Genomic DNA, 55,910 nt, shown 5'->3' with positions numbered 1-55,910 from the left:
CCGTGCTCGGCAGGCTGAGCGGGGACCCGATCGCGACGACCGGCTCACCCACCTGGAGCTTCGCGGAGTAGCCGAGCTTGGCGGGGACGAGGTCCTCGAAGTCCTTGACGTACAGGATCGCCAGGTCGTAGACCGGGCTGCGGCCCACCACGGTGGCGTCGTAGCGGTTGCGCTCGTTGTCGACGACGACGATGGGACCCTTGTCCTTGGCCGCGTCGGCGACGACGTGGTTGTTGGTGACGATGTGGCCGTTGCCGTCCATCACCCAGCCCGAGCCGGTCGCGCCGGCCTCCTGGCCGTCGTACTCGGCGATGATCTGGACGGTGCTCGGGAGCACGGCCTTCGCCACGGCAGCGACCGAGTCCGGTGCGGCCAGGGGCGCGGAGTCCTCGAGGTCGACGTCGGCGAGCCCCCCGTCGACGAAGCCGGGGCCGTCGGTGTCGTCAGCGATCTTGTCGTAGCCCAGCGCGCCGAGGAAGCCGCCGCCGAGACCGACGACGAGGGCGAGCAGCGCCACGAGCGGCCAGCGCCAGACGGTGCCGGACCCGGCGGCGCCGGGGGCGGGACGGTGCACGCTGAGATCGGCCGGCGGCGGTCCCGGAGGGACCGGCGGCATGAGGGAGGGCGCGAGCGCGTCGGTCGGCAGGATCGCCGTTGCCTCCGGACCGGAGGGCGGCGTCGGCTGACCGACCGGGACAGCAGGCGTGCCCGGCGCAACCGGCGTGGCCGGGAGGCGGTGCACCCCGGCGGCGGGCGGTGCCCACTGCGCCGTGGGGTCCGGCTCGACGAACGGATCGGGCTCGATCGGCTCCGGCTCGACCGGCGGCACCGGCTCGGCCGGAGTCCCCTGGTCGATCGGTTGCGTCGGTTCGCGGTCCGCGTCCTGCTCGTCGTTCACCTGCACATCATTGCCGATCACCCCAGCGGGAGTGGTTCAGGCCTCAGGGAAGCATGCGGCTGATCGGGACGGGAGCGCCCGGGACGTGGCTCGTGCCGGGAACCGATCCCCCCGTCGAGGGGCTCGCCGGGGCAGAGGGCACGGAGGTGCTGATCTGCGTGACCGGCGGTCGGCGGTCAGGGGCAGGCGTGCTGCCCGCGAAGCCGAGTGCGACGACCCCGAGGAGCGCAGCGCCGACAGCACCGCCCCCGAGCATGACGGCGCCCGTCGTACGACGCTGGGCGTGCCCGCCACCGGCGAGGAGCGCCTCCCCGGGCGGCATGCTCATCAGCGAGCCCTTGAGCCCCGACGGCGCCTCGCGCTCGCCCGTGCACAGGCCGGCCAGGCGGGTCTTGACCCAGCCCTCGCGCTCGACGAGGTCCCGGCAGGCATGGCACGCGTAGACGTGCTCCCAGGCCTCCTCGGTGTCGCGGGCGCTGAGCTGACCGTCGAGGAGGGCGCTGACGCGCGTGCCGAGGTGTCCGATCACGTTGCGCCCCCGGCCACCGTCACCGGCGCAGGACCGGCGTACTGGGTCCGGCCCTCGGTCGGCGCCCGGTGGGCCAGGGCGGTCCGCAGCAGCGCGCGGCCGCGGTGGATGCGGGAACGGACGGTGCCGAGCTTGGCGCCGAGGATCTCGGCGATCTCCTCGTAGGTCAGTCCCTCGATGTCGCAGAGGACCACCGCCGCCCGGAAGTCCGGGGGCAGGGCGGAGAGGGCGGCCTCGACGTCGTCGTCGAAGGTGCGCTCGGAGTAGGCCGTCTCGGGAGCCGGCGAGGCGCTCGCGATGCGGGCGGCGCGCTCGTCGGAGAGGGCGTCGAAGCGGATCCGCTGCTTGCGACGCGCCTGGTCCAGGAAGAGGTTCGTGGTGATCCGGTGCAGCCAGCCCTCGAAGGTCCCCGGCGTGTAGGTGTGCAGCGAACGGAAGACCCGGACGAACACTTCCTGGGTCAGGTCCTCGGCGTCATGACGGTTGCCCGTCAGGCGCAGCGCAAGGCGGTAGACGCGGTCGGAGTGATCCTCGACGATGTTCTCCCAGGACAACCCGGCCGCGGCCGGGTCCTGGGGACCCGCGGTGGGCGGGACCTGGGCATCGACGGGCTCCCTCATGGTGGCCTTCTTCCACTGGATCAGTGCCAAGGTCTCCTGGCTCCTCTCACGGTAGGGCTCGGTCCTGAGTGTTCCCTGTGAACAACCTCAATCATTGCCGACAACGAACGGCAGGGACGCACTGTTCCCGCCTCCGACGTCCGCGGCGACGCCGGGCATAGGGTGGCGTCGTGGCTCCGACACCGATCAATGCGACCAGCTGGACCTTCGCCGACACCTATGTCGACGAGGACGACGTCCTGGCTGCGGCCCGGGCTCGCGCCGAGGAGGTCGGCGTCACTCCGATCGGCTCCGGCAGCGGCGCCGCGCTCCGTTTCCTCGCCTCGGTCATCGAGGCGCGAGCAGCGGTCGAGATCGGCACCGGTACCGGTGTCTCGGGCGTCTGGATCCTGCGCGGAATGCGCTCCGACGGCGTCCTGACGACCGTCGACGTCGAGGCGGAGCACCAGCGTCTGGCCCGCGAGTCCTTCAAGGAGGCGGGCATCGCTCCGCAGCGGGCCCGCACGATCGCCGGCGCAGCACTCGACGTGCTCCCCCGGCTGACCGACGGCCACTACGACCTGGTGTTCGCCGACGGCGACAAGCGCGAGTACGGCGCCTACCTCGACGAGGCGCTGCGTCTGCTGCGCCCGGGCGGCGTGGTGGCGTTCGACAACGCCCTGTGGCACGGCCGTGTCGCCGACCCGTCCCAGCGCGACGAGGAGACCGTCGCCGTGCGCGACCTGGTCCAGCGGGTCGCGGAGACCGAGGGCCTGGTGCCCGTGCTCCTGCCGGTCGGCGACGGACTGCTCGTGGCCAAGAAGGAATGGATCCCCGAGGCTGACTGACCGGGTCGGCTCAGTCGCCGATGCCCGCGACGGGCTCGGGGGTGCCCAGCCAGTGCAGCAGGAGGCGCGCGCCGAAGCCTGAGGGACCCACGGTCCACTCGTGCCACTCCTTCTCGACGTCACCCACCGAGGCGATGTCGAGGTGGGCCCACGGCACCGTGCCCACGAAGTGCTGCAGGAACAGCGCTGCCGTGATCGCGCCGGCACCGCCGGGGTCGTTGCTGGCGTCCGCGACCTTCGAGGCCAGCTTGTCCTCGTAGCCGGCGTACAGCGGGAAACGCCACAACGGCTCCCCTGCACGATCGCCGGCCTCGGCCAGCGCGGTCGCGAGGACGTCGTCGTTGGCGAAGAGGCCACCCACCTGCTGGCCCAGCGCGACCTTGACCGCGCCGGTGAGCGTGGCGACGTCGACGACCAGCGTCGGTGAGAGCTCGCTGACGGCGTACGCGAGGGCGTCGGCGAGGACCAGGCGCCCCTCGGCGTCGGTGTTGCCGACCTCGGTGGTGCGCCCTCCCCAGTGCCGGATGACGTCACCGGGACGCAGGGCGGTGCCCGAGATGGCGTTCTCGGCCGCGGCGACCAGACCGATCACCCGGACCGGGCAGTCGACGTCGGCCAGTGCGGCCATCGTGGCCATCACGACGGCGCCACCGGTCATGTCCCGCTTCATCGAGCCCATCGAGGCACTCGGCTTGATCGAGAGACCGCCGGAGTCGAAGGTGATGCCCTTGCCGACGAGCACCACGACCGGGAGCTTCTTCGCCGCACGGGAGGACACGCCTGCCGGGGTGTAGTCCAGGCGGATCAGACGAGGCGGTGTGGCTGACGCGGCGCCGACCGCGAGGAGACCACCGAAGCCTTCCTTCGCCAGGCGCTTCTCGTCCCACACCTCGAGGTCGAGCCCGGCAGCACGGGCGATCTCCTCGGCCTGGCCGGCCAGCCACGCGGGGTTCTTCAGGTTCGAGGGCACGGTCGCCAACAGGCGAGAGCGCCAGCCGGCGCCCCCGATCGCGACGGCCCGCTCGATGACGGCCCGGTCCGAGGTCAGTGTCGGAGCGGCGAGCACGATGCGACGCACCGGCTGGTGCTCCGGTCCGTCCGAGCGCCAGTGGAAGACGAAGCCGCCCAGCATCGCGCCGACCACGAACGCCTCGATCGCCGAGGCCGTGTCGTCCTGGACGGCCGGGATCGAGGTCGCCACGGCGCCCCGGTCGCGGGTCGCCCGTGCGAGCGCGGCGCCGGCCCGGCGCAGGTCCGTGTCGCGGGCACCGCCCACGCCGACCAGCACCACGAGCCGGAGCTCGGGGTTGTCCTCGGTCCCACCGGGGACGGGAACGGTGGCGACCTCGGCGGTCGCACCACTCAACCCGTGGATCTCGGCGACACCGACCAGGTCGAGACCCAGCTGGTCGGCGAGCTCGGCAGCACCCGGTCCGAGCAGGACCGGGCCGCCGTCATCGCCGGGCAGGACAGGAAGAGCGACGACGTCGACGCCCTTGATGGAGCCCGGCAGGAGATCGCTGACCGCGAACTCCGGGGGCGAGACCTGGCCCGGCAGAACCGGGACCGGTGGGGCACTGGTGCCGGGCGACGTCACCCGACCACGGTCTTGAGCGCGTCGCCGAGCGCGGATGCCTCCTCGGCCTTGAGCTCGACCACGAGCCTGCCACCGCCCTCGAGCGGGACGCGCATGACGTACGCGCGACCCTCCTTGGTGACCTCGAGCGGACCGTCACCGGTCCGAGGCTTCATCGCCGCCATGCGGCACCCCTCTTCCACTAGCTCTGCGAGCTGCCGGGCGCCCTGTGCACCCGGCTGTGCGCTCGACCATTATCGCCTATGCCTCGCAACGAGCGCAGCCCAGACCTCACCTAGGGCGCGCCGGGCGCGTCGTCGGGCCCCGGCAGGGGCGTCATCGCGACGCCCGAGGCGCCCCGGCGGGCGCGGACAGCGAAGGTCCCGAGAAGGAGGCGCACGGCGGGAAACTACCGCGAGCCCGCGTCCGCGTCCGCGGCCGCCAGCGCCGCCTGGAGGAAGAACGCGATGCTGTCGCTCTCGTCGCCCTCGTAGCGGCTCATCGCCTTGCCGATGGGGTTCTCGAAGCGCCCCGAGGGCATCGCCACCACCGGGAGATCGCCGAAGACCGAGTGCCTGCCCCAGTCCGCACCGGGCACCGCACGCACCAGGATCTCGCCGACGTAGGCGCCGGCCGCCCAGACCTCGTCGTTCTCCTCGGCGCTGCGTCCCTCGCGCTTGAGGGACCACTGGTCCAGGAGCGACTCGACCTGGTCGACGCTGTCGGTGGAGAAGTCGAGGATGTCGCTGCCGATCGGATGCCCGGCCGCCCACTGCTCGGCGATCCGGCGCACCTCGGCGGCCGGCCCCGGAACGGCCTCGGCCTCACGCGCGAGCGGCGCCGCATCCTCCAGCTGGCCGGCCAGTCGCGCGAGCAGCGCGTCCACCTCGGCCATCCGGTAGCCACGGAAGGTCAGCGAGAAGCGCACCTTGCGCAGGTCGGCAGGGCTGACCGGTCGGTGCGCGGGCACGAGGGCGTCGGGCCGGTCGTCGTACGCCGGCGCCATGGGCTCGCCGTGGCCCGCCGCGAGCATGGCCACACCACCCATCGCCAGCACGATCAGGACGGCGAAGACCCACATCATCGGATGCGACATGACGTCCTCAGGCGTGCCGTTCGCGGGCAGCCACCATGAGCGCGACCGCCTCGTCGACGTCGTCGGTCAGGGTGAGCATGTCGAGATCGGTCTGCTTGATCCGTGCGTCCTCGAGCATCGATCCCTGCATCCAGTCGATCAGGCCCTGCCAGTGCTCGACGCCCATCAGCACGATGGGGAACTGGGTGATCTTCAGGGTCTGCGCGAGGGTCATCGCCTCGAACAGCTCGTCGAGCGTGCCGAGGCCGCCCGGGAGGACGATGTAGCCCTGGGAGTACTTCACGAACATCATCTTGCGCACGAAGAAGTAGCGGAAGTTGAGACCGAACCCGACGTAGTCGTTGAGCTTGGCCTCCCACGGCAGCTCGATGCCGAGGCCGATGCTCTCGCCACCGGCTTCGACGGCGCCCCTGTTCGCAGCCTCCATCGCGCCGGGTCCGCCGCCGGTGATCACTGCGAAGCCGGCTTCGGCGAGCGCCCTGCCGACGCGGACACCGATGTCGTACGCCGGGTGCGTGTCCGGGATCCGGGCCGAACCGAACACCGAGATCGCCGGGCCCACCTCGGCGAGGTCGTTGAAGCCCTCGACGAACTCGGCCTGGATCTTGAGCACCCGCCAGGTGTCGGAGTGGACCCAGTTGCTGTCACCGCGGTTGTCCAGCAGCCGCTGGTCGGTGGTCGAGCCCTCGGGCCTGCCCTTGCTGGGTCGGGGGCCGGGTCCGTTGCGCCTCGTCATGAGTCGTCCTCCTGCTGGGGGTGCTGGGGGTGCTGGGGGGTGGTGGTCCGGCCATGCAGCCAGGCGGTGAGCTGCTGCTCGCACCGCTCGACCTGGGCGACCTCGACGTGTTCGTCCTGCTTGTGGGCCAGCATCGGGTCGCCGGGGCCGTAGTTGACCGCAGGCACGCCGAGGACCGTGAACCTGGCGACATCCGTCCATCCGAACTTCGGGTGCACGTCACCTCCGACGGCCTCGATGAACGCTGCCGCGGCCGGCCGGTCCAGACCCGGGAGCGCCCCGGGAGCCGAGTCGGTCAGCGTCGTCTCGAAGCCCGCGAAGAAGTCCTCCACGAAGGCCAGCGCCTCGGCCTCGCTGCGGTCCGGGGCGAAGCGGAAGTTGACGGTGACGACGCACTCGTCCGGGATCACGTTGCCCGCGACCCCGCCGCTGATCCCGACCGCGTTGAGTCCCTCGTGGTACTCCAGTCCGTCGATCACCGGTCGCCGCGCCTCGTAGGCGTTGAGCCGCGCCAGGATCTCCCCGGCACCGTGGATCGCGTTGACCCCGCGCCAGCTGCGTGCGGAGTGGGCCCGCTCGCCACGGGTGCGGACCTCGACCCGCAAGGTGCCCTGGCAGCCCGCCTCGACGCCTGCGTTGGACGGCTCCATCAGGATCGCGAAGTCGGCCTCGAGCAGCGCGGGATCGGACTCCCCCAGCAGCCGCAGACCGTTGAACTCCGAAGCGATCTCCTCGGCCTCGTAGAGGACGTAGGTGACGTCATGGACCGGCTCGGTGAGGGTGGCAGCCAGCTTGAGGATGACCGCGTCGCCACCCTTCATGTCGCAGGTGCCCAGTCCGTGCAGGATCCCGGCCGCCTCGTCGAGGCGGCTGGGCATGTTGGCGTTGACCGGCACCGTGTCGAGGTGCCCGGCGATCACGACCCGCGACGGGCGGCCGAGGTCGGTCCGTGCCACGACCGTGTGGCCGCGTCGTACGACGGACAGGTGCGGCAGCGCGCGCAGCGCCAGCTCCACGGCGTCGGCGATCACCTGCTCGTCACGGCTGACCGACTCGATGTCGACCAGCTGGCGGGTCAGGGTCACGACGTCGGCGCTCAGATCAAGGGCGGGCGGCACGGGACCAGTCAATCAGGCGCACCACCACGAGGCCCGTGAGGCACCGCCGTGGCGATGCCTCACGGGTGCTCAGGCGCGCTCGAGGACCAGCCGGACGAGCTGGTCGTCGCCGACCTCGACCGTGGTCGTCTCCCCGGCGAGCTCCTCGACCACGTCGTACGACGTCGCCAGAGTCTCCCCCGCGATCAGGGCCTCGTGGGCCCGGACCGCCTCCAGGGCGCCGGCGCTGCCGCTGAGGGTCAGCTCGATCCGGTCGGTCACCTCGAGGCCCGAGTCACGGCGCAGCTGCTGGACGGCCCGGACCACGTCGCGGGCCAGGCCCTCCTGCGCGAGGTCCGGCGTGACGACGGTGTCGAGCACGACGAAGCCGCCCGCGGGGAGCATGCCGGTGGCCGCGCCCTCGGCGGCATCGCCCGCGACGGTCTCGAGCGTGTACTCGCCCTCGACGAGCGCCAGTCCCCCCGCGGTGACAGTGCCGTCCTCGGCGACGGACCAGTCGCCGGACTTCGAGCCCTTGATCGCGACCTGGACCTCCTTGCCCAGGCGCGGACCGGCGGCCCGGGCGTTGACGCTGAGCTTCTGCTCGACGCCGTACCCGGCCGCCTCGTCGGACGTGGTGGCGACCAGCCGCACCGACTTCACGTTCAGCTCGTCGGCGATGATGGAGGCGAAGGGCTCGAGCTGTGCCGGGTCACCCACGACGACGGTGAGATCGGCCAGCGGGAGCCGGTTGCGCAGGCGCGCTGCCTTGCGCAGCGCCGAGGAGGCCGAGCAGACCTCGCGGACCTGGTCCATCGCGGCGACGAGCAGGTCGTCGGCCGGCAGCTCCGACGCGTCGGGCCAGTCAGCCAGGTGCACCGAACGGCCACCGGTCAGTCCGCGCCAGATCTCCTCGGTGGTGAGCGGGAGCAGCGGGGCCACGGCCCGGCACACCACGTCGAGGACGGCTGCGAGGGTCTCGAAGGCCTCCGGCTTGCCCTCCCAGAACCGCTCGCGGGAACGGCGGACGTACCAGTTGGTGAGCACGTCGAGGAACGAACGCGTCGTCTCGCACGCATCCGCGATGGCGTAGTCGTCGAGCTCGACGGTCAGCTTCTCCACGAACTGGCGGGTCTTGGCCAGGAGGTACCGGTCGAGAGGGTCCGTGGAGCCCAGCGACTCGGAGCGGCCGACGCTGGCCTCGTAGTCCTCGGCGTTGGCGTAGAGCGCGAAGAAGTACCACGTGTTCCAGAGCGGGATCATCACCTGGCGTACGGCGTCACGGATGCCCTGCTCGGTGACGACCAGGTTGCCGCCGCGCAGGATCGGGCTGGCCATCAGGAACCAGCGCATCGCGTCGGCACCGTCGCGGTTGAAGACCTCGGAGACGTCGGGGTAGTTGCGCAGCGACTTCGACATCTTGTTGCCGTCGGAGCCGAGCACGATGCCGTGGCTGATGCACGACGAGAAGGCCGGCTTGTCGAAGAGCGCGGTGGCCAGGATGTGGAGCGTGTAGAACCAGCCGCGGGTCTGGCCGATGTACTCGACGATGAAGTCGGCCGGGAAGTGCTGCTCGAACCACTCGGCGTTCTCGAACGGGTAGTGCACCTGGGCGAAGCTCATCGAGCCCGAGTCGAACCACACGTCGAGCACGTCGCTGACGCGGCGCATCGTGGAGGCGCCCGTCGGGTCGTCGGGGTTGGGGCGCGTCAGGTCGTCGACCCACGGACGGTGGAGGTCTGGCTCACCCTGGGCGTTGCGGGGCAGCCTGCCGAAGTCGCGCTCGATCTCGGCGAAGGAGCCGTAGACGTCGATCCGCGGGTACTCCTCGCTGTCCGACTTCCACACCGGCACCGGGCTTCCCCAGAAGCGGTTGCGGGTGATCGACCAGTCGCGGGCATTGTCGACCCACTTGCCGAACTGGCCGTCCTTGATGTGCTCGGGCACCCAGCGGATGCCCTGGTTGAGCTCGGCCATCCGGGCCTTGATGGCCGTCACCTCGACGAACCAGCTGCTCACGCCCTTGTAGATCAGGGGCTCGCGGCAACGCCAGCAGTGCGGGTAGGAGTGGTCGTAGGTCTCGCGTCGCAGCAGGACCGTGCCGGGGGTGACCGCACCGCCCTCACCACCCTGGGTGACGGCCTTGAGGTCGTCGATGATGTGCGGGTTGGCGTCGAAGACCAGCATGCCGGCGTACTCGGCGACGGGGTGGGTGAACCGGCCGTCCTTGCCGACGGGCATCACGGGCTCGATGCCCTCGCGGTCGGTGACCTCCTTGTCGACCTCACCGAAGGCACCGGCACTGTGGACCATGCCGGTTCCGTCGGTGGTCGTGACGGCGTCGTCGGCGGCGACGACCCGGAAGGCGTTCTCGTGGCCGGCGAAGTAGGAGAACGGCGGCGCATAGGTGAGGCCGAGCAGGTCGGCTCCCTTGCCCTGCCAGGTCACGGTGGGCTCGTCCCCGAGCTCGCGGGCGTACGACGCGACGCGGGCCTCGGCGAGGACGTAGCGGGTGCCCTCGTGCTCGACGACGACGTAGTCGATGTCGGATCCCACCATCACGGCGAGGTTGCTCGGCAGGGTCCACGGCGTGGTGGTCCAGATGAGCAGCTTGGCGCCCCGGAACGGACCCTCGGTGGTGATGTCGAAACCGACGGTGACGGCCGGGTCCTGGCGGATCTTGTAGACGTCGTCGTCCATCCGCAGCTCGTGGTTGGAGAGCGGCGTCTCGTCGTTCCAGCAGTAGGGCAGGACGCGGAAGCCCTCGTAGACCAGGCCCTTGTCGAAGAGTCCCTTGAACGCCCAGAGCACCGACTCCATGAACTCGGGGTTCATCGTGCGGTAGTCGTTGTCGAAGTCGACCCAGCGCGCCTGGCGGGTGACGTAGTCGCGCCACTCGCCGGTGTACTTCAGCACCGAGGCGCGGCAGGCGTCGTTGAACTTGTCGATGCCCATCTCGACGATCTCGTCGGTGGTCTTGATGCCGTTGAGGCGCATCGCCTCGAGCTCGGCGGGCAGGCCGTGGGTGTCCCAGCCGAAGCGGCGCTCGACCCGCTTGCCGCGCATCGTCTGGTAGCGCGGCACGATGTCCTTGACGTAGCCGGTCAGCAGGTGCCCGTAGTGCGGCAGACCGTTCGCGAACGGCGGGCCGTCGTAGAAGACGAACTCGTTCTCGCCCCCCGCACCCGGGTCTCGCTGGGCCACCGACGCGCGGAAGGTGTCGTCCTCGGCCCAGTAGGCCAGGACGCGCTCCTCGATCTCGGGGAACCTCGGGGAACCCGGGACGGTGCCCTTGTCGCTGGCGGGGTCGGTGCTGACCTTCGGATAGGTCATCGGCCTGTGGTCTCCTGCGTCGTCGTTGCTCCGGGACGAGGACGACGTGTGCCGCGGTACCACCTCGATTGCCGTTCCCGCCGTGTGGCGCGGGAACGACCGCTCATTGGGGCTGTGACGGGCCTACCCGCCGGGGTCTACTGGGCTTGCGCTGTTCTTCCCGGGGCTCACCGCTGATGACGGCTCGAGCGCCTGTGGGACACAGCGTACGGCGCCGCGGACAGCGCCCGCCAATCGGACCCGTCCGGCGCAGTGGGCGCCCGTCAGGCGCGCTGGTCGTCGATCGCGGTGATGCAGAACCCCGAGGTCTCGCAGTCGTCGAGGACCCCCCACTTCTCGGGAGCGGCGAAGGTGCCCGCCTCGTTGCGCATCACCCAGATCGACTCCTCGCCCGCACTCGTCGCGGTGAACGCGAAGGCAAGGTCGATGTAGCCGTCACCGTCGAAGTCGGCCCGGGTGACGCGTGGCGCCGCCACCCCGGGCTCCGACTCGTGGTCGCTCACGTCACCGCCCTCCCAGTCGAACGCCTGGGGGGTGCCGCGAGCGGCGAAGCGCTGGCCGTCGTACTCGAAGAGGCGCACCTGCACCCTGCCGTCCCGGATCACGACGGTGACGCCGGAGACGCCGTCGGTGGCGAGGAAGTCGTCGATGACACTGACGCCGAGGTCGATGAGGGGCTCCACCACCCGGTCGCCCTCCACGTCGAAGGAGGTGCCGGTCGAGAGGAGCACCTGGAAGCCGGTCGGACCGTCGTAGCGGGCCGCGTCCTCGCCCGGCGCGACTGCCTCGGTCGGCGCGCCGAGGAGCAGGTCGTCGAGGCCGTCGCGGTCCGCGTCCGCCGCCCACATCGCACTGGCGTCGGGCGGTGCGTCCGCAGGCGTGCCCCAGTCCGCGGGTGCCTCGAGGCGGCCGTTCTCCCCCGCCCGGAGGACGCTGAGGCGGGTGGTCCCGTCGGCGTCGAGGTGGAGCATCGCCACGTCGTCGCGGTCGTCGCCGTCGAAGTCGCCGGTGACCAGGTCAGGGGTGCTCGCCGTGTCCAGCTCGATGTCGGAGCGCAGGCTGCTCAGCTCGCGGCCGGTGTCGTCGGTCACCAGGACGACGATCTCCTGCGAGCTGCCGCGGTAGACGAGCGACACCTGCTCGAGGCCCTTGGTCCCCGGCGCGACGTCACCCCACACCGATGCCGCCCGCCGGTCCGGGTCCGTGCGCTTCTCGGGCGTCAGGGACGAGCCGTCCGAGTAGTAGTTGATGCCGAAGCCCGGCGGGCTGTCCCCGTCGAACACGACGAGGTCACCGAAGCCGTTGCCGTCCAGGTCGAAGGCGACCGGCCCGTCGTACGGCGCGGCAGTGGGTCCCGACGACGGATCGGTCGGCACGGTCGACGGGTCGGTGTCCGGCGCAGCGCTCGGGTCGACGTCGTCGTCCGCCCAGGGACGGAGCACCAGGACCAGCGTCAGGGCGACGAGGACGGCGAGGACCGACACGGCCACGGCCGAGGCTCGCAGCCTCCGGCGGCTCGGTGCAGGTCCAGGACCGGCCGCGACCTGCACGGGGCCGGCGACGGTGGGGGCGGCCGGAGCGGGGCGCGTGCCCGGCGCCGTCAGTGCCCGGGCGAAGTCGCCGGCGCTGGCGAAACGGTGGCGCGGGTCCTTGGCCATGGCCGAACGGAGGGCGGCGTTGATCGTGGTCGCCGCGGGGTCCTCGGACGGGAGCTGCGGCACCGGCGCGCTCGCGTGGGCCTGCACCAGGGCAGCAGGGCTTCCCTCGTAGGGCGCCCAGCCGGTCAGGACGTACCAGAGCAGGCAGCCGAGGGCGTAGACGTCGCTGGCCGCAGTGGCGGGTTGCGCATCGGCGCGCTCGGGGGCCAGGTAGGCGAAGGTGCCCACCAACCCGCCGGGTTCCGTGTGCCGGGTGCCGCTGTCGGGCTGGGCGATGCCGAAGTCGCAGAGATAGGCGAAGAGGGGCCGGTCGTCCGGATCGCGCAGCAGCACGTTGCTCGGCTTGATGTCGCGGTGCAGGATCCCGGCACGGTGGGCGTCGTCCAGCGCCGTGGCGACCTGCGCGACGCAGCCGACGGCGAGATCGGTCGGAAGCGGACCCCGTTGCTCGACCAGCGCCTCCAGGTCACCCCCACGAACCAGCTGGGTGACGAGGTACGGCGTCCCGTCCGCGACCCCGTGGTCGAAGATCGCGATGATGTGGGGCGAGTCCAGCCGCGCCAGGACCTCGGCCTCGCGCCGGAACCGCGCGACGAGCTCGGCATCGTCGGCGTGGGCGGCGCTGATCACCTTCACCGCGACCGACCGTCCGAGGTCGGTGTCCGTGGCGGCGTACACGCTGCCCATCCCACCGCGGCCGAGGAGCCGGTCGACGCGGTAGCGGCCGAGCATGGTGCCCGGAGCAAGATGTCCGATCATGCGCTCCCCCGTCCCGATCCGTGGCTGCACCGCCGAGGCTACTTGCTCGAACCCCTCCGCCTCGCGTTGGCTGTCGCAATGACCGGAGAGCTGGCGAACTACCGCGACTACCTCACCCACCACCGCGCGACGCTCGAGCGCAAGTGCGACGGCCTCTCCCCGGCCCAGATGGCGACGAGATCCGTGCCGCCGAGCTCGATGAGCCTGCTCGGGATGGTCCGGCACCTGGCGCGCGTGGAGCACTTCTGGTTCCAACGCGCGCTGGTGGAGGTCGGTGGCGAGCGCTTGTACGACGACGGGGACGCCGGGTTCGCGGACGTCGATCCCACACAGGAGGCCGTGGACCGGGCCTGGGCGCAGTGGCGGTCCCAGGTCGCGTCGGCTGACGCCTGGCTGGACGCCTGTTCCGACGACGACCTCGGCACCGTCGTCACCTTCCGCAAGGGGACCGAGACCAGCAGTGTGCGCGACATCCTCGTCCACATGATCGAGGAGTACGCACGTCACTGCGGACACGCCGACCTGCTCCGGGAGTGCATCGACGGCACGACGGGAGAGTGACCACGGCCACGTCGAACGACCCGCCCCGCTCCGGCAGGATGGGCAGGTGAGCTACCTCCTCGACGACGCGGTCGCAGCCGAGCCCCTGGGCGGCGGGCTGTCCCGCGTCCGGATCACTGCCGACTGGAACACCGCCAACCAGACGCCCAACGGCGGCTACGTCCTCGCGCTCCTGCAGCACGCCGTCCTGCAGGAGTCCGCCCACCCGGACGCACTGAGCATCTCGATCACCTACTTCCGCCCCGCCCTGCCCGGTCCGGGCGAGATCCGGGTCCGCGAGGTCCGCAGGGGACGCCGGGTGTCGACGTACGACGCCGTGCTGGTGCAGGCGGACAAGGAGATCGCACACGCCGTCGTGAGCACCCACGACTGGGAGGCCGCCGGCACCGTCGAGCACACGCCCCACGCGGCGCCCGTCATCCCGCGCCCCGAGGACTGCGAGGACTTCGGTGCCCTGGTGCCCACGGGGATGGTCCCGGTCCTGGACCGGTACGCCTACCGCTCCCCCGAGGTCCCGGGCTGGCTGTCCGGCAAGCCGAGCGGCGTCACCGAGTCCCTCGGCTGGATCCGCGCCGCCGACGGCCGTCCCGTCGACGCACTGCTCGCCGGCGCCATGACCGATGCGTTCGCGCCGGTGACTGCGGAGATCGGCCACCTGGCGTCCGCGACCATCCAGCTGACCGTCCACTACCGACGCCGCCCCGAGACCCTGTGGGCCCTCGGCCACGTCACCAGCCGCCACGTCATCGCCGGCTACCACGACGAGGACGTCGAGCTGTGGGACGAGCAGGGTCGGCTGATCGCACAGTCGCGCCAGCTCGCCATCCTCACCAACGGGTGACCACTGCTGGTTGAGGAGTCCACCGCTTGCCCGTCGGCAGGTTCCGGCACCGGGTCACCGGGTCTCGAGACGGTCGCTGCGCGACCTCCTCGACCAACGGGGACGCCGCCGACAACAACGAATGGGTACGCCGGACAGACACCGTTGGTCGAGGAGGCCGCCCGCGGCCGTCTCGAGACCCCCGGCCACGATGCACCCGCCTGCCCATGGACAGGTTCCGGCATCGACTCACCAGGTCTCGAGACGGTCGCTGCGCGACCTCCTCGACCACCGGGTTTCCGCCTGCCGGTGGTTGTGTCGGTGGTTTCGTTATCCAATATGGGTACGGATCTCGGGACCGCATCCACCGCACTGATCGGCCGCAACGCCTCCGTGATCGCGGGGCGGGTGATGCCGTACAAGGCCCACCGCATCGCCGACCAGACCAAGTCACTGACACCAGACGCGGCCGCGTTCGTGGACCGCCAGCTCGACCGACTCATCGCCGAAGCCATCATCCGGTTCGACCCCGACCGGGCCGAGGCCGAGCTCCAGAAGGCGCGGGAGCATCGGTTCTGTGAGGTGTCCGAGGTCGATGAGCACGGCAACGCCCTCATCACCGCCGTCAAGTGCGACATCGACCACGAGATCCCCCACCACACGGGCGGACCTACCTGCCCCTGCAACCTCGACCCCCTCTGCCGCAGGCACCACCGCGCCAAGACCTTCAGCCAATGGCGCTAGCCCTTTGAACCCGCCCCCTCGCACCCGGCCACTTCCTCTGGACCAGCCCCCACGGCAGGCTCTTCCTCGTCGGCCCCGGCGGCACCAGAGCACTCGACCCACCCCGAGCAATCGAGCCCTGACAACCGCTCACCCCACGATCTCGACGATCCGCACCGACGTCCCCGCGTCCAGCGTCGGGGTGCTGAACTCGACCGATCCGCCGCGCCGGAGCTCGAAGGTCGTGCTCAGGTCGTTGTGGTCCGCGCCGCCCAGCCCGCCCACGGGCGCGAGGTCGTCGCTGGTGCCGAGCTCGATCCGGTCGGCGTGCAGGGCCAGGACGGTGACCGTGACCTCGTCGCCGATCGTGTCGACCGTGAAGGTCTCGCCCTGACCGACCGTGACCGAACGGGTCTCGGGCTCGGGCTGCTCTCGCTGCCAACCCGACCAGTCCTGCACGGTGACCTCCAGCTCGACCGGCGCGCCGCCGAGCCGCAGGCCGTCACCGTCCCCCTCGCCCGCACCGCCACCGCACGCGACGAGCAGCGGCAGGAGGAGCGCCGCGAGGGCGATTGCGGGCAACTTCACACCGAGAGTCATGTCCGTACCGACGGGACGGGCGGGCATCTGGTTCCACGCCACCTAGACTCTGGTCACGTGACTGCCGCATGGGGCTTCGGCCTGACGACGTACGCCGCCGACGGTGAGACCGTCCTCGACACCTGGTTCCCCGCGCCTTCGCTGGGCGCCACGCCCGCCGACGCGTCGGCGCCGGCCGATCTCGTCGCACTGGAGGGCGCGGACGACGCTCGCGGGGTGAGCCGCAAGGTCAACCTCGTCGAGATCGCCGACCTCGCCACCGCGCCCGCGTCGACCGTCGAGGTGTGGCTGCGCCTGCACCTGCTGTCCCACCGCCTGGTCGCTCCGCACGGCCAGAACCTCGACGGCGTGTTCGGTCTGCTCACCAACGTCGTGTGGACCTCCGCAGGTCCGTGCTCCATCGAGGGCTTCGAGATCACCCGCGCGCGCCTGCAGGCTGCCGGCCAGCACGTCACCGTGTACGGCGTCGACAAGTTCCCGCGGCTGGTCGACTACGTCATCCCGGCTGGCGTGCGGATCGCCGACGCCGACCGGGTGCGCCTCGGTGCGCACCTCGCCGAGGGCACGACGGTCATGCACGAGGGCTTCGTGAACTTCAACGCCGGCACGCTCGGCACCTCGATGGTCGAGGGCCGGATCTCGGCCGGCGTCGTCGTGGGCGACGGGTCCGACATCGGCGGCGGTGCCTCGATCATGGGCACCCTCTCCGGCGGCGGCAAGGAGACCGTGTCGGTGGGAGAGCGCTGCCTGCTGGGCGCGAACGCCGGCATCGGCATCTCCCTCGGCGACGACTGCGTCGTGGAGGCCGGTTGCTACGTCACCGCCGGCACGAAGGTCACCGTCCTCGAGCCCGGCAAGGACCCGCAGGTCCTCAAGGCGCGCGAGCTGTCCGGCGCCAGCAACGTGCTGTTCCGCCGCAACTCCGTCACGGGCGCCATCGAGGCCGTTCCGTGGCAGGGCGAGGGCATCGCTCTCAACGCCGCCCTGCACGCCAACTGATTCCGGGTTTTTGCCACCCCGGACACTGGGTTCCGTGAGGAACAGGGCAGCGGCAGTCGTCGTGGGAGTCGCCGTCCTGGCGACCGTCGCGGGCGTCGGCATCGCCGTGCTCAAGGTGACCGACGACATCATCAACGGTCCCGACGGTGACTGCGAGGTCACCGTCTCGGGCCACGAGGTGACGGTCAGCGGCGAGCAGGCGGAGAACGCCTCCCTGATCTCGGCGATCGCCGTACGACGCCGCCTGCCCGCACGGGCGGTCTCCATCGCGCTGGCGACGGCCTACCAGGAGTCGAAGCTCGAGAACATCGACTACGGCGACCGTGACTCGCTCGGCCTGTTCCAGCAGCGCCCCTCCCAGGGCTGGGGCACGCCCGAACAGATCCTCGACCCCGTCTACTCGACCAACGCGTTCTACGACGCCCTCGAGAAGGTCGACGGCTACGAAGGCATGGAGATCACCGTCGCTGCGCAACGCGTCCAGCGCTCGGCCTTCCCCGACGCGTACGCCGACCACGAGGCCGACGGTCGCGCGCTCGCCTCCGCCTTCACGGGCTTCTCCCCCGCCACGTTCAGCTGCGACCTGTCCGGCGGAGCACCGTCGGCCGACACCGAGCTCGTCGCCAGCGGCCTCACCCCGCGTGCCGAGGCGATCCGCAAGGAGCTGCTCACCAGGTTCGGCCGGCTCTCCCTCGGCGGCTACGCACCGGGCGGCGTCGGCACCGGCCACATGGAGGGCTCCGCGCACTACGACGGCCGCGCCATCGACGTCTTCGTGCGGCCGATCAGCAAGCCCAACAAGACCAAGGGCTGGGCGATGGCCCACTGGGCCGTGGCCAACGCGTCCCGCCTCGACATCCGCACCGTCATCTTCGACGACCGGATCTGGACCTCAGGCCGGCAGGGCTGGCGCGACTACGACCCGCCGTCGTCCTCCGGCGACATCAAGATCCTCGAGCACCGCGACCACATCCACATCGACGTGTTCTCGTAGATTCCGAGCGCCCCACCTCAGCGGGTGATCCGCCACTCGATCGGCGCGGTGGGGTCGGGCAGGTAGGAGCAGTACGTGCCCGTGCGTACCGCCCGGTCGAGGTGGGCGCCGAGGTCGGGGAGCTGCTCGCGCACGCGCGCGAGGCCGTAGCGGACCGAGCGGGTCACGCTGGTGCGAGCCCGCTCGGACGCACCACCGCTGCGGCGTTCGCGACCCCCGAGCCCGAGGCCGCCGCCGAGCTCGGCCAGGAGGTAGTCACGGTCGCGCTCGGCGAGGAAGCGTCGGGCGTCGTCGTGGTCTCGCTCGGCCTCCGCGAGGTCCTCCTCGACCTCCGCCAGCCGCCGCCGGTACGACGCCACGGCCTCCGCGTCGAGGACGGGCAGCCCGGTCTCGGCGACCATTGCCCCGGCCAGGTCGGTCGCGGCGAACTCACGCCCCGGTTCGGCCAGGAGCCGGATCAGCAGCTGGATGCCCTTGAGGTCCGCCACGGCAGCCGACCTGCCGGCGTGACCGATCCGCCACCGGTCGCCGTCCCGGGTCACCGTCACGACGACTGCTCCGGCCGGAGCCAGCACCTCCACGGGAAGCGGTCCGTCGAGCAGGGCCTGCACGGCGGCGGAACGGGCCGGCGCGCCGAACGCGGCGAAGCCGGCCGCTGCAGCCTTCCACTCGGTCCGGGCGAGGTCCTCGCTGCCCGCCACCCGGTGGGCTTCGGCGAGGACCAGCCGGGCCGAGGCGACGTCGTACGGCGCACCGATCTCGACCCACTCCCCGACGGCGCACGCGGCGGCCGTGATCGCGTCCCCGCTGGATCCTGGGGTTCCGGACAGCAGCGCCGCCCGGGCGCCGGCCAGCGCGGCCTCGGCGCGCACCATGGCCGTGGGGTAGCGCTCGGCCACGGCTGCGAGCTGGTCCGCGGCCGTACGTGCCGTCGCCTCGTCACCGGCGGCCTGGGCGATCTCGGCCTGCGCGGCCAGCAGGGGCACCAGTCGGAGGTCGCCGAACGGCGGGCGCTCCTTCCACGGCACGGCCATCGGATGGTCGATCTCGTCGCGCACCATCACCGCGGCGGCGTCGAGGTCACCGTGCTCCAGACGCAGCAGCGCCCAGCCCGGCTGCGCCGACCACGCACGCTCGTGCGCCTGCTCGAAAGCCTCCTCGGCTCCGGCGAGGTCACCCCGGCGCAGCCGGATGTTGCCGAGCTCGACGAGCGGCCAGCCGAACTCCCGGCGCAGCCACGGTCGGAGCTCCGCACAGGCGGCGAGTGCCTCGCGCTCGGCCGCCTCCGCCGGTCCCGAGATCCGGAGCAGCTCGGCGCGGTGCACGCGGCACCGGCCGTGGGTGGCGCCGAATGCCGGTCCGTGCCGCCAGTTCTCCATCACCTCGGTCCACTCCCGCGCCCGGTCGTGCTGTCCGAGCCAGAGGGCAGCGCAGATCAGCTCGCAGTAGACGTTGCCGGTCGTGAGGGGGTCGAACTGCCCGGCACCCAGGTCCAGCGCCAGCTCGTCGAGCAGCGCGACGCCCTCCTCGACCCGGCCCGCGTGGACGGCCAGCCTGGCGAGTGCGACGCGTCCCAGCCCGCGGGCGGGGTCCACCCCGAACGCGTCGCCGAGCGCCACCGCCTCGCGGGCGGGGGCCAGGGCGGCGGCAGGATCGCCGGAGAGGAACCGCTCGTAGGTCGTGATGACCGCGAGCAGCGCGTGCACGGGACCCGGCTCCCCGTCGGCGACCAGCCGACGGGATCGGGCGAGCCAGCCGCGGACGGGCGCCAGCAGCCCGGTCTCGCAGAGCAGGTTGAGCGCCACCAGGGCCGCCGCCCGCGCGGCGAGCACCGGGCGACCAGCGGCGAGCTCGACGTCGTACAAGCGCTCCCAGGCGGCGATCGACGCGTCGATCTCCCCCGCGGCGTAGGCCGCGGCGGCCTGCTGTTCGAGCTGCTCGGCGTCGGTGGCCGTCACTGTCGCATTGTGACACCGCTTGTCACGCCTTCGGGGTGAACTGACCCACGAAAGGACACCGCCATGCACGTCTCCACCTCCGACCTACCGATCAAGATGAACGCCCTCGGCGCCGTCGCCCGCCACCAGGGGGACTTCGGTACGGCGTTCGGGACCCTGGCCGCCGAGCACCTCGTCCTCGCGACCGGCGTCGACGTCGCACCGCTGCTCGCGGGGCTCGACGACGGGCTGTGCTTCGCGCCCCACTGGGGCTATCTCATCCGGGGCCGGGTCGTGGTGACCTACGGCGACGGCTCCACCGAGGTGTGCGACGCGGGCCAGTGCGTGCACTGGCCGGCCGGTCACACCGTGCGGGTGGAGGACGAGGCCGAGATCGTGATGTTCAGTCCGGCCGCCGAGCACCACGCGGTCATGAACCACATGCTCGGCGTGCTGGCGACGATCCCCGCCTGATCAGCTGCGAGGAGCGAGGCGGGCGACGGCGGCATCGATCCGCTCGTCGCTCGCCGTGAGCGCGACCCGCACGTGGTGCGAGCCCGCGGCGCCGTAGAACGCACCCGGGGCGACCAGGATCCCCTGCTCGGCGAGGTCGGCGACGATCTGCCAGCAGTCGGGACCGTCCGGTCCCTTCGTGGTCCAGAGGTAGAGCGACGCCTCGGAGTGGTCGATCGTGTAGCCGGCGCCCTCGAGTGCGGCACGCAACCGGGTGCGACGGGCGCGGTAGCGCTCGTGCTGCTCGGCGACGTGCGCCTCGTCCCCGAGGACGGCTGCCATCGCCAGCTGCTGCGGGCCGGGCATCATCAGTCCGAGGTTCTTGCGGACCGCGAGGAGCTCGGCGATGACGGACCGGTCGCCGGCCACGAAGGCGCAGCGGTAGCCAGCGAGGTTGGAGCGCTTCGAGAGCGAGTGCACGACCAGGATGCCCTCGGAGGAGCCGCCACAGACGTCCGGGTGCAGGACGGAGACCGCCTCGCCCTCCCAGACACAGTCGAGGTAGCACTCGTCGGAGACCAGCAGGACGCCGCGCTCGCGGCACCAGTCGACGACCTTCTTGAGGTGCGCCGTGGGGAGCACGCGGCCACTCGGGTTCGAGGGCGAGTTCAGCCAGAGCAGCTTCGGCGTCTCGGGCCCGAAGGACGTCAGCGAGTCCGTGGCGACGGCCGTCGCGCCGACCAGCGCCGCCCCGACCTCGTAGGTCGGGTAGGCGAGTGCCGGGAAGCCGATCACGTCGCCCGGACCGAGGCCGAGGTACGACGGCAGCGTCGCGATGAACTCCTTGGAGCCGATCAGCGGGAGGACCTGGTCGAGGTCCAGCTCGATCGTCCCGTGGGTCCCCGTGAGCCAGTCGACGACGGCCTGGCGAGCCTCGGGGACGCCGACCGTGACCGGGTAGCCCGGCCAGTCCGCGGCAGCGGTCAACGCGGCACGGGCGACCTCGGGCGTCGGGTCGACCGGGGTGCCGATCGAGAGGTCGACGATGCCGTCAGCGTGTGCGCGCGCCGTGGCGGCGTACTGCGTCAGCTTGTCCCAGGGGAAGTCGGGAAGCCGGCCCGAGACCGGAGCGCTCAAGGCTGCTCAGTGGTCCTGGTTCTGCGGCTCGAGACCAGCGACGTACACGGCGTCCTTGTCGATCTCACCCATCTTGGCGGCACCGCCGGGCGAGCCGAGGTCGTCGAAGAACTTGACGTTGGCGTCGTAGTAGTCCTTCCACTCCTCCGGGACGTCGTCCTCGTAGAAGATCGCCTCGACCGGGCAGACCGGCTCGCAGGCACCACAGTCCACGCACTCGTCGGGGTGGATGTAGAGCATCCGCTTGCCTTCGTAGATGCAGTCGACCGGGCACTCATCGACGCACGCACGGTCCTTAACATCGACGCACGGCTGCGAGATGATGTAGGTCATCGGTTCCTCCTGGACCAGCACTTCAACTACGGAGACTTCGGGCTGACACGGCAGGCCCAATATGAATGGGTTTCGTGTCGGTCCTCACCCTAGTATCCCGAGGGTGGCTGATGCGCGCAGACCCCCCATTTCGGGACAGCATGATGCTGGCCACACCCTCGGTCCCCATGTGATCGGGCAGCGCGTCGTCATCCGCCGCCTCGTCCGGGGCGAGAGCGGCCCGACCGGCGGGCCTGCCTTCACCGACCTGCTGGGTGTCTGCACGGCCTGGGCGGAGGGTCGGTGCGTGGTGCAGCCGGAGTCCGGACCGGCCGTCACGATCGCGCTCGCGGACATCGTGTCGGGCAAACCGGTGCCGCCGCGCCCCTCGGTGCGCCACCGGGTCGGGGTGCGCGAGTCCGAGGTCCGCACGTCTTCCCTCTGGCCCGGCATCGAACGCATCGCCCTGGGCGAGTGGGAGCTGCGCAGCGAGGCCGCGCCGACCGGTCGCCTCCGCAAACGCGCCAACTCCTGTCTCGCGATCGGCGACCCCGGCGTCCCCCTCGTCACGGCCCTCACGGCCGTCGAGGCGTTCTACGCCGAGAGGTCGCGCGACCCGTTGCTCCAGGTCGAGGCCGACTCCGAAGTGGAGCGGGAGCTGATCGCGACCGGCTGGCACGCCCTGGAGCACGGCGAGTCCGAGCTCCGTCTCGCCGGCACCTCACAGGTGCGCCGTGCCCTGGGAAGGCAGCACCCGCCGGTCGAGCGCGAGGCCACCGGACCTCGTGCGGTCGCCTCCATCGGCACGGCCTGCGACCCCCTCGCCGAGGCTCACGCCACCCTCGATGACGACTGGCTCGGCATCCACGGCCTGGCCGTGGACCCCGCACACCAGCGCCGCGGGCTCGCGCGCGCCGTCCTGGCCGAGCTCCTGGACTGGGGCTCGGAGCAGGGCGCACTCACGGTCTGGCTGCACGTCGAGACCGCCAACGTCGGCGGCAGGGCCTTCTGGGACGCCGCGGGCATCAGCCCGCACCACACCTGCCGCTACTACGCGCCACCCGCCTGAGCGGGGTCAGCCCTTCGCGAGGAACAGCAGCAGGTCGTGCCGGGTCAGCACCCCGATCGGCTTGCCGTCCTCGTGCACGAGCACTGCGTCGGCCCCCTCGAGCAGGGGCACCGCGGCCGTGGCGTCCTCGGTCGAGCCGATCGTCGGCAGCGCCGGGGACAGGTGCTGCTCGACGGCGTCGCTCAACCGTGCGTTGCCGGTGAACAGGGCGTCGAGGAGTGCCCGCTCCGACACCGAACCGGCCACTTCGGCCGCCACGATCGGCGGCTCCGCCCGCACGACGGGCATCTGCGAGACGGCGTACTCCTGCAGGATGCCGATCGCCTCGGCGATGGTCTCGTTGGGGTGGGTGTGGACCAGGGCCGGCAGGGCGCCGGTCTTGCCCCGCAGGACCTCGCCGATCGTGCGCGTGGGCGCCTGCTGGCCGTTGCTGAAGCCGTACTGCGCCAGCCAGTCGTCGTTGAAGACCTTGCTGAGGTAGCCGCGCCCGGAGTCGGGCAGCAGCACCACGATCACCGCGTCGTTGCGCCCCTCGGCTGCGAGCTCGTGGGCGAGCTGGCGTGCGGCGAAGGCCGCCATGCCGGACGAACCACCCACCAGCATGGCCTCCTCGCGGGCGAGGCGCCGCGTGAAGGAGAAGGAGTCCGCGTCGGAGACCTCGATGATGCGGTCGGCGATGTCGCGGTCGTAGGTCTCGGGCCAGAAGTCCTCACCGACGCCCTCGACGAGGTAGGGGCGCCCGGTGCCTCCCGAGTAGACCGAGCCGGCCGGGTCGGCGCCGACCACCTCCACCTCGGCACTCTGCTCCTTGATGTAGCGGCCGATGCCGGAGATCGTGCCGCCGGTGCCCACGCCGGCGACGAAGTGCGTGATCCGCCCGTCGGTCTGGCGCCAGATCTCGGGTCCGGTCTCCTCGTAGTGCGAGCGCGGGTTGTGCGGGTTGGAGTACTGGTCGGGCTTCCAGGCACCCGGCTGCGAGGCGAGCCGGTCACTGACGTTGTAGTAGGAGTCGGGGTGCTCCGGAGCGACGGCGGTCGGGCAGACGACCACCTCGGCGCCGTACGCCTTGAGGACGTTGCGCTTGTCCTCACTGACCTTGTCGGGGCACACGAAGATGCACTTGTAGCCCTTCTGCTGCGCCACCATCGCCAGCCCGACTCCGGTGTTGCCCGAGGTCGGCTCGACGATCGTGCCTCCCGGGAGGAGCGCACCGGACTCCTCGGCGGCTTCGATCATCCGGGTCGCGATCCGGTCCTTCACGGACCCACCGGGGTTGAGGTATTCGACCTTCGCCAGCACCAACGGTCCGTCGGCGGGCAGGTCGAGGGAACGGTTCAGCCGGACCAGCGGGGTGTTGCCGATCAGCTGCAGCAGGGACTCGACGTACTCCATGTCCTCACCGTATCGGTGTCTCCGTAGAGTTGGCGCGTGAGCAAAGCCTCCGCTGCCCGCAAACTCGCCGCCGCCGCCCTGTACGGCGGCGGTGGGCTGTCTGCCCTGGGCGCGGGTCTGTACGGCGTCCTGACCGCGGAGGCCAAGCTCGCCCGCAAGACGATCGGCCCCGCCCGCGACGAGCCGCCGCCGGACGCCTCGGGCTGGTACGGCCGCGGGCGTCCCGGTCCCGCCATCAAGATCGCCCTGCTGGGCGACTCCAGCGCCGCTGGCTACGGCGCCGACCGGGTCGAGGAGACGCCCGGCGCTCTGATCGCCTCCGCCATCGCCGAGTTCGCGGACCGACGGGTCTACCTCAAGGAGTTCTGCGTCGTCGGCGCGAAGTCGTCCGACCTCGCGGCCCAGGTCGACCGGGCGCTGCCGATCGAACCCGACGCCACCGTGATCCTCATCGGCGGCAACGACGTCACGCACACGATGCGGCCGTCCCAGTCGGTGCGCTACCTCTCCGAGGGAGTACGCCGGCTGATCTCGGCCGACGCCCAGGTCGTCGTGGGCACCTGCCCCGACCTCGGCACCGTCCAGCCGATCGCTCCCCCGCTGCGCCAGGTCGCGCGCGCCTGGTCACGACGGCTCGCTGCCGCGCAGACCATCGCCGTCATCGGCGAGGGCGGCCGGACCGTCTCCCTGGGCGACGTCCTGGGCCCCGAGTTCGCGGCCGCACCTGCGCTGCTCTTCGGCCCGGACCAGTTCCACCCGTCCGTCGAGGGCTACCGCGCGCTGGCCGGTGTCCTGGTTCCGTCGGTCCTCGCCGCCCTGCAGCGGGTCCCGGCCGAGGAGATCGGCCTCGAGGCGTTCCGCGGCGAGGGCGTGCTGCCCGTCACCCGCGCCGCCATCCGCGCGGTCAACGAGCCCGGGACCGAGCTCGACGGCACCGAGATCGGCGGGCGTCGTACCGGCGTTCGCGGTCTGTGGGTCGAGCTGCGGCACCGCCGCAGTCGCAAGGACGTGCCCGGCGAGGCGCCGGAGTCCCAGGAGAACGCAACGGCCCCCGTGCCCACCGAGGGTGGGCCGGAGGCCGTCGGCTGACTGGGTCAGTCGTTCTGCAGGATCGCGAGGATCCGGAGCAGGTTGGTGTAGATCCAGACCAGGCTCACGAGCAGGCCGAACGAGGCCCGCCACGACTCGCGCTCGGGGAGGCCGTTGGCGACGCCCCGCTCGACGAAGTCGAAGTCCATGATCAGCATGAACACACCGAGCACCAGACCGGCGATGGAGAACAGCAGGCCGACCGCGCCGAGCTCGAACAGGCCCAGGCCGGAGGTGAACATGCCGAGGACGACCTCGAGCAGGCTCAGGCCGACCATGCCGAACATCGCGGCGACGACGAAGGTGCGGAACTTGTTGCCGACCTTGATGTCGAAGAACTTGTACGCCGCGAGGGTGCCGCCGAAGGCGGCGAAGGTGCCGAGCACAGCCTGGATGACGATGCCGCCACCGAAGGCCATGTCGAAGGACTTGCTCAGCGCGCCGAGCGCCAGACCCTCGGCCGCCGCGAAGGCGAGCACCAGGGCGGGCGAGATGACCCGCTTGAACGAGTTGACCAGCGACAGGACGAACGCCAGGCCACCACCGATGACGGCGGCGGCGTACAGCGGGCCGAGGCTCTGGTTGGCCGCGACCTCGTCGAGGCCGGGCGTGAGGATCCAGGTCGCAGCAGCGACGACGAGCACCACGCCGAGGGTGATCGCGGTGGTCTGGACGACCGAGTCGATGGTCATCCGGCCCTGGCCGCGCTGGCCCTGGGGTGCCGGCGGCTGACCGCCGGGCTGGCCGTAGCCGGGCAGGCCGCGACCGGGCTCGCCGTAGCCGCGGGGCTGGTCCTGGCCGTAGCCCTGGTAGGGGGCACCGTTGCCCTGGTAGGTCTGGTTGCCGGGCGCGTTCCGGTTGAACTCTTCCGAGCGACGGAACACCGGGTTGTTGCTCTGCATGATCTCCTCCGCAGGACAGCGAGTCGTTCTGGCCACCCAGTCTAGGCGGCCTGATGATGGGGAAACGCCCGGCGTGGGCGAAACGTTCCCGATTCGATGCCGTCCCGCCCTCCTGTCAGCGCCGCACGATCGCGACCGCGACCTCCGTGCCGGGGACGTCCGGACGCACCAGGATCCTGCCGTCGGTGCCCTCGGTCCAGGTCCCGCCGCTCACCTCGACCCGGTGGCCGCCCGGGTAGTGCAGCGGGCTGACGAAGATCTCGGTGGGTGCGTCGATGGCGTTGGAGCGGTAGCGGTAGGCGAAGTCGCCGTTCGCCGCGTCGAAGCTCATCGCGAGCGGGGTCCCTGCCGTCGCCTGGGCATAGGTGCGCACGAGCACCCGGAGCTTGTCGGTCTTCACCGAGTCGAAGTCCGTGTCGTCGTGGAACATCCCCTGGGCGTCGTCGGCGGTCGTCGGGTCCTTCCACTGCTTGTAGGCCCAGTGGCTCCAGCCCATCAGGTTGCGGTCCGCGACGGCGGCATCGATCTCGACGGCACGGATGTTGTCGGTGGCGCCCCACTCGCTCATCATCGCCGCGGCGTTGATCTTCCTGGCCTGGGCGAGCGCGGTGTCGGTGCGTTCCTGGCTGAACTTCCAGCAGTTCTCGACGTTCCCGAGCGGAATGCCCTGGGACTCGAGGAAGACGTCCTGGCAGTAGTTGTGCCACGAGTAGCCCAGCTGGTCCTCCCCGGCCATCGGCTCGAGGAAGGTCGGCACCTGGCGACCGGCGGCGAGCTGCTGCGGCTCCCACCAGACGAGGTTGTCCGGGTCGACCTGGCGGATCGCGCGGGTGACCTTCTCGTAGGCGGGCTGGAGCTCGTTGGTGTAGGACGCCTTGCAGCCGGAGGTGAAGCAGGTGAGCCACTCCAGGCCCATCCACGGCTCGTTGATGAGGTCGTAGCCCATCAGGTGGGGCTGGTCCTTCCACCATCCGGCTGCGACCTGCCAGGCAGCGGCCCAGTGATCGATCCCGCGGTGGCGGTTGGCCCAGAAGTGGTCGAAGACGAGCGAGTTCTCGGGCGTCCAGTAGCCCATCGGGAACGGCAGGTTGAGGGGCGGCAGCAGTCCGAGCACGACCGGACGGTGCTGGGCCCAGTCCGGGACCCCCTCGCCGCCGTACGTCTCGTGCCACTGGTCCTGGTGCATGTCGAGCTGCATCCAGATCCCGCGGTCGGAGAGCAGGTCCATGACCCGCTGCCAGCCGTCGCGATAGGCGGGGTCCCCCACGCCGGGCGCGTCGGGAGTCAGGCCGGCCCACAGCGTGCCGAGCCGCATGCCGTTGAAGCCGTACCTCGCCAGCCACTCGGCGTCGGCCTCGGTGAAGCCCTCCGCGGTGTCGGGCGGGACGTAGGGGTCGAGCTTCCACACCAGGTTGAAGCCGTGCACGATCACGACCCGGCCCTGCTCGTCGACCAGCCAGCGGCCCTCGCGGCGCAGCTGCGGCGCGTCGTCATCGGGTACGGCGGCCACCACCGCCGAGCGCACCTCGGGCTCCGCGGCGCGCGCCGGCCCCAGACCCGCCACCGTGGTGACGGCGAGGCCCGCGAGCGCGAGCAGGACGGTAGAACGTGTTCTACGACTCATGGCCCTTCAACGAGCCTGCCGCCAGAAGGTGACTCAGGTCACGCCCGACGACGCAGGCGCACGATCGTGTCCCGCACCTCGAACGGGCCATCGTCACTCGCCTGCACCCGGGTCGGGGTGTCGGTGACCTCGATCTCCCAGGCCGAGTCGGGCGCCTCGGCACCCAGCACGTCGAGCACGCGGTCGGGCTCGAAGAGGAGGCCGGGGCCGTGGTCGTGGCGGGCACCGGAGGTGACGTCGTGGGGGTGGTGGGCGGTGACGAGGAGCCGGCCACCGGGCGCCACGGCCTCCGCGATGCCCTGGTAGATCGCCGGGAAGTCCTCGACCGGGACGTGCAGGAAGCTGACGGTGACCAGGTCGAAGGTGTGCCGGTGGGCCGGTCGCGGATCGGCCAGCGCGTCGTAGAAGCCGAGCTTCAGGTGGTCGCCGACACCGGCCTCCTCGGCGTGCGCCGCGACGCGCGCCAGCGCGACCTCCGAGACGTCGACGGCGGTGACCTCCCAGCCCTGACCGGCGAGCCAGATCGCGTCGCCGCCCTCCCCACAGGCCACGTCGAGTGCGGTCCCGGGCGTCAGGTCGGCGACCTGCTCGACGAGTCGCTGGTTGGGGTTGCCGCTCCAGACCCGGTCGCTGCCGGCGTAGCGCTCGTCCCAGAACTCGGGGGTGAGCGCCTCACGGAGCGCTTCGAGGGAGTGGTCGTGGTCGCTGTGGTGACGGGACATGCCCCCACTCTCCCGGTTCAGGTGGACCTGAAGTCAAGCGATGCGCGTCCTGGCGCCCACATCGGGCACGTGCCCCCGCTGGGGTTCGAACCCAGACTGGACCGCTTTTAAGGCGGCTTCCTCTACCGGTTGGGATACGGGGGCGTGGGCCTGCGGCCCGGTCGACGGGAAGGTCACAGGTAGGTCTGGCGAGGATAGATCGCGTGGGCGCCGGCGACGCGGTCCAGGAACAACAGGCCGTCGGTGTGGTCGATCTCGTGCTGCAGCGCCCGTGCCTCGAAGGCATCGGTCGCGAACTCGACCTCCTCACCGGTGCCGGGGATCCGGCCCCGCACGGTCAGGCGGGAGGCCCGCTTCACGTCGCCGGTGAAGTCGGGCACGCTCATGCAGCCCTCGCGGGCCTTCTCGTTGCGACTGGACTCGACGACCTCCGCATTGCACAGGACGAAGGTGCCGTGCAGGGTCCGCGCCTTGGGGTGCTCGGTCACGTCCACGCAGAACATCCGCACGCCCACGCCGACCTGGTTGGCGGCCAGGCCCACGCAGCCGGGACTCACCCGCATCGTGGCGACGAGGTCGGCGGCGAGCTGCACCATCTCGGGCGAGGTCGGGTCGATGTCGGCACCACGCGCCGAGAGCACGCCCTCGGGCGCGCGCACGACCTCGCGGACCGCACCCTCGACGCCCAGCTCGGCCTCCGTCCAGGCCGCGACCCGCACGCTCCCCTCCGCTGCGGTCACAGCTCGTCGGCCTCGGCGGGGCGCAGGGTCGCCCTCACGCCGACCCGCTCGGCCGCAGCACGGATCGCACCATCGACCGCCTCGACGTCGGCACCGACCGGCAGGTCGAGCTCGGCGACGAGCAGGTAGAGCTCACCGGCCAGCCGCGTGGTCAGGTCGGTGATGTTGCCGCCGGCCGCGGCGACCTGTCCGACGACCTCGGACACGATCCCGGGACGGTCACCGCCGTGGACGGTCAGCACCCAGGCACTGCCCCCGGCGGCGGGCGTGGGCTCGTCGGTGACGGGGCGTACGGCGACGTCGAGGTCGCCCCCGCCTGCGAGCGACGCCAGCGCGCTCTCCACCTGGGCACCGTCGACGGCACCGCGGCAGAGCAGCATCATCGCGAAGTGCCCGCGGAGCAGGGTCATCGTCGAGTCCTCGATGTTGAGACCCAGACCGGCCAGCCCGTTCGTGGTGGCGGCGATGATGCCGGGGCGGTCGTGTCCGATGACGGTGACGGCGTACAGGTCGTTGCTCACCGGGCCATCATCCCAGCACGGGCGTCAGGAGGTGAGCAGACTCCAGGCGATGCCGTCGAGGATGTCGGTCTCCGCGACCGTCACGGTCGCCACCTCGACGCGGCCCAGGACCCGCGAGACGATCAGGGCACCGGCGTCGATGACGTCCGCGCGACCGGGATGCATCCAGCCGAGCGCGCGTCGCTGCGCCGTCGTCAGTGCCAGCAGGGACCCGACCAGGCGCTGCACGTCGAGGACGGCGAGCTCCTGGCCATGGATGAGGTCGCGGTCGTAGGCGGCCAGACCGAGGGTTCCTGCGGCCATCGTGGTGTTCGTGCCCGCGACGGCGAGCACGGTGGCGGCAGCGGCCGGATCGACCGGAGAGGCGTCCAGCGCGGCATCGATGTCGGCCACGGTCGCCGCGATCTCGAGCTCGCTGATCGGGTCACTGCGCACGTGCCGCTCGTGGAGACGGACCGAGCCGATGTCCATCGAGTGCGCCGCGGTCGGCCCCGTCGCCGGGTCGCCGAGGATCAGCTCGGTGGACCCGCCGCCGATGTCGATGACCAGGACCGGTCCCGCGAGCGGGCGCACCGCGCTCACGCCGCGCACGGCGCCGTCGAACGCGAGGCGCGCCTCCTCCTCACCCGAGAGAACCTCGGGGCGCAGGCCCAGGCGAGCCAGGACCCCGTCGGCGAACTCGGCGGCGTTGGCCGCGTCACGGGTCGCGGAGGTCGCGCAGAAACGGATCCGCTCGGCCCCGGCGTCACGGATGATCGCCGCGAACTCCTCGATCGCCACCCACGCCCGTTCGAGCGCCTCGGGGGCGAGCACACCGGTGGCGTCGACGCCCTGGCCGAGCCGGATCATCCTGCTCTCGCGGCGCACTCCGGCCGGGTCGCCGGCAGGATCGCCGACGAGCAGCTTGATGGTGTTGGTGCCGCAGTCGATCGCGGCGATCGGCCCAGTCATTCGTGGGAGCCAGTCATTCGTGGGAGCCCAGGCATTCGCGGGAGCCCAGGCATTCGCGGGAGCTCAGTCATCCGTGGGGACGGTGACACACGGACCCGTGGCCCACCACTCGCCGAGCATCTCGAGGACCTCGTCGCCGAGCGGGTTCACCCCGGGGCCGGCGGCCAGCGCGTGGCCCGCCAGCACGTGGAGGCACTTGACCCGGTTCGGCATGCCGCCGGCGGAGATGCCCTCGATCTCGGGGACGTCGAAGCCGCCGGCCTCCCCGACCGCCGCACGGTCGGCGAGATAGGCCTCGTGGGCCGCTCGGTAGGACGCGGCCAGCTCGGGATCGGTGCCCAGCCGGTCCTGCATCTCCTTCATCACGTGGGTGCCCTCGAGGGTCCCGATGCGGGAGCTCGCCCGCGGGCAGGTGAGGTAGTACGTCGTCGGGAACGGGGTGCCGTTGGGCAGCCGCGGCTCGGTCGTCACCACGTCGGGGTTGCCGCAGGGGCAGCGGTGCCCGATGGCGTGGATCCCCCGGGGCGGCCTGCCGAGCTGGGCGGCGATGACCGCCTCGTCCTTCTCGCGCTCGGTGCTCACTCCGACAGGTCCTCCTCCGGTGCTTGGATCTCGTCCTTGGGCGCCCGCACCCTGGTGGGAGGGTTGCCGGCGATCTTCATGGAGTCCCACGCGTCCTCGTACCAGGCCCGCACATCGGGGTCGTCGACCGACGCCGGGTCGCCGAGCTCGGCAGAGGCGTCGAGCGGGTCGCCGTTCTCGTCCACGACGACGTACGGCGTCTCGCCCCGCATGACGTAGCCGAAGCGGGCGCGGGCCTGCTGGGCGACGTACGACGGGTCCTCCCAGCGCTCCTTCTCGCGCTTGAGGTCGGCGATGTTGCCCTCGCGCTCGAAGATCTGCGCCTCGAGCTGTTCGATCTGGCCACGCTGCTGCAGGTAGGCCCGCAGCGAGGAGGCGTAGGAGACCGCGAGCACCGCGAGCACGAGCACCAGGATCGCGGCCCGGCCGGTGAGCCGGGACTTGCGCTGGTGCTCGGCGCGCGCACGCAGGAGAGCAGCCTCCCGGTCGCGCGCGGCCTGCTTGCGCTCGGCCTTCAGTCGCTCGGCGTACCGCGGTCCGGACCGCCCCGATGCGGGGCGGCCCGGTTTGCGGGACGTGCGGCGCTCGTCAGCCATGGTGGGTCTCCGGTGGGCCGATCAGCCCTGGTAGCGGGGGAAGGAGGCCGCGCCGGCGTAGCGCGCGGCGTCGCCCAGCTCGTCCTCGATCCGCAGGAGCTGGTTGTACTTCGCGACCCGCTCGGACCGCGCCGGGGCACCGGTCTTGATCTGGCCGCAGTTGGTCGCCACCGCGAGGTCGGCGATCGTGGTGTCCTCGGTCTCGCCCGAACGGTGGCTCATCATGCAGCGGTAGCCGTTGCGGTGGGCGAGCTCGACGGAGTCGAGGGTCTCGGTGAGCGAGCCGATCTGGTTGACCTTCACCAGCAGCGAGTTGGCCTGGCCGCCGGTGATGCCGCGCTGCAAGCGCTCGACGTTGGTGACGAACAGGTCGTCGCCGACCAGCTGGGTCTTGGTGCCGAGCTCGTCGGTGATGGCCTTCCAGCCCTCCCAGTCGTCCTCGTCGAGGGGGTCCTCGATGCTGACGATGGGGTACGACGCCACGAGCTCGGCGTAGTAGGCGGTCATCTCGGCGGCGGTCTTCTGCGCGCCCTCGAAGGTGTAGGAGCCGTTGTCGCAGAACTCCGAGGCGGCGACGTCGAGCGCGAGCACGATGTCCTTGCCCAGCTCGTAGCCGGCGTTGCCGATCGCCTCGGCGATCAGGTCGAGCGCGGCCCGGTTGGACTCCAGGTCGGGGGCGAAACCACCCTCGTCGCCGACGGCCGTGGCGAGGCCGCGACCCTTCAGGACGGCCTTGAGCTCGTGGTAGACCTCGGTGCCCATCCGGAGGGCTTCACGGAACGTCGGGGCGCCGATCGGAGCGATCATGAACTCCTGGATGTCCACATTGGTGTCGGCGTGCGCGCCACCGTTGAGGATGTTCATCATCGGCACCGGCAGCAGGTGCGCGTTGGGGCCGCCGACGTAGCGGTAGAGGGGCAGCTGGGCGGAGTCCGCCGCTGCCCGGGCCACGGCCAGAGAGACACCGAGGATCGCGTTCGCGCCGACGCTCGCCTTGTTGGGCGTGCCGTCGACCTCGAGCAGCGTCTGGTCGATCAGGCGCTGGTCGGCGGCGTCGAGACCCTCGATCGCCGGGCCGAGCTGCTGGATGACGGCCGTGACGGCCTGCTGGACGCCCTTGCCGGCGTACCGGGCACCGCCGTCGCGCAGCTCGACGGCCTCGAAGGCGCCCGTGGAGGCACCACTGGGGACTGCCGCACGGGCGAAGGACCCGTCGTCGAGGAGGACCTCGACCTCGACAGTGGGGTTGCCGCGCGAGTCGAGGATCTCGCGGGCTCCGACGGCTTCGATCGCTGCCACGTGTACTGCTCCTGGGTGCTGGCTGGGTTGAGGCGGTCAAGACGGCTGACGTTCGCCCAGACTAGTCCGCCGGGGGGTCCACTCCCGGCAGCGCCCACCGCGCGTTCGGAAGCTTCTGGGGTCACCCGCTGACGGACATCCCGAAGACGGCACCGAACAGGCGCTCGCACCGTGCGCTCATCTGGTCCGGTGTCACCCCGGGGTGCTCGCACCACCAGGTGACGAGCGAGGTGAACACGTTGCTCCACACCGTCGTCATCGCATCGAGGTCGAGGGCGTCGTCGTCCCCGGCGAGGGCGAGCAGCTCCCCGACCCCCTCGGTCGCCAGCTCCTCCAGCCGGCGGCGGTAGGAGCCGAGCACGTCGCCGGCCGCGTCGCTGACCGGCGCTGTCGGGTCGTTGGCCACGGCCCAGACCCACGCTCGCCCGTCGAGCGCCGCGAACACGCCCTCCAGCGTGACCAGCGCCCGCCGCAGGCCGACCGCTCCGAGCCGGGCAGACCGCTCGATCTCCCCGATCAGCAGCGAGGACGCCTCGAGGAGGCACCGCTCGAAGAGACCTTCCTTCGAGCCGAAGTAGTTGTAGATGAGCGGCTTGGAGATGCCGGCCTCGCGAGCGATGTCGGCCACGGAGGTGGCCGCGAAGCCCTGCTCGGCGAAGACCCCTCCGGCCACGTCGAGGATCTGCTGCTCGCGGTCGGCGCGCGCCACGCCCTTCGTGCCGGTGCGGGTCGCCGAGGTCATGGGAGAAACCCTAGCGGACGAATTGACCCCGTGGTAACTTACTCGCGAGTCATATCGAAGGAGCCCCCGTGCAGGACCTGCTCGACCCGCTGAAGAACCCGGTGACCTACGCGATCCCGTTCTTCGTCCTGACCCTGCTCATCGAGCTCGCCGCCCTGAAGTGGCTCGACCACGAGGACGACCCGCACACCGGACGACCGCCCACCGGCTACCTCGGCAAGGACACCCGCGCCAGCCTCGGCATGGGCGCGATCTCGCTGGTCTTCACCCTGGCCTTCAAGGTCGGGTCCTTCCTCGTCTACTCCCTGGTCTTCGTGCACCTCGCGCCGTTCCACCTGTCGACCGACGCGTGGTGGTACTGGCCGCTCGTGATCGTCGCCGTCGACCTCGGCTTCTACGGCTCGCACCGCTTCGTGCACCGGGTCAACGTCGGCTGGGCCGCCCACCAGGCGCACCACTCGAGCGAGTACATGAACTTCGGGACCGCGCTGCGCCAGAAGTGGAACCCGTGGTTCGAGTTCTTCTTCTGGCTGCCGCTGCCCTTCCTCGGCTTCTCCCCGTGGACGATCTACGTCGCCTTCGGCTTCAACCTGATCTTCCAGTTCTTCGTCCACACCGAGACGATCGGCAAGCTCCCGAGGCCCGTCGAGCTCGTCTTCAACACCCCGTCCCACCACCGGGTGCACCACGGCTCGGACCCGGAGTACCTCGACAAGAACTACGCCGGGATGCTCATCGTGTGGGACCGGATGTTCGGCACCTTCCAGCCCGAGCTGCACCGCCCGACGTACGGCCTGACCAAGAAGGTCGAGACGTACAACCTGCTGAAGCTGCAGTACGGCGACTACGCGCAGATCAGCCGCAACGTGCGCAACGCCGGATCCTGGCGCGACCGCTTGGGCTACCTGTTCGGGCCTCCCGGCTGGGAGCCCGAGGCGCCGGCGGCGTCGCCGGGCGCGCTCAGCCCAGCAGGTGCTGACTGAGGTCGCCGGTCAGGTCCGTGGTCATCGTGCGCGACTCGAACGTCCACGCGCCCTCGCGGCGCCGGAACGTGTCGCGATAGCGGCCCACGATGATCGGCTGGAGCGCGAGGCTCTCGGTCGCCTGGAAGACGGTGTACGTCGACGAGGCGCTCGCCGTCCCGCCCGCCTCGTCCACATCGAGGGTGAGGTTGGTGGTCACGTGGCGCGTGTGGGGCGTGCCGTCGTCGTACAAGCGGACCATCGAGCGGTAGAACGCCTCGACCGCGGTGCTCCCCTCGGCGAGGGTCACCGGGCCATCGGGCGTCCCGGCGCAGACGCGACCGTCACCGAAGAGCGTCCCGACCCCGGCGAGGTCGCCGGCGTCGACCGCATCGGCGTAGGCGTACAGCAGGCGTTCGACGGCCCGGTGGGCGTCGCTCACGAGTCGAGGCCGAGCTCGCTCATCCGCGCCATGTGGCGCTCGGTGAGGCGGGTGAACATCCGGCCCATCGCGGCCAGGTCGAGGCCGGGGCGGTCCACGCCCCCGGCGAGGAGTGCGGTCAGGGCGTCCCGCTCGGCGGCGACGCGCTGCGCCTGGGTGAGGGCCTCCCCCATCAGTCGGCGACCCCACAGGGCCAGCCGCCCGCCGAGGCGCGGGTCCTGGACGATGGCCGCGCGGACGCGGTCGACGACGAAGGCCGCGTGGGTGCCCTCCTCCATCGAGGAGACGACCAGGTCCCGGGTCTCGGGGTCCAGGTAGGCCGCGATCTCGCGGTAGAAGTCGTTGGCCAGGCCGTCGCCGACGTAGGCCTTGACGAGTCCCTCGTACCAGTCCGCCGGAGCCGTGTGGAGGTGGAAGGCGTCCAGCGGCTCGCGGAACGGCGCCATCGCGACGAACGGGTCGGTACCGAAGGACCGGATCCGGTCGTGCAGTGCATGGACCTTGGTGAGCTCGGCGCTGGCCATCGTCGCGAGGTCGACCTTGTCGGCCAGGCTCGGCGCGAGCTTGGCGTCCTCGGCGAGGCGCTCGAAGGCCGAGATCTCCCCGTAGGAGATCGCCGCGAGCAGATCGATCACGGCCTCGCGGTAGGCCGGGTCGGCATCAGCGGTGAGGGAGCTCGCTCCGGCGGATTCAGCCATGCGTGCAGGCTACAAGTAGACTGGGTCACAGCGAGAGCCTGTCCGCCCCTCACGGAGCGCGACGGCCCGCCCGGGCACCCGCCCACGTATGTGCGCGGCTGAGTGTGAATCGGCCGCTTTGATTCTGGCGCCTGCCGACCGGCCGACGACACTCACGAAAGCGACAAGAACCCTGACTTCCATCGACGACACCACTGCTGCGCCCTCCGACGAGACCCCCGCGGTCGATGACGACGGTGCCAACGAGACGCGTGCGGAGAAGGTCATCCCCTCCTTCCGCGAGATGGGCGTGATGCCCCTGATCTGCGACGCCCTCGACCGCGCCGGCATCACCCACCCCTTCGCGATCCAGGAGATGACCCTCTCCGTCGCGCTGCTGGGCACCGACCTGATCGGCCAGGCACGCACGGGCACCGGCAAGACCCTTGCCTTCGGCATCCCGCTGCTCCAGCGCAGCGTCGCCCCGAGCGACCCCGACTACGCCGAGCTGCCGCAGGGCAAGCCGCAGGCGTTGGTCGTCGCGCCCACCCGCGAGCTCGCACTCCAGGTCTCCAGCGACCTCCAGCTGGCCGCCAAGGATCGCGGCCTGCGTGTCCTGACCATCTACGGCGGCGTCGGCTACGACGTCCAGATCGATGCCCTCGAGGCAGGGGTCGACATCGTCGTCGGGACGCCCGGGCGCCTGATCGACCTGGCCAACCGCAGGGTCCTGGACCTCTCCCACGTGCATGCGCTCGTCCTGGACGAGGCCGACGAGATGCTCGACCTCGGCTTCCTCCCCGACGTCGAGAAGCTCCTGAAGCTCACCCCCGAGACGCGCCAGACGATGCTGTTCTCGGCCACGATGCCGGCAGCGATCGTGTCGCTGGCCCGCACCCACATGCGCCACCCGATGAACATCAGGGCGGAGTCGTCCTACGAGAACTCCACCGTGCCCGCCACGGCCCAGTTCATCTACCTGGCCCACGACCTCGACAAGCCGGAGATCATCGGTCGCCTGCTGCAGGCCGAGGACGCCGACAAGATGATCGTCTTCACCCGCACCAAGCGCCAGGCACAGCGGATTGCCGACGACCTCGTCGAGCGTGGCTTCAAGGCCAGCCCGTTGCACGGCGACATGGCGCAGGTCGCGCGCGAGAAGGCGCTGACCAAGTTCCGCGAGGACAAGATCCAGGTCCTCGTCGCGACCGACGTCGCCGCTCGTGGCATCGACGTCGCCGGTGTCAGCCACGTCGTGAACTACACGTGCCCCGAGGATGACAAGACCTACGTCCACCGGATCGGCCGCACCGGCCGCGCCGGCGCCTCCGGCATCGCGATCACGCTGGTCGACGCGACCGACGTGCACCGCTGGAAGATGATCAACAAGGCGCTCGACCTGCCGTTCGAGGAGCCGCTGGAGACCTACTCGACCTCCGAGCACCTCTTCCACGACCAGGGCATCGCCCCCGGCACCAAGGGACGGATCGTTCCCCCGGCCCCGCAGGCGCCCCGCGCCGACCGTGACCGTGGTGGCGACCGCGGTGGCGACCGTGGTGGCCGTGACCGTCGCGAGGGCGGCGGCGAGCGTCGCACCGGTGGCGGCGACCGCAACCGCGACCGCACCCGCACCCGGACCCGATCGGGCCAGCCGGTCGAGGGCGAGGCCGCCACGGCTGCCCCCGACGCGGGCGCAGCCCCGGCGACCGAGGGCGCCGAGCGTCCCGCTGGCGCCAGCCGCAACCGTCGTCGCCGTCGTCGCCCCAGTGGTGGCGGCCAGGGCGAGGGCACCCCGAGCGGCTCGGACAACGCAGGCACTGCGGAGTCGCAGACCGCCTGAGCACGGCTCTCTCCTGAACGGCCCGGATCGACGCTGTCGGTCCGGGCCGTTTCGGCTTCATCACGGGATGTAGGCGAAGCGATGGCGCTTCATCACGGTATGTAGACGACCGTGCGGTTCTGTAGCGGAGTTCCGCCAGGGAGGCGACCGCTCACCTACATACCGTGATGAAGCCGCCGCAGCCCGAGCCCACTCACCTACATACCGTGATGAAGCCGCCGCAGCCCGAGCCCACTCACCTACATACCGTGATGAAAGCCGCCGCAGCCGACCCATCCACCCCGTCGGGGCTCAGGCCGTGACGACGACCGTCGTGCCGACCGGAGCGAAGTCCCAGAGCGCGATCGCGTTCGTGCGCTCCTGGCGGATGCACCCGTGCGAGAGCGGAGTGCCCAGCTGCTTCAGCGTCTGGACCGGCTTGCCGTCGTCGACGGGGATCGTGTGGAAGCCGATCGCCGAGCCGCCGGTGCCGTAGGTGAACCGGACGAAGTACTCCATCGTCCCGGAGTCGTCGATGCCCACCGCGTTGCGGCTGCGGGAGAACACCGCGAACGTCCCGGTCCTGAGGTTGTCGGTGACGCTGCCCGAGACGAGGTAGGTGCGGGTGACGTCCTCGTCGTCGTCGACGAGCCAGACGCGCTGCAGGCTCTCGCTGAACACGATGCGCCGCCCCTCCCCCGAGTCGGCGGGCAGCCCGGTCGACTCCGTCAGTGCGGCGATCCTGCTGCTGCCGTCGGCGTCGGCGAGCCCGGGGGTCGCACCCGTGCGGGCATCGGTGCGGGTCGCGGGGGTGTCGTCGGTGCGCTGGGTGGGTGCGGTGATCGAGCTCGCCGCATCCGAACGGTCAGGCCCCGACGGCAGCAGCCCGAACCCGCCGGCGACGGCGATGGCCGTGACCGAGAGGGAGGCGCCCAGCACCGTGATCCGGCCGTAGCGCGGTCGCACCGCGCTCGCGCGGCGCTTGCCGGCGACCGGATTCCGGTGCCTTCCGCTCGATCGGCGGGGAGCCGCCCGCTTGCCTGCCTGTGCCACGACTCAGCGCGCCGCCCGGGAGATGAGCGCACCGGCGACCTCGCGGTAGGCCTGTGCGCCCTTGCTGGTGCGGCTGGTCGCCAGGATCGAACGGCCGGCGGCCGGGGCCTCGGCGAACTTGATCGTCTTGGGGATCGGCGGCTCGATGACCTCGAGGTCGTAGGTCTCCGAGATGGTGTCCAGCACCGCCCTCGCGTGGTTGGTCCGGCCGTCGTACAAGGTCGGCAGGACGCCCCACACCGCGAGGTCGCGGTTGGTGAAGCGGCGTACGTCGTGCACGGTGTCGAGCAGCTGGCCCACCCCGCGGTGCGACAAGGTCTCGCACTGCAGCGGGATGAGGACGCCCTGGGCGGCCGTGAGAGCCGCGACCGTCAGCACCCCGAGGGACGGCGGGCAGTCGAGGATCACCCAGTCGTAGTGGGTGCCCGCGGCGGCGAGGTCCTCCATCACCGTGCGCAGGACGTGCTCGCGGCCGGTGCGGGTCAGCAGGTCGGCCTCGGCACGGGCGAGCTCGATCGTGGCGGGCAGGAGGTCGACGCCGTCCTCGGTGGCGATGATGACCTCGGAGGGGTCGGTCCCCTTCGTCAGCACGTGGTGCACCGAGAGGTCGAGGTCCTCCGGGTCGATGCCGAGCGAGAAGGTCAGACAGGCCTGTGGGTCGAGGTCGACGAGCAGGACCGACTGACCGCGCTCCGCCAGGGCAGCACCGATCGACGCGACACTGGTCGTCTTCGCGACGCCACCCTTCTGGTTGGCGACAGCGAGGATCGTGACGGGGGAGCCGGGAGCCTTCACGCTGTTCATCGGGGTCCATCATGCCGGACATCCCCGCGTCGTGGGCGCAAGGCGGGCACCTCGTGCCGCCGAATGCTTGACTGGCGCCATGTCGACCGCACGTACCACTGCCCTCGTGACCGGCGCGACCGCCGGTATCGGCCTCGAGTTCGCCCGCCAGCTCGCGGCGCGCGGCGAGGACCTGGTCCTGGTCGCGCGGGACTCGACGCGGCTGGAGGTGGTCGCCGGGGAGCTCCGGGCGGCGTACCCCGTCGAGGTCGAGGTGTTGTCCGCCGACCTCACCGATCTCGACCAGCTCGCGCGCGTCGAGGAGCGGCTGGCCGATCGCACCCGCCCGGTCGACCTCCTCGTCAACAACGCCGGCTTCGGGCTCAAGGAGAGCTTCCTCGTCAATCCGATCGAGGTCGAGCAGGCGCAGCAGGACGTGCTCGTGCGGGCCGTGCTCCGCCTCACCCATGCAGCACTCGGCCCGATGACCGAGCGTGGACGCGGCGGCGTGATCAACGTGTCGAGCGTGGCGGCGTTCCTGCCCCGCGGGACCTACAGCGCGGCCAAGGCCTGGGTGAACTCGTTCAGCGCCTGGGCACACGGCGAGTACGCCGCCCAGGGAGTCACCGTGATGGCGCTGTGTCCCGGCTTCGTGAGGACCGAGTTCCACCAGCGTCTGGGGGTCGACCGCGACTCCTCGGCCCCCCGGCCGCTCTGGCTCGAGGCGGACCGGCTGGTCCGTGACGCGCTCGCCGACTTCGACCGGGGCAAGGGGATGTCGATCCCGTCGAAGCGCTACAAGGCGATCGTGGTGCTGACCCGGCTGGTGCCGCGCAGCGGCCTGCAGCGGCTCCAGTCACTCGGGCGGAAGTAGGCCTCAGCCCTCGCCTGCGATGAACGCCCGGACGGCGTCGGCGACGAGCTGGACGGCGATGGCCGAGAGCAGCAGACCGGCGATCCGGGTGACGAGGAGGACCCCGCCCTCCCGGATGAGCCGGAGGATCGGCAGCGAGTAGCGCATCGCCAGCCACAGGGCGAGGTGCACGGCAACGATGCCCAGCGCGACTGCGGTGCCGCTGGCCCAGCCGTCGATCTCCTGGACGAACAGCATCGTCGCGACGATCGCACCGGGACCCGCGAGCAGCGGTGTCCCGAGCGGGACCAGCGCGATGTTGGCGTCACCGCTGGCGGTCTGCTCCTTCTCGTTGCCCGTCAAGAGCTCCAGGGCGACGAGCAGGAGCAGCAGACCACCGGCGCACTGGAGAGCGGGCAGCGAGATGTGCAGGTAGTGGAAGATCTGGCGTCCGAACAACGCGAACAGCGTGATCACCAGGAAGGAGACGGCGACGGCCTGCCACGCGGCCCGGCGTGCGGTCTCGCGGCTGCGACCGGCGGTGAGGGACAGGAAGATCGGCACCGTGCCGACCGGGTCCATGATGACGAAGAGGGTCACGAAGACCTCGACGAGCAGGACGTACTCGATCACGACGACGGCCCCTTTCGCCACGAACGTGGCCCGACGAGGGTCGTCGGTGAGTCGAGAGCAGAGGCCAGGTCGAGGAGACGATCGAGCTGGTCGGGCGCGGTGGTCTCGCACCCCAGGTCGTGCCCGGTCTTGCCGGTGCCGTGGTGGTCACTGGCCCCGGTGACGACCAGGTCGAGACGGCCTGCGATCTCGCGGAGCCGGTGGCGCGCCTGCGGGTCGTGGTCGAGGTGGTCGACCTCGATGCCCGCCAGCCCGGCGTCCTGGAGCTCGGCGAAGCCGTCCTCGTCGAGCACGTGGGCCGAGCCGCGCCCCCACGGGTGGGCGATCACGGAGACGCCGCGAGCAGCCCGGACCAGCCGGACCATCTCGACCAGGTCGGCGGCGTACCGGTCGATGAAGGCGGGTCCGCCGTCCGAGAGGTAGTCGGTGAAGGCCTGGTCCCGGTCGGCGACGACGCCGAGGTGGACCAGCAGGTCGGCGATGTGGGGCCGCCCGGTGACCTCGTTGCCCCCCGAGACCTCGGCGAGCGCCGCGTCCGTCGCGGGGATCCCCAGGTCGCGGAGGCGAGCGAGCATCGCGGGGACGCGGTCCTCGCGGCCGGCCACGATGCGTCCGAGCTCGGCCTGCAGTGCGGCGTCGTCGGGATCCGGCAGGTAGGCCAGCAGGTGGACACCGGTCCCCCGGAAGCGGGTGCTGACCTCGATCCCCCGGACCAGCCCGACACCTGTCTCCCGGGCCGCCGCTGCCGCCTCGTCCCAGCCACCGGTGGTGTCGTGGTCGGTCAGGGCGAGGACGTCGAGCCCGGCCGCCGCAGCGGCGCGCACCACGTCGCCGGGCGAGGCGGTGCCGTCGCTGACGCGGGAGTGGGTGTGGAGGTCGATCGTCACCAGTAGAGGCTAGTGCCCCGGATTGTCAGACAACGACCTGACGGCGCGGTGAGCGCCGTCACCCCGGCCGGCACCGATCCCGCCTCACCAGGACGGTGCAGCGCCCCCGAAGGGCAACGCGACCAGCTGCGGCCCGGTGGCGGAGACGTCGCGCAGGATCCAGTCGTCGCGGAGCAGCAGGATCGCCGAGGCGGGTCGCAGGACCAGCCAGAGCCAGCGGCCACCGGCCTCGCCGGCGAGCACCGAGCGATCCCACTCCCCCGGCGAGGCACTCACCGAGACCGGCCACAGACCGACGGGGTGCTGCTCGACCCGGACCCGGACCGGCGGCGGTCCCTCGCCGACCTCGTGCCCGGGATCCAGACGGGGAGTGCCGTCGCCGTCCGCCAGACCGGCCACCCGGGCGCCGAAGCCGGTGCCCGGCTCCTCGCTGATCACGATGACGTCGACCGGACCGTCCAGCTGGCTCGAGCCGGAGACACAGGTCATCGTGGCCCGGGTGCCGCCCTCGGCCTGGGTGACCGCTGCGAAGTCACTCACGCTCCAGCCGGGACCGAGGGGCCACGGAAGATACGTCGGGAACGCCTCCACCCGCTGCAGGTGCTCGGCGAAGCTGTCGTACGACGACACCGTCGGCCGCCAGAGGGGTACGACGACGCCGTGCTCCGGGCACGACCAACGGCCGTCACCGACCTCGGCCACCGGCGCCGGGCAGCGCGGGCACTCCACCCGGGACTGCTGGTCGGAGGTCATGAAAAAAACCCTGCTGCGCGCAGGCGGTCCACGTCAAGCGTTCCAGCGCAGCAGCGCGGGCGTCTCCCGCTCGTGGCCGAGCACGGAGACCGTGGACGTGTCGAGCCGGAACAGCCGCCCCTCGTTCGGCTCGAGGCCGAGCCACCGGGCCGTGAGGACGCGCAGGACGTGACCGTGGGCGAACAGCAGCACCGGCGCGGGCGCCTGACGGATCCGTTCGATCACGCGGTCACAACGGGCCGCGACCTCCTCGGCGCGCTCGCCGCCCGGGGCGCCGTGCGTCCAGAGGGTCCAGCCGGGGATGCTCTCGCGGATCTCCGCAGTGGTCCGCCCCTCGTAGTCGCCGTAGCGCCATTCGATGAGGTCGTCGCACAGCTCCGCGGCCGGGTAGCCCACCAGCTCGGCCGTGTGCCGCGCCCGTCGCAGCGGGCTGGTCAGCACCTCGGCGAAGGACTCCCCGGCGAGGCGGGTGGCGACGTCGCGGGCGCCCTGCTCCCCTGCCGGGAGCAACGGGAGGTCGGTCGTCGACGTGTGCTGCCCGGACACGCTCCACTCGGTGGCACCGTGGCGGACGATGGTCGCGGACTCTGCCATGGCGCAATCCTGCCAGTCGCGGCCCCCGGACGCCTTCGCGGTGGCAGGATCCGCGCATGATCCCGCTCGCCCGACGTCGGGCCGCCGTCGCTGCGGCCTTCGCCACGCAGGGCTTCGTGTTCATCGGCCTCACCACGCGGCTGCCCGAGATCAAGGACCGCTGGGACCTCGGCGAGCTCGGCGTCTCGGGGGTGCTCCTGGCGATCGTGCTGCTCGCCGGCCTCGGTTCGGTGCTCGCCGAGAGGCTCGCTCCCCGCACCTCGAGCGCCCAGCTGCTCCGGGCGGGCCTCGTCCTCGTCGCCCTCGGCAGCGCCCTGATGCTGGCCGCACCCGCCTGGGCCGCCTTCCTCGCCGGAGTCGGCGTGTACGGCGTCGGGCTCGGTGTCGTCGACGCCGCGACCAACATGCAGGCCGTCGCGATCGAGCGGCGCTACGAGCGGCCGATCCTGCCGAGCTTCCACGGCGGCTGGACCTTCGGCGGCCTGGTCGGGGCCGCGACCACCCTGGCCACCGCCGACCTCGACCTCCGCTGGGCGGCGTTCGTCGCCCTCGTACCCCTGGCCATGGCGTGCAGCGCCTTCCTTCCGCGGGAGCAGAGCGTGAGCGCCGACCAGGCCGCCACCTCGCCCGGCCCGGCCGTTCCGTGGCGCCCGATCATGATGGTCGGCCTCGGCATGGTCGTCTTCTACATGGTCGACACCGCCGCACAGACCTGGGGCGCGGTCTACGTCGACGAGGTGCTCGACGCGCCGTCGCGGTGGGTCGCGTTGGCGACGCTGCCCTATCTCGTCGCCAGCCTGGCCGTGCGGCTGGCGGGCGACCACCTCGTCGCGAGGTACGGCGCCGAGCTGGTCCTGCGCACCGGTGCAGTCATCAGCTGCGGCGGCCTCGCCGTGGTCACCTTCGCGCCGACCTGGCCGGTCGCGGTGCTGGGCTTCACGATCGTCGGCGCCGGGATCTCGGTCGTGGCGCCGCTGAGCTTCTCTGCGGCGGCGCGGATCGCGGGCGGTTCGACCGAACGGGTGGACGCCGTGATCGCGCGCTTCAACCAGTTCAACTACGTGGGCGGCCTGCTGGGCGCCGTCCTCACCGGCGTCGTGGGACAGGACCAGCTGAGGTACGGCTTCGTGGTACCGATGCTGCTGGTCCTCGCACTGCTGCCGCTGGCGCGGTGGTTCAGCTCCCCAGGTAGGCCGTGAGCGCGTCGACGAGGCCCTGTCGGGCTTCCTCGACATCGACATAGCCACCGAGGTCGCCCTCGGCGTACAAGCCCCGCATCGCCCCCGGCAACAGGTGCCGCAGGCGCATCAGCTTGCCGGCGTCGACGCCGAGACCGGCGAACGAGCGCTCGCACAGCGCCGCCCAACCCTCGTCCCAGCGGGCGATGGCCCGCGCGGTGCTCGGATAGGCCTCCTCGAGCTGCTCGCGCTGGTGCGGCAGGGCGGAGCGCAGCTGGTAGAAGGCCAGCGCCTCGGGCACCTGGACCGCGGCCCACATCAGGTCGATGACCGCCCGCACCCGCTCCGCGAGGTCGGGTTGTGTCGGTGCCCGCAGAGCGCCGAAGTCCGCCTCGGTGCCGATGTGCTCGAGGACGGCGGCCCACAGGCCGTCGGCATCACCGAACTGGTGCTGGATGGTGCCCCAGGTGGCGCCGGCCCGACGTGCGATCGCGTTGGCGCTGACCGCCTCGGGCCCACCCTCGGCCAGGCAGTGGACCGCCTCGCGCAGCAGGAGACCGCGGGTCTCCAGGCCCTTGCGGTTGAGCCGCGTGCCCTTCGCGCTCAGTGTCGTGGCCGGCAGTCGTTCGGTCCCGAGTCTCACGACAGCACGGTGTCAGCCACGGCCGCCGGGACGGCACACCCGACACACTGTGAGATGCGCGTTGTCCTCACCGACGGCGACGAGGTCGTCGCGGTGCGTGATCAGCGAGCAGTCGCGACGGTGCATCGTCGTCCCGCTGCCGGCCACGACCGGGATCGCGCCGAGGTCGGCACCGCGGGCGTCGGTGGTCGCCGCTCCGGCGGTCACCTCCGCGAGCAGCAGCAGCGTGTCGGCGAGGCGCTTGGAGGACTCACGCTCGTCGGCAGCGATCCGGGCGAGCCAGGCACCGAAGTAGAGGAAGCCGCCCATGAAGGTCAGCCCGAGGCCGAGCAGGCCGCCGGAGACGAGGTAGGACAGCTGGTCGTACTGGTACGGGGTGTTGGCGGCGCCGTACCACCCCAGCACGATCACGACCAGGCCCAGCGGGAGCAGGATCGCTCCCGCCCAGAAGAGGATCAGCTGGAGCAGGGCGGCGTGGTCGTTCTTCAGCGGAGCGATGCCGGAGCGCGAGGACTCCCCGGCCCGGGGCAGAGCAGTACTGGTCATCTCGGGATCACGCCTTTCGGAGGTCGGGAAGGCCACTGTCGAGGCCGTGGGCGCAGGGAGCGCCGCCACCGAGGGCAGCGGCTCCGATGCGTCGGAACGCGCTGCCGGCGACGGCCGCCGCGGCGAAGGCGGCGATCAACAGGAAACCGGGGATGGAGAACAGGTTGGGCAGTCCGGCACTGGCCGGCGCAGCGTCGACCAGATCAGTCACGGGGACCCCGCCACCGGCAGGGGCCGCACCGGAAGGAGCCGGGGCTCCGGCCACCGGCGGGACGCCGACGGAACCTGCTGCCGGCGCCTGCGGGGCCGCCGCGGCGGCCGGCGGCTGCTCGGCCACCGGGGCGGGCGCGACGACATCGATCGGCGGCACGGTGTCGACGCTCGCCTGCGCCGCCCCCAGGGTGATGACCACCCTCGGCGCGAGCGTCGACAGTCCGGCGACCACGCCCTTGAGCGGTCCGGCCTGGGCCGGGATGAGCTCGGCGAGCGCGCCGGCCGGGAGTGCCTTCAGGAGTGGGGCGAGGATCTTGGTGTCGATGGTGATCTCCAGTCCCGCCGACACGGACTTCGCGAGATCGCCCTCGACCGTACGGCCCTGCTTCGGGACGGTGATCGTGAGGCCGAGCTGCTTCAGCGCTGCGGCAGGCAGGTCCTTCAGCAACGGGATCGGCGAGGTGGTGCCGGCGGCCTCGATGCCGTCGGGACCGATGGCGAACTGCTGGCCGAGGATCGACATCTTCCCGTAGGTCGCCTTGCCGGTGCTCGTCGCCTTGGCGCCGTCGGAGGTGACCCGGGCACTCGTCTCCACCCCACCGAGCGTGACCAGACCGCCGAGGAGGCGGACCTCGCCCAGCGTGGACCGCGAGGACGCGACGATGGGACCGTCGACGGCCGTCATGCGGCTCACCGACACGTAGCCGTCGACGTCGACCAGGACACCCAGGGGGTTGGCCGGCGCGGCGGTCTTCGCGACACCGGGGAGCCCGCCACCGAGCAGGTTCTTGAGCTGGTCGGTGAGCTGCGAGAGCGGGTTGCTCGCTCCCCCACCGGCGCCCTCACCGTCGGGACCGACCAGCTGGCCGTCGGGTGAGAAGCCGGTCTCCGCGATCGCCGTCCTGTCGCCGGAGGTGGTGCGCGAGATGGAGCCGGGGATCTTCGTGTCGGCGCCGGTGGTCTGGTCGCCGGGGAACTGCGAGTTGGCCTGGACCGGGTAGCCGTTCGCGGTGAGCGGCGTCGAGGGCAGTCCGAGCTGCTCGGCGAAAGTCTTGAGCCCCTCGCCGACCGGGTCGCCCGGCCAGAACAGGCTGGAGCGACCCGTGGACATGCCGGAGTCGGCCTTGACCTTGCTGTAGCCCAGCAGGAACTCCAGCTGGGCGATCCCTGCGTCGACCGGGATCGGCAGGGCCGGCTCGAAGATCTCGATCCGGATCGGGCTCGACCAGGCAGAGGTCGTGAAGCCGCCGTACGACGGGTCCCCCTCGGCGTGGGCGGTCCCGACGCTCCCGGCGGCGATCGGCATCATCGAGGCCAGGACACCTCCGGTCAGCAGGAGTCGGGTACGTCGGTTCCGGTTCATGCGGCACCCCCCAGGATGACGTCGGCCATGGTGTCGAGGATCTCGCCGGGTTCTCCGGTGGCGACGATCCTTCCGCCGCTCATCACGGCGGCGTAGTCGGAGACCCGGAGCGCAGTCCGGGCGAACTGCTCGATGCAGAGGATCGAGACGCCGGACTCGGCGATGCGGGCCACGGTGTCGTAGAGCTCGTCGACGATCAGCGGCGCGAGGCCCATCGACAGCTCGTCGAGCAGGAGGAGCGCCGGGTCCGAGGTGAGCGCCCGCGACATGGCGAGCATCTGCTGCTCACCGCCGGACATCGTCCCCGCGAGCTGGTTGCGCCGCTCGTGCAGGCGCGGGAAGTAGTTGTACGCCGTCTCGAGGATCGCGCCCTTGGGGACACCGGCGTAGGACATCAGCACGAGGTTCTCCTCGACCGTGAGGTTGGGGAAGACCGAGCGCCCCTCGGGCACGGTGCACAGCCCGACCCGGGCCAGGTCCTCCGAGCGGGCGCCGCGCACGTGCACCCCCGCGAGGTGGATGTCACCGGAGGTCGCTTCCTTCTGACCGCTGATCACCTTGACCAGGGTCGACTTCCCGGCGCCGTTGGGGCCGAGCAGGGCCATCACGGCGCCCTTGGGCACGGCGAGGTCGACCCCGCGCAGCACCTCGATCCGCCCGTAGGCGGCGTGCAGGTCGACGACCTCGAGGATGGGGATGCTCATGGCGTGACCACCTCCATCTCGCTCGTGTGGCCGGCAGCGGGGTCGTCCTCGGAGTAGCCGAGGTAGGCGCGCTGGACGTTGCGGTCGGTGCGGATGTCGGCAGGCGTGCCCGACGCGATGATCTCGCCGAAGTCGAGGACGTGGATCTCGTCGCAGACGGTCATCACCAGGTCCATGTCGTGCTCGACCATGAGGATCGCGCAGCCCTCGTCGGCGAGCTCCTTGAGCAGGTCGCCGAAGGCGTCGGTCTCGGTCTCGTCCAGGCCGGAGGACGGCTCGTCGAGCAGCAGCAGCTGCGGCTCGCAGGCCAGCGCCCGCGCGAGCTCGAGCAGTCGGGCCGCTCCGGTCGGGATCGAGTCCGCACGCTCCTCGGCGTAGTCGGCGATGCCGACTCGCTCCAGGAGGATGTCGACGCCGAGCAGGGACCCACCGGGTCGGAGCCAGGCCAGCGGGCCACCGTGGATCTCCTGGGCGACGCGGACGTTGTCCCGGACCGACAGGGAGCCGAACGCCTCGAGTCGCTGGAAGGTGCGGCCGATGCCGTGCTTGGCGCGCCGGTTGACGGCCCAGCGGGTGACGTCACGGTCGCGGTAGCGCACCCGGCCGGAGGTGGGCTTCTGCAGTCCGGTGATGACGTTGAAGCAGGTCGTCTTGCCGGCCCCGTTGGGGCCGATCAGTCCGGTGATCCGACCGCGCTCGGCCGTGAAGGCGGCGTGGTTGACCGCGGTGACGCCGCCGAAGCGGACGATCACGTCGTCGACCTCGAGGAGGGTGGTGGACGCCATGGCTCAGGACACTCCCTTCGGCTCTTCGATCGCTGCTTCCACGGGGACGTCGACGGACCGGGCCGGCTGCGGACGGTTCGCCTTCAACAGGCCGTCGAGCCGCTCGCGGAACTGTTCCTCCCAGCGGGGAAGGACACGGTTCGTGCTCCAGCGGCCGAGCTTGAACAGGTGGTTCGCGGTGCCGTTCGGGTCCCGCGCCAGCAGCACCGCCCCGAATCCCAGGATGGCGAAGAGCACTGCCGTCAGCTCCGGGGAGGAGGACCGCAGCAGCATCAGGGCCGTGCCGCCCAGCAGCGACCCGGTCACCGATGTGACGCCGAAGACGACGGCCGCGAGCAGCACGAGGAGCGACTGGAAGTACAGGAAGTCCGCAGCGCCCACGGTCCCCCGCAGTCCGGAGAACAGCGCGCCCGCGACGCCGGCCATGCCGGCCGAGAGCGAGAACAGTCCGACCCGGAACCAGCGCAGGTCCAGGCCCAGCGTGCCGCAGCCCGACGGACTGTCGCGGGTGGCGATGAGGATCCGGCCGAGAGCCCCGCGTCGGAGCCACAACAGGAAGAGCCCCATCAGCACGAAGGCCAGGACCATGAACCACACGTACGCCGTGTCGCTGGCGATCTGGATGCCGAAGACGGAGAGCCGCTCGGTCGCGAGGGTGCCGTTGAACTTGAAGGCGAAGTCGGCCTGGAAGATCACCTTGTCCATCAGCACCGCGAACGCCAGGGTCGACAGCGCGAGGTAGAGCCCCGTCAGTCGCAGCACGGGCAGCGCCACGAGCGCGCCGACAGCGGCCGCGATCAGCGCCGCGAGCACCAGTCCCAGGAGGTTGGGCTCGTCGAGCTTGGCGTAGGCGAGCGCCCCGACGCCGGCGAAGGTGAACTGGGCCAGCGAGACGTGGCCGCCGTACCCGGTCAGCAGCACGAGCGAGAGCATCACCATCGCGTACGTCGCCGCGACGCCGATCAGCAGCACGTCGGCCCGCGACACGATCCCGATCAGGACGAAGGCGAACGCGAGCAGGACACCACCCGAGGCGAGGCTCTTGCGGACCGTCGGGACGGGCGCGGCGATGATGCCCTTGACCTGGCCGATGCGCAGCTGGGTCTGCGGCATCGCGACCACCACGACGAACAGGAACAGTGCGGGGATGACCGGCCGGATCGTGGACCAGAAGCCGTCCGTGGGCAGGTAGGCGACCGCCAGGGACTCCAGGATGCCCAGGCCCATCGCGCCGGCGAAGGTCAGCGGCAGGCTCTTGAGCCGACCGAGCATCGCCGCCGCGTAGGCGTTGATGACCAGGAGCGTCAGCGCGTAGTAGTCCAGCCCGACCACCGGCGTGAGCAGGATCCCGGCGAGGGCGGCCAGCGACATGCCGATCGCCCACGCGAGGGCGGCGGCGGTGTCCGGCTTGCCTCCGAAGAACTTGAGCAGCTCGGGGTTGTCCACCGAGGCCCGCATCGCCGTGCCGACCCTGGTGCGGTTCAGCAGGAGGTAGAGCCCCACCGCCACCACGATCGAGCAGATGATCGTGATCAGCTGGTGGGCGGTGATGTAGGTGTCCCCCACCTGCCAGCCGGTCTCCGCGTGGAAGGGCAGCAGCACCCGCGGCTCGGGCGGCCAGATGTACTGCGCGAGGCCGATCAGGCCGACCAGCAGTCCGACGGTGACGACCAGTGCGACCGACACCGGGCCCTCGCCGAGGCCGCGGGTGACGAACCGCTGGATGCCCCAGCCGATCGCCGGAGCGACCACCCCGAGCACCAGGAACAGCGACAGCAGGGTCGGCAGCCCCTGGCGCTGGCTGAAGTCCCAGAAGGTGAAGGCCAGCACCATGCCGAACGCGCCGTGGGCGATGTTGAAGACCCGCGTCGTGGCGTAGGTCAGCACCAGACCGCTGGCCATGATCGCGTAGGCGGCCCCGGTGAACAGCCCCAGCAGGGTGAAGGCGAACAGGGAACTCATCGGTGGGTCAGCCGCCGATGCCGGAGTTCACGGTGCGACCGCACAGGTAGGTGCCGGAGGAGACCTGCTGCCACTTGCCGCCCTTGTACTGGGCGATCTTGGCGCAGGGCGGGGTGTTGGCAGTGCCCAGGTTCATCGGGGTGTGCGCACCGTTCCCGGTCCAGCTGGTCGTCGCACGCACGGCCTGGACGAGCGAACCGCGGTCGAGCTTGCCTCCGAGAGCGATGGCCTTCTCCACGAACAGACGGGCTGCCGACCAGGCGTACAGGCCGTAGTAGTTCGGGATGGCGCCGGGCTTCACCTGCTGCAGGTAGGAGAGGTACAGCTGGATCTCGGCGTTCTTCTTGTTCTCGAAGAGGTCGTTGGCCGCCCAGATGTAGGTGCCCTCGGCGACGCTCCCGGCCTGCTGGATGTAGCGCTGGTCGTAGATCGTCGGGTCCTGGAAGTACGCGTCCGGCTTGAAGCCCTGCTGCTGCATGGCCTGCTGGAGCTTGACCGAGTTCTGGTACGGACCGACGTAGGTGACGATCTTGACGCCCTTCGACTTCATCTGCTGGACGTACGGCGCGAAGTTGAACTCCGCGACGTCGATGCCCTGCAGGTAGGTCACCTTCCAGCCGGCGCCCTTCTCGTAGCCCGCCGCCTGGCTCTTGGTGTTGACGGGCGCGGCACCTGCGTTGACGTACAGGAAGGCGGCGTTCTTGACGGCGTTGGGGAACTTCTGGGCGAAGTACTTCGACACCGCGTCAGGGATCAGGTTGGTCCGGATCGAGTACGCCGCGAAGCAGCTCTTGCAGTCCTGGCGCTCGGGGCTGGTGATGACCGAGCGGAGGTCGGGCAGGCCACAGCTGTTGGCGGTGGCCGCACCACCGCTGTCGAAGGCCGACATGGATCCGACGGCGGCGAAGGCCTGGTCGCACGCCTTGACGTAGGCCTGCTGGTCGGAACCGGCGTCGGCGCGGCTGTCGAGGTTGATCAGCTCGAGCTTGCGGCCACAGATCGAGCCCTGCGAGTTGAAGTAGTTGATGTAGGCACGCGTCGCCTGCTGCGCGGACTCGAAGATGCCCGGAACCGGCCCGGAGATGTCAGAGATGTTGGCGATCGTGATCGTCTTGTCGGTGACACCCTTCTGGTTCTTGAACCCGGCGCAGGAGCCCGGCTTCACGCCACCCGTGGCCGATCCACCACCGGAGCCCCCGCCAGAGCCACCCGAACCACCGGAGCCACCCGAACCACCAGAGCCGGTGCCACCCGTCCCGCCGCCGGCGGCAGCGCCGTCGGAGCCGGGGTCGGCCGCACCGGGGTCCACGGCGCCGCCGTCGACCGCACCGCCGTCGACGGCCGAGCCGCCTCCGTCACCGGACGCCGGGTTGCCGCCACCACCATTGGTGTCGTTGACCTTGGCCACCGTGTCCGGATCGAGCTGGGAGCCGCAGGCGGCCAGGAGAATCACCATCACCGCTGCGACGAGCAGCCGGGCACATCGAACGACAGACACACTTCGTCCCTTCAGGGAGCACTCCGGGAATCAGGTCTCGATGAGACCTCTATCACAACGTAACGGTCGACTGTGATCCAAGTCATGGCCTCGTCCCAAAAAGTGGAACAAGTTTCAGTTTTCGTGCTCGGAACCAATCCGCTGCCGCCGACGTCGATGGATCATGAGGCTCGTGCACACCCCGTCGTTCCTGCCCGTCGCTGCCGTCCTGACGACCGCGCTGCTCGTGTCCGGCTGCAGTCGCGAGGACGACGGCGAGGCGCGCGACACCACCCCCTCCGCGAGCCCGCCGACGAGCCAGGCGCCCTCCGACGGGGCCGGGACCGCCGCAAGGTCCTACCCGGTGTTCGCGCCGCAGAACTACACCTACCGGCTCGAGGTGCTCTGCTTCTGCCCGCTCGTCGGGCCGCTCGCGATCACCGTCGCCGACGGCGTCGTCACCACCGCGACGAGCATCGGGGGCGAGACCAGGGGCGAGGAGGCGCCGGAGTACGCCCGTCTCACGATCAACGACGTGATCGCGCGTGCCAACGACGCTCGCGTCGCCGCGGTCGAGGTCGTGTGGCCCGCCGGCCAGGACCACCCCGACCGCGTCGTGATCGACCAGATCGAGATGGCGACCGACGACGAGGTGACCTACACGATCAGGGACGTGCAGGTGAGGTGACGCCGCCGGGTCAGCCGGTCAGCGCGGGACGAGCGCCCAGTAGTCCAGGTCGAGCAGGACGCCCGGGGCGTACTTGCCGTCCTCGCCGCGCAGGGTCATCGACTCGTCGCGCCCCTTGGTCGCAACCAGCCGCAGCCGGAGCGCACCGACGCCGGGGGCGGAGGTCTCCGCACGGTCCAGCACCTCGGACCACGCATAGATCGTGTCGCCGGCGAAGGCCGGCGCCGTGTGGGCGCCGGCATTGATGGCCGCGACCAGCTGGGCGTTGGCGAGCCCGTTGAAGGACAACGCGCGGGCCAGGGAGATCACGTGGCCGCCGTACACGAGCCGGTTGCCGTCGGGGCGGGCCTCGACGTTGAAGTGGACCTTGGCGGTGTTCTGCCACAGCCGGGTCGCCTGCTGGTGCTCGGACTCGGTGAGCGTCACGCCGTCGACGTGGTCGATCCGCTCACCGACCGCGTAGTCCTCGAAGCGGTGGGTCTCCCCCGCCGCGGCGAAGTCGTAGCCGGAGAAGTCCAGGCCGGACGGGAGCACCAGGTCCGCGGGAGCGACGACCGACGCGAGCTCCGGCACGACGGGGTCGGGCGCGGGTGCGTCGACGTCGCGCTTGTGGACCATGACCCAGCGGGCCCACTCCAGCGCCACCTCGCCGCGCTGGTTGGTCGCGGTCGAGCGGACGTAGACCACGCCGCTCCTGCCGTTGGAGTTCTGCTTGAGGCCGATCACCTCGGACGTGGTGGCGAGGGTGTCGCCCGGCACGACCGGCTGGTGGAAGCGGCACTCGGCGTAGCCGAGGTTGGCGATCGCGTTGAGCGAGACGTCCGGGACGGTCTTGCCGAAGGCGATGTGGAAGGCGATCAGGTCCTCGACCGGGTGGGCTGCCAGGCCCACGGACGCAGCGAACGCGGCGGAGGAGGGGATGGCGAACCGGGTCGGGTAGATCGAGCCGTAGACCGCACGGTCACCCTCGGTGACGGTGCGGGGCGTCGCGTGGACGATGCGCTGCCCGATCGAGAAGTCCTCGAAGAAGTTGCCGGCGTTGGTCTTCGTGGCAGGTGTCGTGGTCACGAGCGACCATTCTTCCGCCACCACGACTTCTTGCCGTCACCGGCTCCGAGTCGTGAGAGCGCCTCCTGCGCCGGGCCCACAGGACCGCAGACCCGGAAGGCCTCCTTGGGCTCACCCGCGAGCGCGGCCAGCAGGCCTGCGAGCTGCTCGCGCGCGTCCGCATCGAGCGGCTGAGGAGTGTGCGTGCCGAGCGTCGGGTCCGCCTCCACGAGCAGTCCCAGCTCGCGCAGCGTGTCGAAGTCGTCCTCGGTCGTCTGCTCGAAGATCCGCATGAGGTACTGCTCGCGCAGCTCAGGGGTCAGCGGCTTGCCGATGAGCGCCTGGATGGCCTGCTTGGTGCGCTCGCGGACCGGCCGGAGGCTGATCTCGGGTCCCGCAGCGAGCATCGCGCTCCACTTCCGCACGAAGTCCTCACCGGAGTACGACTCGTAGTGCAGCACCTGGAGACCGGCCGCCGCGAAGTGCGGCACCTCCTCGCGCTTCTCGTCGACCGTGCGGTGGATGGTGAGCCAGCGATCGAGGCCGGGCCGTACGGCCGTCTTGCCCTCGACGTGTCCGTGGAAGAGGTGGCCGTTGGCGGGCTTGTCGATCACGCCCAGGACCTCGAGGAGCTTGAGGTCCGGCTCGTCGAGCAGCCGCTTGAACCAGGTCGGGTCGGCATCCCACTGCTTGCGGCTGACGGCTTCCAGCGGCGCGAGCCGGACGGCGTCGTACTCCGCGGGGACGGCGTCGATGACACTGCGGTCGATCTGGCAGATCTCGTCGGCGTCGACGTGGAAGAGCCAGTCCACGCCCGGTACGACGCTCAGCAGCGCCTTGGCGATGTTGGCGTTGAGCCGCTGCCGGTTGTTCAGGTCGGCCGGCCGCTTGCCCCACCACGTCTCGTCAGCGACGACGTGGGTGACGTGCTCCTGGCTCGCGAGCCAGGCCTCGACCTCGGCGTCCGGCCCGTCGAGGAAGACGACCATGTGGTCGACTCCTCCGGCGAGATTGCCGCGGACGAAGCGCTGGACGTTGGCGAGCGTGTCCTTGACGGTGCTGACGGTCGCGATCACGCGAGCGACCCTAGGCCATCCACCCTCGGCGTCGGTCGATGCCGCCGGCACCGTTGATCGAGGAGGCCGCCCGCGGGCGAGCACCGGCACCGGGTCACCAGGTCTCGAGACGGTCGCTGCGCGACCTCCTCGACCAGCGGAGGTCGAGGAGGCCGCCCGCGGCCGTCTCGAGACCCCTGGCCACGATGCACCCACCTGCCCGCTGGAGGTCCAGCGGGCCCTCAGGTCACTTGAGCTTGTAGTCCTTGAGGAGGGAGCGGCCGATGATCATCTTCTGGATGTCGGAGGTGCCCTCACCGATGAGCATGAACTTGACCTCGCGCATGAGGCGCTCGATCTCGTACTCCTTGGAGTAGCCGTAGCCACCGTGGATGCGGAAGGAGTCCTCCACGACCTCGTTGGCCAGCTCGGCAGCGACCATCTTGGCCATCCCGGCCTCGACGTCCATCCGCTTGCCGGTGTCCTTCAACCGTGCCGCGCGCACCATCATCGTGTGCGCGGTCTCGACCTTGGTCGCCATGTCAGCGATACGGAACAACACCGCCTGGTGCTCGGCGATGATCTTGCCGAACGTCTTGCGCTGCTGGGCATAGGCCACACCCAGCTCGAAACCACGCCACGCCAGACCACACGCACGGGCCGCGACGTTCACCCGGCCGACCTCGACACCGTCCATCATCTGGAAGAAGCCCTTGCCCGGCACCCCACCCAGGATCTGGTCGGCACCGATGAGGTGGYCCTCGAGGATGAGCTCGGTCGTCTCGACGCCCTTGTAGCCCATCTTGTCGATCTTGCCGGGCACCGTGACGCCCTGGGCGGTCTCGCCGAACCCGGGCTCCTTCTCGACCAGGAACGTCGTCATGTTCTTGTACACGCTC

The 55,910-nt window shown here is 71.1% G+C and carries 57 protein-coding genes and 1 tRNA gene (1 of these 58 running past the window's edge); 14 read left to right on the top strand and 44 right to left on the bottom strand.

Annotated features, from left to right (window positions below):
• The 3 genes in view from ASE01_RS17475 to sigE are tightly spaced (at most 43 nt apart) and all read right to left on the bottom strand, a layout consistent with a single transcriptional unit that may run on beyond the window.
• Positions 1–898 carry the 5' portion of a S1C family serine protease gene (locus tag ASE01_RS17475; RefSeq protein ID WP_056755186.1) on the bottom strand. Its footprint begins 569 nt before the window's first position, so 898 of the gene's 1,467 nt are visible here — the first part of the coding sequence; it begins with the start codon at positions 896–898; the stop codon falls past the left edge of the window.
• A 43-nt stretch (positions 899–941) separates the two neighbouring features.
• Positions 942–1,427, bottom strand: a complete 486-nt coding sequence (locus ASE01_RS17470; protein ID WP_056755183.1) for an anti-sigma factor family protein — start codon at positions 1,425–1,427, stop codon at positions 942–944.
• Positions 1,424–2,047, bottom strand: coding sequence for an RNA polymerase sigma factor SigE (gene sigE, locus ASE01_RS17465; protein WP_056755728.1), 624 nt, complete (start codon positions 2,045–2,047; stop codon positions 1,424–1,426). The genes ASE01_RS17470 and sigE overlap by 4 nt, the downstream gene beginning before the upstream one ends.
• A gap of 170 nt (positions 2,048–2,217) precedes the next feature.
• On the opposite strand from sigE, the gene ASE01_RS17460 reads away from it, so the two are divergent.
• Entirely contained in the window at positions 2,218–2,874 is a 657-nt protein-coding gene (locus ASE01_RS17460; RefSeq protein ID WP_056755180.1) for an O-methyltransferase, read from the top strand.
• Positions 2,875–2,884: 10 nt separating this feature from the next.
• Here ASE01_RS17460 and ASE01_RS17455 read toward each other — a convergent pair whose 3' ends face one another.
• The 7 genes from ASE01_RS17455 to ASE01_RS17430 form a co-directional block, all read right to left on the bottom strand.
• Positions 2,885–4,471: a leucyl aminopeptidase family protein gene (locus tag ASE01_RS17455; protein WP_056755177.1), complete on the bottom strand. Its 1,587-nt coding sequence runs from the start codon at positions 4,469–4,471 to the stop codon at positions 2,885–2,887.
• Positions 4,468–4,635, bottom strand: coding sequence for a DUF3117 domain-containing protein (locus tag ASE01_RS24065; RefSeq protein WP_082606179.1), 168 nt, complete (start codon positions 4,633–4,635; stop codon positions 4,468–4,470). The genes ASE01_RS17455 and ASE01_RS24065 overlap by 4 nt, the downstream gene beginning before the upstream one ends.
• Before the next feature lie 224 nt (positions 4,636–4,859).
• Positions 4,860–5,546 (bottom strand): DUF6278 family protein, encoded by a 687-nt coding sequence (locus ASE01_RS17450; protein ID WP_056755174.1) that lies wholly within the window; start codon positions 5,544–5,546, stop codon positions 4,860–4,862.
• Positions 5,547–5,553: 7 nt separating this feature from the next.
• On the bottom strand, positions 5,554–6,282 hold the full coding sequence (locus ASE01_RS17445) for a TIGR00730 family Rossman fold protein (protein ID WP_056755171.1): 729 nt from the start codon (positions 6,280–6,282) through the stop codon (positions 5,554–5,556).
• On the bottom strand, positions 6,279–7,400 hold the full coding sequence (gene dapE / locus ASE01_RS17440) for a succinyl-diaminopimelate desuccinylase (RefSeq protein ID WP_056755168.1): 1,122 nt from the start codon (positions 7,398–7,400) through the stop codon (positions 6,279–6,281). Before dapE ends, ASE01_RS17445 begins: the two co-directional genes overlap by 4 nt.
• A 69-nt stretch (positions 7,401–7,469) precedes the next feature.
• Positions 7,470–10,712 (bottom strand): isoleucine--tRNA ligase, encoded by a 3,243-nt coding sequence (gene ileS / locus ASE01_RS17435; protein WP_056755164.1) that lies wholly within the window; start codon positions 10,710–10,712, stop codon positions 7,470–7,472.
• Positions 10,713–10,975: 263 nt separating this feature from the next.
• Positions 10,976–13,129, bottom strand: a complete 2,154-nt coding sequence (locus ASE01_RS17430) for a serine/threonine-protein kinase (protein WP_082606178.1) — start codon at positions 13,127–13,129, stop codon at positions 10,976–10,978.
• Positions 13,130–13,207: 78 nt separating this feature from the next.
• On the opposite strand from ASE01_RS17430, the gene ASE01_RS17425 reads away from it, so the two are divergent.
• The 3 genes from ASE01_RS17425 to ASE01_RS17415 all read left to right on the top strand — a co-directional run bounded on the left by ASE01_RS17425 (position 13,208) and on the right by ASE01_RS17415 (position 15,254).
• Positions 13,208–13,690: a DinB family protein gene (locus ASE01_RS17425; protein WP_157537469.1), complete on the top strand. Its 483-nt coding sequence runs from the start codon at positions 13,208–13,210 to the stop codon at positions 13,688–13,690.
• A gap of 46 nt (positions 13,691–13,736) precedes the next feature.
• Complete coding sequence (locus tag ASE01_RS17420) at positions 13,737–14,531, top strand: acyl-CoA thioesterase (RefSeq protein ID WP_056755157.1); 795 nt, start codon at positions 13,737–13,739, stop codon at positions 14,529–14,531.
• A 318-nt stretch (positions 14,532–14,849) separates the two neighbouring features.
• Positions 14,850–15,254: an HNH endonuclease signature motif containing protein gene (locus ASE01_RS17415; protein WP_056755153.1), complete on the top strand. Its 405-nt coding sequence runs from the start codon at positions 14,850–14,852 to the stop codon at positions 15,252–15,254.
• Positions 15,255–15,383: 129 nt separating this feature from the next.
• On the opposite strand, the gene ASE01_RS17410 is transcribed toward ASE01_RS17415, so the two are convergent.
• Positions 15,384–15,821 carry a hypothetical protein gene (locus tag ASE01_RS17410; protein WP_056755149.1) on the bottom strand — a complete coding sequence of 146 codons (438 nt, stop codon included), beginning with the start codon at positions 15,819–15,821 and terminating at the stop codon, positions 15,384–15,386.
• 69 nt (positions 15,822–15,890) lie between these two features.
• Between ASE01_RS17410 and dapD the strand changes: the two genes are divergently transcribed.
• Together dapD and ASE01_RS17400 are read left to right on the top strand one after the other, a co-directional pair.
• Positions 15,891–16,832: a 2,3,4,5-tetrahydropyridine-2,6-dicarboxylate N-succinyltransferase gene (gene dapD, locus ASE01_RS17405; protein WP_056755145.1), complete on the top strand. Its 942-nt coding sequence runs from the start codon at positions 15,891–15,893 to the stop codon at positions 16,830–16,832.
• Positions 16,833–16,866: 34 nt separating this feature from the next.
• Positions 16,867–17,826: a hypothetical protein gene (locus tag ASE01_RS17400; RefSeq protein WP_056755140.1), complete on the top strand. Its 960-nt coding sequence runs from the start codon at positions 16,867–16,869 to the stop codon at positions 17,824–17,826.
• 17 nt (positions 17,827–17,843) lie between these two features.
• Here the strand turns inward: ASE01_RS17400 and ASE01_RS17395 are convergent, their stop codons facing one another.
• Positions 17,844–19,784, bottom strand: a complete 1,941-nt coding sequence (locus ASE01_RS17395) for a hypothetical protein (protein ID WP_056755136.1) — start codon at positions 19,782–19,784, stop codon at positions 17,844–17,846.
• A gap of 63 nt (positions 19,785–19,847) precedes the next feature.
• Here ASE01_RS17395 and ASE01_RS17390 point away from each other — a divergent pair, with 63 nt between their 5' ends.
• Positions 19,848–20,237: a hypothetical protein gene (locus ASE01_RS17390; RefSeq protein WP_056755132.1), complete on the top strand. Its 390-nt coding sequence runs from the start codon at positions 19,848–19,850 to the stop codon at positions 20,235–20,237.
• Here ASE01_RS17390 and dapC read toward each other — a convergent pair whose 3' ends face one another.
• On the bottom strand, positions 20,238–21,353 hold the full coding sequence (gene dapC, locus ASE01_RS17385; RefSeq protein ID WP_056755128.1) for a succinyldiaminopimelate transaminase: 1,116 nt from the start codon (positions 21,351–21,353) through the stop codon (positions 20,238–20,240).
• Between the two features lie 6 nt (positions 21,354–21,359).
• Entirely contained in the window at positions 21,360–21,686 is a 327-nt protein-coding gene (fdxA, locus tag ASE01_RS17380) for a ferredoxin (RefSeq protein WP_056755124.1), read from the bottom strand.
• Between the two features lie 169 nt (positions 21,687–21,855).
• On the opposite strand from fdxA, the gene ASE01_RS17375 reads away from it, so the two are divergent.
• Positions 21,856–22,734: a GNAT family N-acetyltransferase gene (locus ASE01_RS17375; RefSeq protein ID WP_056755121.1), complete on the top strand. Its 879-nt coding sequence runs from the start codon at positions 21,856–21,858 to the stop codon at positions 22,732–22,734.
• 6 nt (positions 22,735–22,740) lie between these two features.
• Here the strand turns inward: ASE01_RS17375 and ASE01_RS17370 are convergent, their stop codons facing one another.
• A complete protein-coding gene (locus tag ASE01_RS17370; RefSeq protein WP_056755119.1) occupies positions 22,741–24,126 on the bottom strand; it encodes a cystathionine beta-synthase in 1,386 nt (461 codons plus the stop codon).
• 36 nt (positions 24,127–24,162) lie between these two features.
• Between ASE01_RS17370 and ASE01_RS17365 the strand changes: the two genes are divergently transcribed.
• On the top strand, positions 24,163–25,215 hold the full coding sequence (locus ASE01_RS17365) for an SGNH/GDSL hydrolase family protein (RefSeq protein WP_056755116.1): 1,053 nt from the start codon (positions 24,163–24,165) through the stop codon (positions 25,213–25,215).
• 5 nt (positions 25,216–25,220) lie between these two features.
• Here the strand turns inward: ASE01_RS17365 and ASE01_RS17360 are convergent, their stop codons facing one another.
• From ASE01_RS17360 to ASE01_RS17310, 11 genes are all read right to left on the bottom strand, one after another.
• Positions 25,221–26,117, bottom strand: coding sequence for a Bax inhibitor-1/YccA family membrane protein (locus tag ASE01_RS17360; protein ID WP_056755111.1), 897 nt, complete (start codon positions 26,115–26,117; stop codon positions 25,221–25,223).
• A 115-nt stretch (positions 26,118–26,232) separates the two neighbouring features.
• Positions 26,233–27,741, bottom strand: coding sequence for a cellulase family glycosylhydrolase (locus ASE01_RS17355; protein WP_082606176.1), 1,509 nt, complete (start codon positions 27,739–27,741; stop codon positions 26,233–26,235).
• Between the two features lie 38 nt (positions 27,742–27,779).
• Positions 27,780–28,463, bottom strand: a complete 684-nt coding sequence (locus ASE01_RS17350; protein WP_082606175.1) for an SAM-dependent methyltransferase — start codon at positions 28,461–28,463, stop codon at positions 27,780–27,782.
• Positions 28,464–28,533: 70 nt separating this feature from the next.
• Positions 28,534–28,607: transfer RNA gene (locus ASE01_RS17345), tRNA-Leu, on the bottom strand.
• Between the two features lie 29 nt (positions 28,608–28,636).
• Positions 28,637–29,203 (bottom strand): peptide deformylase, encoded by a 567-nt coding sequence (locus ASE01_RS17340; protein WP_235536080.1) that lies wholly within the window; start codon positions 29,201–29,203, stop codon positions 28,637–28,639.
• Positions 29,200–29,724, bottom strand: a complete 525-nt coding sequence (locus ASE01_RS17335) for a glycine cleavage system protein R (RefSeq protein ID WP_056755104.1) — start codon at positions 29,722–29,724, stop codon at positions 29,200–29,202. Before ASE01_RS17335 ends, ASE01_RS17340 begins: the two co-directional genes overlap by 4 nt.
• A 24-nt stretch (positions 29,725–29,748) precedes the next feature.
• On the bottom strand, positions 29,749–30,675 hold the full coding sequence (locus ASE01_RS17330) for a Ppx/GppA phosphatase family protein (RefSeq protein WP_056755101.1): 927 nt from the start codon (positions 30,673–30,675) through the stop codon (positions 29,749–29,751).
• A 63-nt stretch (positions 30,676–30,738) separates the two neighbouring features.
• Entirely contained in the window at positions 30,739–31,257 is a 519-nt protein-coding gene (locus ASE01_RS17325) for a DUF501 domain-containing protein (protein ID WP_056755098.1), read from the bottom strand.
• Entirely contained in the window at positions 31,254–31,853 is a 600-nt protein-coding gene (locus ASE01_RS17320) for an FtsB family cell division protein (RefSeq protein ID WP_056755094.1), read from the bottom strand. Before ASE01_RS17320 ends, ASE01_RS17325 begins: the two co-directional genes overlap by 4 nt.
• 21 nt (positions 31,854–31,874) lie before the next feature.
• Positions 31,875–33,152, bottom strand: coding sequence for a phosphopyruvate hydratase (gene eno / locus ASE01_RS17315; RefSeq protein WP_056755088.1), 1,278 nt, complete (start codon positions 33,150–33,152; stop codon positions 31,875–31,877).
• Positions 33,153–33,273: 121 nt separating this feature from the next.
• Positions 33,274–33,894 carry a TetR/AcrR family transcriptional regulator gene (locus ASE01_RS17310; RefSeq protein ID WP_056755084.1) on the bottom strand — a complete coding sequence of 207 codons (621 nt, stop codon included), beginning with the start codon at positions 33,892–33,894 and terminating at the stop codon, positions 33,274–33,276.
• Positions 33,895–33,962: 68 nt separating this feature from the next.
• On the opposite strand from ASE01_RS17310, the gene ASE01_RS17305 reads away from it, so the two are divergent.
• Positions 33,963–34,877 (top strand): sterol desaturase family protein, encoded by a 915-nt coding sequence (locus ASE01_RS17305; protein WP_056755079.1) that lies wholly within the window; start codon positions 33,963–33,965, stop codon positions 34,875–34,877.
• Here the strand turns inward: ASE01_RS17305 and ASE01_RS17300 are convergent.
• Both ASE01_RS17300 and ASE01_RS17295 read right to left on the bottom strand, forming a co-directional pair.
• Positions 34,855–35,298 carry a nuclear transport factor 2 family protein gene (locus ASE01_RS17300; protein WP_056755076.1) on the bottom strand — a complete coding sequence of 148 codons (444 nt, stop codon included), beginning with the start codon at positions 35,296–35,298 and terminating at the stop codon, positions 34,855–34,857. The genes ASE01_RS17305 and ASE01_RS17300 overlap by 23 nt on opposite strands.
• On the bottom strand, positions 35,295–35,996 hold the full coding sequence (locus tag ASE01_RS17295) for a ferritin-like fold-containing protein (protein ID WP_056755072.1): 702 nt from the start codon (positions 35,994–35,996) through the stop codon (positions 35,295–35,297). Before ASE01_RS17295 ends, ASE01_RS17300 begins: the two co-directional genes overlap by 4 nt.
• Before the next feature lie 292 nt (positions 35,997–36,288).
• Here ASE01_RS17295 and ASE01_RS17290 point away from each other — a divergent pair, with 292 nt between their 5' ends.
• Positions 36,289–37,815: a DEAD/DEAH box helicase gene (locus ASE01_RS17290; RefSeq protein ID WP_056755718.1), complete on the top strand. Its 1,527-nt coding sequence runs from the start codon at positions 36,289–36,291 to the stop codon at positions 37,813–37,815.
• Positions 37,816–38,106: 291 nt separating this feature from the next.
• On the opposite strand, the gene ASE01_RS17285 is transcribed toward ASE01_RS17290, so the two are convergent.
• Both ASE01_RS17285 and ASE01_RS17280 read right to left on the bottom strand, forming a co-directional pair.
• A complete protein-coding gene (locus ASE01_RS17285) occupies positions 38,107–38,847 on the bottom strand; it encodes a L,D-transpeptidase (protein WP_082606174.1) in 741 nt (246 codons plus the stop codon).
• Between the two features lie 3 nt (positions 38,848–38,850).
• Positions 38,851–39,651, bottom strand: coding sequence for a ParA family protein (locus ASE01_RS17280; RefSeq protein ID WP_056755066.1), 801 nt, complete (start codon positions 39,649–39,651; stop codon positions 38,851–38,853).
• 79 nt (positions 39,652–39,730) lie between these two features.
• On the opposite strand from ASE01_RS17280, the gene ASE01_RS17275 reads away from it, so the two are divergent.
• A complete protein-coding gene (locus ASE01_RS17275) occupies positions 39,731–40,504 on the top strand; it encodes an SDR family NAD(P)-dependent oxidoreductase (RefSeq protein WP_056755063.1) in 774 nt (257 codons plus the stop codon).
• 3 nt (positions 40,505–40,507) lie between these two features.
• On the opposite strand, the gene ASE01_RS17270 is transcribed toward ASE01_RS17275, so the two are convergent.
• The 4 genes from ASE01_RS17270 to ASE01_RS17255 all read right to left on the bottom strand — a co-directional run bounded on the left by ASE01_RS17270 (position 40,508) and on the right by ASE01_RS17255 (position 43,350).
• The gene (locus ASE01_RS17270; RefSeq protein ID WP_082606207.1) at positions 40,508–41,116 is read right to left on the bottom strand and encodes a MarC family protein; all 609 of its coding nucleotides are present in this window, start codon (positions 41,114–41,116) and stop codon (positions 40,508–40,510) included.
• The gene (locus ASE01_RS17265; protein WP_056755059.1) at positions 41,113–42,003 is read right to left on the bottom strand and encodes a PHP domain-containing protein; all 891 of its coding nucleotides are present in this window, start codon (positions 42,001–42,003) and stop codon (positions 41,113–41,115) included. Before ASE01_RS17265 ends, ASE01_RS17270 begins: the two co-directional genes overlap by 4 nt.
• Before the next feature lie 84 nt (positions 42,004–42,087).
• Complete coding sequence (locus ASE01_RS17260) at positions 42,088–42,756, bottom strand: DUF6758 family protein (protein WP_056755055.1); 669 nt, start codon at positions 42,754–42,756, stop codon at positions 42,088–42,090.
• 33 nt (positions 42,757–42,789) lie between these two features.
• Positions 42,790–43,350 carry a histidine phosphatase family protein gene (locus ASE01_RS17255; RefSeq protein ID WP_056755051.1) on the bottom strand — a complete coding sequence of 187 codons (561 nt, stop codon included), beginning with the start codon at positions 43,348–43,350 and terminating at the stop codon, positions 42,790–42,792.
• 56 nt (positions 43,351–43,406) lie between these two features.
• On the opposite strand from ASE01_RS17255, the gene ASE01_RS17250 reads away from it, so the two are divergent.
• Positions 43,407–44,549, top strand: a complete 1,143-nt coding sequence (locus tag ASE01_RS17250) for an MFS transporter (RefSeq protein WP_056755048.1) — start codon at positions 43,407–43,409, stop codon at positions 44,547–44,549.
• On the opposite strand, the gene ASE01_RS17245 is transcribed toward ASE01_RS17250, so the two are convergent.
• Genes ASE01_RS17245 through ASE01_RS17215 form a run of 7 tightly spaced genes read right to left on the bottom strand, consistent with a single transcriptional unit; the run spans position 44,527 to position 52,242 of the window.
• Complete coding sequence (locus ASE01_RS17245) at positions 44,527–45,171, bottom strand: TetR/AcrR family transcriptional regulator (RefSeq protein ID WP_200958892.1); 645 nt, start codon at positions 45,169–45,171, stop codon at positions 44,527–44,529. The genes ASE01_RS17250 and ASE01_RS17245 overlap by 23 nt on opposite strands.
• A gap of 12 nt (positions 45,172–45,183) precedes the next feature.
• Positions 45,184–45,717 (bottom strand): hypothetical protein, encoded by a 534-nt coding sequence (locus ASE01_RS17240; protein ID WP_056755045.1) that lies wholly within the window; start codon positions 45,715–45,717, stop codon positions 45,184–45,186.
• A 7-nt stretch (positions 45,718–45,724) separates the two neighbouring features.
• The gene (locus tag ASE01_RS17235) at positions 45,725–47,293 is read right to left on the bottom strand and encodes a choice-of-anchor P family protein (protein ID WP_056755040.1); all 1,569 of its coding nucleotides are present in this window, start codon (positions 47,291–47,293) and stop codon (positions 45,725–45,727) included.
• On the bottom strand, positions 47,290–47,997 hold the full coding sequence (locus tag ASE01_RS17230; protein ID WP_056755036.1) for an ABC transporter ATP-binding protein: 708 nt from the start codon (positions 47,995–47,997) through the stop codon (positions 47,290–47,292). The genes ASE01_RS17235 and ASE01_RS17230 overlap by 4 nt, the downstream gene beginning before the upstream one ends.
• Positions 47,994–48,782 (bottom strand): ABC transporter ATP-binding protein, encoded by a 789-nt coding sequence (locus tag ASE01_RS17225; protein ID WP_056755032.1) that lies wholly within the window; start codon positions 48,780–48,782, stop codon positions 47,994–47,996. The genes ASE01_RS17230 and ASE01_RS17225 overlap by 4 nt, the downstream gene beginning before the upstream one ends.
• Before the next feature lie 3 nt (positions 48,783–48,785).
• Positions 48,786–50,744, bottom strand: coding sequence for an ABC transporter permease subunit (locus tag ASE01_RS17220; protein ID WP_082606173.1), 1,959 nt, complete (start codon positions 50,742–50,744; stop codon positions 48,786–48,788).
• A 7-nt stretch (positions 50,745–50,751) separates the two neighbouring features.
• Positions 50,752–52,242 (bottom strand): ABC transporter substrate-binding protein, encoded by a 1,491-nt coding sequence (locus tag ASE01_RS17215; protein ID WP_157537467.1) that lies wholly within the window; start codon positions 52,240–52,242, stop codon positions 50,752–50,754.
• A gap of 163 nt (positions 52,243–52,405) precedes the next feature.
• On the opposite strand from ASE01_RS17215, the gene ASE01_RS17210 reads away from it, so the two are divergent.
• Entirely contained in the window at positions 52,406–52,909 is a 504-nt protein-coding gene (locus ASE01_RS17210; protein WP_056755024.1) for a DUF6174 domain-containing protein, read from the top strand.
• Between the two features lie 18 nt (positions 52,910–52,927).
• Here the strand turns inward: ASE01_RS17210 and ASE01_RS17205 are convergent, their stop codons facing one another.
• From ASE01_RS17205 to ASE01_RS17195, 3 genes are all read right to left on the bottom strand, one after another.
• Positions 52,928–53,977, bottom strand: a complete 1,050-nt coding sequence (locus ASE01_RS17205; protein WP_056755021.1) for a MaoC family dehydratase — start codon at positions 53,975–53,977, stop codon at positions 52,928–52,930.
• Positions 53,974–55,032: a glycosyltransferase family 2 protein gene (locus tag ASE01_RS17200; protein WP_056755018.1), complete on the bottom strand. Its 1,059-nt coding sequence runs from the start codon at positions 55,030–55,032 to the stop codon at positions 53,974–53,976. Before ASE01_RS17200 ends, ASE01_RS17205 begins: the two co-directional genes overlap by 4 nt.
• Before the next feature lie 226 nt (positions 55,033–55,258).
• Positions 55,259–55,910, bottom strand: a 652-nt coding sequence (locus ASE01_RS17195; protein ID WP_268789168.1) for an acyl-CoA dehydrogenase family protein, incomplete at its 5' end; no start/stop codon positions are given.

This window comes from Nocardioides sp. Root190 (assembly GCF_001428565.1).
Lineage (GTDB): Bacteria > Actinomycetota > Actinomycetes > Propionibacteriales > Nocardioidaceae > Nocardioides.
Note: the sequence above shows the minus strand (reverse complement) of the source record. Positions and strands in the feature narration are given on the sequence as shown.

Bases quoted from the DNA above. Each gene is read 5' to 3' on its own strand.
- ASE01_RS17355 (WP_082606176.1), bottom strand. From the start codon at position 27,741: ATGAGTCGTAGAACACGTTCTACCGTCCTGCTCGCGCTCGCGGGCCTC.
- ASE01_RS17425 (WP_157537469.1), top strand. From the start codon at position 13,208: ATGACCGGAGAGCTGGCGAACTACCGCGACTACCTCACCCACCACCGC.
- ASE01_RS17275 (WP_056755063.1), top strand. From the start codon at position 39,731: ATGTCGACCGCACGTACCACTGCCCTCGTGACCGGCGCGACCGCCGGT.
- ASE01_RS17210 (WP_056755024.1), top strand. From the start codon at position 52,406: ATGAGGCTCGTGCACACCCCGTCGTTCCTGCCCGTCGCTGCCGTCCTG.
- ASE01_RS17415 (WP_056755153.1), top strand. From the start codon at position 14,850: ATGGGTACGGATCTCGGGACCGCATCCACCGCACTGATCGGCCGCAAC.
- ASE01_RS17295 (WP_056755072.1), bottom strand. From the start codon at position 35,996: ATGGCTGAATCCGCCGGAGCGAGCTCCCTCACCGCTGATGCCGACCCG.
- ASE01_RS17230 (WP_056755036.1), bottom strand. From the start codon at position 47,997: ATGAGCATCCCCATCCTCGAGGTCGTCGACCTGCACGCCGCCTACGGG.
- ASE01_RS17445 (WP_056755171.1), bottom strand. From the start codon at position 6,282: ATGACGAGGCGCAACGGACCCGGCCCCCGACCCAGCAAGGGCAGGCCC.
- ASE01_RS17290 (WP_056755718.1), top strand. From the start codon at position 36,289: ATGCCCCTGATCTGCGACGCCCTCGACCGCGCCGGCATCACCCACCCC.
- fdxA (WP_056755124.1), bottom strand. From the start codon at position 21,686: ATGACCTACATCATCTCGCAGCCGTGCGTCGATGTTAAGGACCGTGCG.
- ASE01_RS17320 (WP_056755094.1), bottom strand. From the start codon at position 31,853: ATGGCTGACGAGCGCCGCACGTCCCGCAAACCGGGCCGCCCCGCATCG.
- ASE01_RS17330 (WP_056755101.1), bottom strand. From the start codon at position 30,675: ATGACTGGGCCGATCGCCGCGATCGACTGCGGCACCAACACCATCAAG.
- ASE01_RS17250 (WP_056755048.1), top strand. From the start codon at position 43,407: ATGATCCCGCTCGCCCGACGTCGGGCCGCCGTCGCTGCGGCCTTCGCC.
- ileS (WP_056755164.1), bottom strand. From the start codon at position 10,712: ATGACCTATCCGAAGGTCAGCACCGACCCCGCCAGCGACAAGGGCACC.
- ASE01_RS24065 (WP_082606179.1), bottom strand. From the start codon at position 4,635: ATGGCGGCGATGAAGCCTCGGACCGGTGACGGTCCGCTCGAGGTCACC.
- ASE01_RS17225 (WP_056755032.1), bottom strand. From the start codon at position 48,782: ATGGCGTCCACCACCCTCCTCGAGGTCGACGACGTGATCGTCCGCTTC.
- ASE01_RS17260 (WP_056755055.1), bottom strand. From the start codon at position 42,756: ATGACCTCCGACCAGCAGTCCCGGGTGGAGTGCCCGCGCTGCCCGGCG.
- sigE (WP_056755728.1), bottom strand. From the start codon at position 2,047: ATGAGGGAGCCCGTCGATGCCCAGGTCCCGCCCACCGCGGGTCCCCAG.
- ASE01_RS17240 (WP_056755045.1), bottom strand. From the start codon at position 45,717: ATGACCAGTACTGCTCTGCCCCGGGCCGGGGAGTCCTCGCGCTCCGGC.
- ASE01_RS17430 (WP_082606178.1), bottom strand. From the start codon at position 13,129: ATGATCGGACATCTTGCTCCGGGCACCATGCTCGGCCGCTACCGCGTC.
- ASE01_RS17370 (WP_056755119.1), bottom strand. From the start codon at position 24,126: ATGGAGTACGTCGAGTCCCTGCTGCAGCTGATCGGCAACACCCCGCTG.
- ASE01_RS17220 (WP_082606173.1), bottom strand. From the start codon at position 50,744: ATGAGTTCCCTGTTCGCCTTCACCCTGCTGGGGCTGTTCACCGGGGCC.
- ASE01_RS17360 (WP_056755111.1), bottom strand. From the start codon at position 26,117: ATGCAGAGCAACAACCCGGTGTTCCGTCGCTCGGAAGAGTTCAACCGG.
- ASE01_RS17450 (WP_056755174.1), bottom strand. From the start codon at position 5,546: ATGTCGCATCCGATGATGTGGGTCTTCGCCGTCCTGATCGTGCTGGCG.
- ASE01_RS17310 (WP_056755084.1), bottom strand. From the start codon at position 33,894: ATGACCTCGGCGACCCGCACCGGCACGAAGGGCGTGGCGCGCGCCGAC.
- ASE01_RS17235 (WP_056755040.1), bottom strand. From the start codon at position 47,293: ATGAACCGGAACCGACGTACCCGACTCCTGCTGACCGGAGGTGTCCTG.
- ASE01_RS17350 (WP_082606175.1), bottom strand. From the start codon at position 28,463: ATGTCCCGTCACCACAGCGACCACGACCACTCCCTCGAAGCGCTCCGT.
- ASE01_RS17390 (WP_056755132.1), top strand. From the start codon at position 19,848: ATGCACGTCTCCACCTCCGACCTACCGATCAAGATGAACGCCCTCGGC.
- ASE01_RS17255 (WP_056755051.1), bottom strand. From the start codon at position 43,350: ATGGCAGAGTCCGCGACCATCGTCCGCCACGGTGCCACCGAGTGGAGC.
- ASE01_RS17280 (WP_056755066.1), bottom strand. From the start codon at position 39,651: ATGAACAGCGTGAAGGCTCCCGGCTCCCCCGTCACGATCCTCGCTGTC.